The following is a 57,671-nucleotide window of genomic DNA, read 5'->3' on the forward strand; positions in this document are numbered from 1 at the left end:
TTCCTTAACCGTCGCAGCGAAAAGAGATAAAAGTGGTGATGTGGCGGCTTAACTCCCGTAATTCACTTTAAAATGATAAGGAAGGAAGAAAAAGAGTGATAAGGTGGTAGGGTAATAGGGCGATAAAGTGGCTGCACTATATATCACAGAGCGTTATCCCGTTATCACTTTATCGCCCTATCACTTTATCACATTTTGCTCATACCCCGAAAGAAAGAAGCTAATAAAGAAAGGCTGCACCGTGCTTCAAGCACAGTGCAGCCTTTCTTTATTACTACTATATATTATTATTCTTTATCCGGACTAATCATTGAAACTTCTACTTCATTTTTCTGTTTGAACAAGTCATCGGCAAACTTCTGAATATCTTTAGCTGTGATGCTATTGACTGTTTGTTCGTAGTTTTTTATCGGGTTCATTCCGGTAAACAGATATTCGTCAATGCTTCCCATCCAGTAGCTGTTTTCTTTCAGGTCTTCGGCATGCTTCTTCAGCATAAACTCCTTTACTTTATTAAGATTGGCTTCCGACGGCCCCTCTTTGGATATGCGTTCTATTTCGGCAAAGATGATTTTCATCAGTTTCTCTCTTTTAGAAGGTGCTGTATCGAAAACAATTTGTATTCCAGCTATTTCCTTCGGATATTTGGAGAGATTGCCACCTACATATACCCCATAAGTTCCGCCTTCATCTTCGCGTACTTTCTCGGTATAAACTAAATCCATAATCTGGCAAGTCATGTCCTGCAGAATGGAATTCTTTAAATCATATTTGCACGTACCGATGAAACTGACGAAGTTAGAGGCTTTAGCTGTTTCTTGTTCACGGACGAACTCATTCTTATATACACCTTTACGGTATTCTATCTTGTTATCCTTAAATGATTCTTTACGGTTGATGGTAGGCAATGCTCCTAGATATTCGGCTATGAGTGGTTTCATACTTTCAACGTCTACATTACCCACGAGGATGAAGGTAAAATCGCTGGCGTCCTTGTAACGGTCTTGGTACATTGCCAGGATTTTATTATAATCCATATTGTCAATCATATCGGCCTTCATGCGGATAGTACGGGGATGTCCCATTTGCAATGCAAAGGTAATACTGTCGCTGAATGCAACGTTCGGGTTCATTTCCTGGTTCAGTAATGCTGCTTTGTTGCGGTTCTTATAAGATGCAAAAGCTTCGTCATCACGGCGCGGTGCGGTAAATGTCAGATAGGTGAGTTGCATCATCGTTTCAAAGTCTTTCGGAGAACAGTAGCCATTGACTGTTTCGGTCTTATCACCGATACCGTAACTTACGGAAGCCCTTTTGCCTGCCAATACCTTTTCAAGGTCTACAGCGCTGAAATTGCCTAAACCGCCTGCTGAAACGGCATCGAGGCCGTTGATGTTGATGATTTCAGAGTTGGGAAACAGTGAACTTCCACCTAGGCTTACACCCTTCATGGTAATCTCATCAGCTTTGAAGTCAGTTTTCTTGATGATAACTTTTACTCCGTTGGATAATGTCAGCATGGTAGTGCCGAATACATCATCTTTTTGTTCGGAGATGATTTTTCCACCCTTCGGGGCTTCTTTCATCAAGGGCTCGTCTGATACTTTGTCTACATACGGAGTCAGCTTTTCGGCTTTTGCATCTTTCAGAATCTTCTTGATAGCTTCTTCTGTTGGCATTTTCAGCTCCTCCTTCTCGGGACCGAAAATGGCGACTACCTGGTTGGTATCTGTTATCAACATCTGCATCATCTGATTCAATGCTTGTACGGGGATGGCCGGAGCTATCTGGTTGATGATGGCATATTCGTTTTCAATACCCGGTATGGGTTCGTTGTCGAGGAAGTGGCGTACATATTCATCAATATATTCCTCGTTCCTACGTGTATCACGTTCGTTGTAGTCAGATTCCATATTGCGCAGATATTCGGCACGGGCACGTTGGTATTCGCTTTCAGTGAAGCCAAACTGGCGGGCACGTTCCATTTCGCGGACCAGGGTGGTGATACCGTTTTCCACTGCATCTTCTTTACAAACAACGATGCCGGTAAAGGCTTGTTTGGTTTTTGCAACGAAAAAATCTCCATCATAGGTTCCTGCGTAGATATATGGAGGGTTGGCAGCCTGAAGCAGTTCGTTCAGTCGGGCATTCAGCATGTTATTGATGAGGTCGATGGCATAGTCTTGTATCAGATAATCCATATTGCCTTTTTCTGAGTCGGGAGTTGCTTCGTGTTTGTTAAAGATGATAGCTTGGATGTGCGGCTGTTCCTTATTCCGGGCAATCAGCACAATCGGTTCTTTATTGTCATTTACCGGATAATATTCGCGTTTGGCGGCATCGGGTTGTGCGGGGACATCGGCGAACAGTTTCTTAATCTGTGCTTCGATGGCATCTACATCTACGTCTCCCACCACAACTATACCTTGCAAATCGGGACGATACCACTTTTCATAATAATCTCTTAGTGTTTGCGGCTTGAAGTTCATCACTACATCCATGGTTCCGATGGGGAAACAAGTAGCATACTTGGTACCGGCAAACATAGCAGGGAGCAACTTTTCCTGGAAACGTTGCACTGCACTCATGCGCGTACGCCATTCTTCGTTGATGACTCCACGTTCTTTATCAATCTCTTTCGGGTCCAGAGTCAGGTCATTGCTCCAGTCGTGCAGAATTAACAAACAAGAATCGATGGCTCCCGGAGTATTGACAGGTACATTCGAAATATTATATACGGTTTCATCTACTGAGGTGTAGGCATTCAGGTTTTCACCGAACTTAACTCCAATGCGTTCCAGATATTGTTTCAGGGCATCACCCGGGAAGTGGGTAGTTCCGTTAAAACACATGTGTTCGAGGAAGTGGGCGAGGCCACGCTGGTTCTCTTCTTCCTGTATGGAACCTACTTTCTGGGCGATATAAAAGTCTGCCCGTTCGACGGGGAGATTGTTTTTGCGGATATAGTAAGTTAGGCCGTTGTCCAGTTTTCCGATGCGTACATTAGGATCAACGGGGATAGGAGGCATCTGTTGTGCAAGAGCCTGTTGGAAGTTACAGCATACGACAAATGCTATAATCAATAAATTACGAAATAGATGTTTCATGTTTATGAATATTAAAATTGTATATTGTCCTATTTGTCTGGAAAGGATGAAATAAATCACAGAAAAGAGCGTTTTTTTGTAATAATGGTTGTTTGTCGGGCAAATGTTACATGAATAAAAGTTTATGTAACATGAAAATCCCAAGTGTAACATTGGCAATAGTAAGTGGAAACATGGAGGATAGGTTGATATTTCGTAATGACCTATCTTTGTACAAAACAGAAATTAATCAAAAGGTATCATGCCATGAAAACAAAATTTAGTTGGATTTTCTATTGCTTAGTGAGTTTGTTGCTATCTCAATCTTTGTCGGCGGCAGAGCGTTTTGTGACAAATGAGAGTAATGGATTTGTCTGGATACAGCAAGGAAAGGCGTATCCAATACTGGTGGACTCCCGGGAAGACAAAGGAGTAGTACGGGCTGTGGCCAATTTGCAGACAGATGCGGGTAAAGTAACGGGTATTACTCCGGAGATTATTCACTCTGTAGCTGGCAATCGTATGTTGATAATCGGTTCTATAGAGAATAGCTCCTGGATTAAACAACTGCTGAAGGCCGGAAAAATCAATGCTGCCGATTTGCAGGGAAAGCGTGAGAAATACATCCTCCAGATGGTGAAACAGCCGATGGAAGGCGTGGACGAGGCGGTAGTTATAGCAGGTAGTGACAAGCGGGGTACTATTTACGGTATATATGAATTGTCACAGCAAATGGGAGTATCACCTTGGTATTTCTGGGCGGATGTTCCGGTGGAAAAGCACGATATTATATCTATTAAAGAAGGTATATATACAGATGGTGAACCGGCTGTGAAATACCGTGGTATTTTCCTGAATGATGAATGGCCCTGTCTAGGAAACTGGGTGGGCGATACTTTCGGTGGATTCAATAGCAAATTTTATGAGACTGTCTTTGAACTGGTGCTTCGCCTGAAAGGAAACTTCATGTGGCCGGCTATGTGGAACAGTGCATTCTATGACGATGATCCAATGAATGGCCCGTTGGCCAATGAAATGGGAATTGTGATGAGTACCTCTCACCATGAACCGATGGGACAGGCTCAGAAAGACTGGAAACGTCGTGGAACAGGGGAATGGAACTATAATACAAATGCTGCCGTATTACGTGACTTCTGGCAGAAAGGTATGGAACGCTGTAAAGATTGGGAAGCAGTGATAACTCTTGCTATGCGTGGTGATGGTGATGAACCGATGAGTGAAGATGCAAATATTACCCTGCTACAGAATATTGTGAAAGATCAGCGGAAGATTATAGAGAAAGTTACCGGTAAGAAGGCGAAAGAAACTCCACAGGTGTGGGCACTTTATAAGGAAGTACAGGATTATTATGATAAAGGTATGCGAGTACCTGACGACGTAACACTACTGCTTTGTGATGATAACTGGGGGAATGTACGTAAATTACCCGACTTGAAAGCTAAGCCCCGCAAGGGTGGTTATGGCATGTATTATCATTTCGATTATGTAGGAGCTCCCCGCAACTCTAAATGGATAAATATCACTCAGATACAGCGTACATGGGAGCAGATGACTCTGACTTATGACTATGGTGTACGTGAACTGTGGGTGGTGAATGTGGGCGATCTGAAACCAATGGAGTATCCGATCACCTTCTTCCTGGATATGGCCTGGAATCCGCAACGTTTCAACGAAAATAATCTGTTTCAGCATACAGTAGATTTCTGTCATCAGCAGTTTGGTGGAAACTATGCCGAAGAAGCAGCCCGTCTGATTGATACTTATGCTAAATACAATCGTAGGGTGACTCCGGAAATGTTGGATGACAGGACTTACAGCCTGGAAAATTATAATGAATGGCAAAGTGTAAAAGATGAGTATGCCACATTATGCCTGGATGCTTTGAAACTTTATTATCTGATGCCTGCCGAGTATCGGGATGCTTTTGACCAATTGGTACTTTTCCCGATACAAGCATGTTCCAACCTATATGATATGTATTATGCCGTAGCGATGAATCGTAAATTGGCAGAGGAGAATAATGTACAAGCCAATAAATGGGCTGATAAGGCTCGTGCGTGTTTTGAACGTGATTCTGTATTGACTTATCACTATAACCATATAATGAGTGGTGGCAAATGGAATCATATCATGGATCAGACACATATTGGATATAAATCCTGGAACGATCCGAAACATAATATTATGCCTAAAGTTACTTTTGTTCCGGAACCTCGTATTGCTCCTGCACCACCTGTATTTGTAGAAAAGGATGGATATGTATCTATTGAAGCGGAACATTATACCCGTTCAGCTAACAGTACATCTGCTAATTGGGTTACAATTCCAAATTTGGGGCGTACGTTGTCTGCTGTCACTACTTTACCTACCACAGCCGTTCCGGGAGCAGATATGTATTTGGAATATGATTTTGAAACGGAGAAAAGTGGGGATGCTACAGTTATCGTCCGTTTTTCTTCAACTTTGAATTTCAATGATTATAAAGGATTGCGTTATGCGGTCAGTTTGGATGGTGGGGAAGAACAGATAGTCAATATCAACAGTGATTATAAAGGTGAGCTTGGTAAGTTGCAGGCAGAGCACATTATTACTACTCAAACCAAACACTTACTTGATAAAAAAGGAAGGCATACTTTGCGTATCCGTCCGCTTGATCCGGCACTTGTTATGCAGAAAATCATGATTGACCTGGGAGGTTTGAAACCTTCTTTCCTGGGAGCACCTGAAAGTTTGATAAAAGAGTAGGAATGTTGAAAATTACAATATTATGAGATATAAATTTACTTTATTGGTAGTATTGGTCTGTATAAATCTTATGCCGCACTACCTTATTTTTTGCTATAGAGATGTATAATGAGACGAAAGTTCCTGTCAGGATTATTAATTCAAGTTGGGGCGGAAGTACTATTGAGGCTTGGATGAGTGAGGATGCTCTACAGGAATTCCCCAAAAAATTGCGTGAAAGGGATATTTATAATTCTGACGAATATAAGGTTTTAATGAATAAAGCAGGTGGTATGATGTCGAGGTTTTGGAATCTCTCTTTGTATAAAGGGGATGAAGGACTTCATGCTCCGGTCAAGTGGTATGAACCGGAATTGGATGATTCCGATTGGGAGGAAGTGAATATGTTTTCCTATCAATTGGGCACTAAAAATGGTTATCTGGTAAGTGGCTCACATTGGTTCCGTCAGGATATTCGTCTTACGGCTGAGCAAGCTGATAAAGATGCCATATTGCGTTTGGGTTGTATGGTGAATGCGGACTCTGTGTATGTGAATGGTGTCTTTTCAGAATATTCCGACCGGCATGTATAATTCCATGATTTCTCCTTTACGAAATTTGCATTTTAAAGGAGCTTTGTGGTATCAGGGCGAGACGAATGCAGGGCGTTCAAGTGAATATGAGGCTTTATTGACTGCTATGATAAAAGATTGGCGAGTGAAGTTTGCAGATGAAAATCTCCCGTTCTTTATTATGCAGCTACCCAATTTTATGCAGACGCATCCGCAGCCTGTAGAGAGTGGTTGGGCGGGTATGCGAGAGGCTCAACGGCAAGTGACCTTGAAGTTGCCTAATACTTCTTTAGTCGTAGCAATAGACTTGGGAGAGTGGAATGATATTCATCCATTAAATAAGAAAGAACTGGCACGAAGAGTGGCACTTCAGGTTAAAAAGAAGGTATATAGTCATAAAGATATAGTTCATAGCGGTCCATTATGTACATCTGTATCTGTTGAAGGAGGAAAGATCATTCTCTCTTTTGAAGAAGGAACGAATGATTTAATGCCTGTAACTCAATTGAAAGGTTTTGCACTGGCAGGAGCGGACGGACGTTTTAAATGGGCTGAGGCTGCTATAGAAGGCAATAAAGTGATGGTTTGGAGCGAAGGTATTACTCAGCCTATAAAGGTTCGTTACGCTTGGGATGATAATCCACAGGAGGCTAACCTGAAGAATAAGTCAGGGCTTCCGGCTTCGCCGTTCCAAATGGATGTTCCATGATTCCCTAAACTTGATTGACTAAAAAAACACCGGAATTTATGCGTTTGGCATAATATGACAATAAGATAGTGAAACAGATGTATTTTGTTGCAATACATCTGTTTTATAAATCATGCTGCATTTGCCTGATAGGTAATCTTTGCGTTCTTTTGAGTCACAATGAACATTGGCACGAAAGAAAGCAACCTCAGGCATCACGATTTACATTTTGTCATATTGCTCGTTTTCGCTCAAGCTGCTCATTTTGCTCCAGTTACGTAAATATCCTGAAAGACTTTCACTTTACCCAATTTCCATTTGTCAGCTATTTTCTTTACTATATAACCCCTCTGTTCTTAAAGGCCTCTTCTCTCAGGCGATGAGTATATAAAAGATATAATCCCTCCCCTGTCTGATCTTGATTGAAAAGAATTAAAAGACTCAAAAGTGTTAATGGATGTATTTCTGCAATAAATGAATGAAAGTCATTTTAGTGCTTTAACAAGTGGGTTACATATTTTTTGTGATACGTTACTATGCTGTTTTTTTTTGCATTTCTCTTGTAATTTTAGTTCATAATTCTTTTGTTTTTCTTCCTCGAAAGTAACTTCTCAAGCTCTCTATTGTCTTTTAAAAAAAACTTCTTTATTGTTTGTGTAATTAGTTGATATATAGTTTTTTTTATATTGATTTACGAAATACAATCAAAAAAGAATGTAACATCGAATGGAAAGATGTAATATCATCAAAAAAACGTGTAGCATGATCGTGCCTGCTGTTCTGTTTTGGTACATATATTTGCACCTGTGAAAAAGCACGCTGTAATGTTTGGAGAGATATGTATGGAAAACACTTTTCTTTCCTTTTATGATATGAAATGCTAATATATGTAATAATGTAATATGATTATTAACCATTGAATTATTAATCTTAAAAGACTAATTAATTATGAAATACAAGTATGATGACAGCTAAAGCTATCTATAATAGCTAATGAAAAAAGAGAATGTAGTTTTTAATATTTTAAACTAATGGTATGAAAAATGTAACAAAAAAAACCAAAAAGATCCCTTATCTACTGGTTTTGTTGCTATTAAGTTGCTTGCCAACTTTAGCGCAAAATGGGGTAACGGTAAAAGGAACAGTTCTTGATGGCACTGGAGAAACTGTAATTGGTGCTTCCATCGTTGTGAAAGGCAACACTTCAATAGGTACGATATCAGATATAGATGGAAATTTTACGTTGGCTGTTCCTAGTGATAATGTAACTCTTGTTGTTTCATTTATCGGTATGAAATCACAAGAAGTGAAAGCAACGGTTCAAAAACCGATTAAAGTGATTTTGGAAGATGACAGCCAACAACTGGAAGAAGTAGTAGTGGTAGGTTTTGGTCAGCAAAAGAAAGCCTCAGTTGTAGGTGCCATTGCACAGACCAATTCCAAAACCTTGGAACGTACGGGTGGTGTGACAAGTTTGGGGCAGGCTTTGACGGGTAATCTTCCTGGTGTAGTAACTATGACTGACACAGGTAAACCGGGTGATGAAGATCCGAAGATCACTATTCGTGGTGTGACATCATGGAACTCAAGTGATCCGCTTGTGTTGGTGGATGGTGTAGAACGTCCTATGGCTTCAGTGGATATTAATTCAGTGGCATCCATTTCTGTATTGAAAGACGCATCGGCAACAGCTGTATTTGGTGTGCGTGGTGCCAATGGTGTAATTTTGATTACTACTAAACGTGGTGAAGAAGGTAAGGCAGTGATTAATGTCAATGCCAGCACGACGCTGAAAACTTATTCTAAATTGCCTGACATGATGGATGCGTATGATGCGCTTTCACTCCGCAATCAAGTTATAGAAAATGAACTGGCTTATCACCCGGATTCATGGAGTTATTATCTGACTCAGGACCGTTTGCATAAGTATCGTCATCCGGCTAATCAGGCTGAGGCAGAACGTTATCCTAATATAAATTGGGTAGATTATCTGTTGAAAGATGTCGCTACATCTTATAATGCCAACGTGAACATTAGTGGTGGTACGAAGTTTGTAAAGTATTTCGCTTCTGCCGATTTTGCACATGAAGGAGATATATATAAGAAAGTAACCAACGTGAAAGGTTACGATCCGGGTTTCAGCTATGATCGTATAAACGTACGCAGTAACCTTGACTTCAATCTCACCAAGACTACCAAATTGCATCTTAATCTGTCTGGTTCTCATGCGGTAAAGAAAGCCACGCAGGGGCAGTATGAAAATTTGGTGTGGAGTGCTTTCTATGGCATTGCACCCGACTCTTTTATGCCTGTATATAGCGATGGTACTTTCGGATATTATCAACCTAACCCGACTCAGGCTGCTACTAATAGTTATGAAGACCTTAGTGTTAACGGTATCGGTTATACCACCGACGATCGTTTGAATACTGACTTTACCCTCGAACAGGATCTTGGTTTCCTGCTTAAAGGATTGAATGTACAGGCTAAGCTGGCTTTTGATAATGCTTTCCGTGAAACAGGCCGTGGTGTGGATGATACAACTGACTGGGAAGATGAAGCTCACAAATGGATTGATCCTGAGACTGGTAAAGAATACACCGATATCAGTACAGATGCATTATATAAGTTTGACTTCAAGAATAACAATGCTTGGAAAACGGGTGCGGGTTCTGTTAATAATGGTGAAACATACCGTCGTATGGACTATTCCGTACAGTTGAACTATTCCAACAAATTTGGTGATCATACAGTGGGTGCTATGGGTAACTTCACTCGCGAACAGTATGCAAAAGGTAGCGAACAACCTTTCCGTCGTGAAAACTGGGTATTCCGTGCGACTTACGACTATGCCAGTCGCTATATGGTGGAGTATAACGGTGCTTACAACGGTTCTGACCTTTATTCTTCGGAAAATCGTTTCGCTTTCTTCAATTCCGGTGCTGTCGGATGGATGGTTTCGGAAGAACCTTTGGTGAAGAAGCTTAACCTGAAGTGGTTGGATATGTTGAAATTCCGTGCATCTTATGGTCAGATTGGTCAAGATGGCTTACGGGTAGGGAATAAAGATTATCGTTTTGGTTATATGGATGTTTGGAGCAATGGTGGCAATTATCGTCAGTCGTTGACCGGGGTAGATCCTGCCAAAAGTCCTTACAAGTGGTGGCAACAGACACAGATGGGTAATCCGGAACTTCAATGGGAGGTGGCCACTAAACTTGATATTGCAGCAGATTTTGCATTTTTCGGAGGGGTTATTTCCGGTTCGTTCGACTACTTCAAGGAAAAGCGTACCGACATTTTGATTCCGGGTACTCAGCGTGCTATTCCTTCATACTTCGGTACGGAAGCTCCTATTGCCAATTTGGGCAAAGTGGATAGCAAAGGTTACGAATTGGAAATCCGTTGGAATAAGCAACTGACGCGTAGTTGGCGTCTTTGGGGAAATGCTTCTCTTACTCATGCCGTAAGTGAAATCAAGGAAGCGGATGACCCCAGCCTTATGCCGGAGTATCAGAAAAAGGCCAACAAAGGTATTAATCAGAATTATTCGTATGTAGATAAGGGATACTACAACAGTTGGGATGAACTTTATGGTAGCACCGCACACGATGAATATGATGAGAACCGTAAACCGGGTAACTATATAATTCTTGACTATGATGCCGATGGTATGATTACTCAGGATGATAATATTCCTTATGGCTATACGGGTATTCCACAGAATACAATGAACCTTCAGATAGGTTTCGATTATAAAGGTTGGAGCTGTTTCGTTCAGTTTTATGGCGTAAACAATGTGAGCCGTTCTGTTGGCTTGACCAGCTTGGGTGGTACGCGAAATACGGCTTTCTTCGAAGGCAGCTATTGGAGTCCGGACAATCAGAATGCTGATGTACCTCTGCCTCGCTGGCTGAATCAGGCAAGCAAATATACAGATGGTACCCGTTTCCTATTCGATGGTTCATACACTCGTTTGAAGTATGCTGAACTTTCGTATACTTTCTCTAAGGAGAAATGGTTGAAGGCTTCGGGATTGAGCAGTTTGAAGGTATTTGTCAACGGTAATAACCTTTTCCTCTGGACCGATATGCCTGATGACCGTGAATCGAATACCGGTGGATGGAGCGCATATCCTACCCAGCGTCGTTTTAACTTAGGTTTTAAAATTACACTTTAATATAAACGGAAGATGAAAAATAAGATTTTTTACATACTTTTCGCATTGCTCTCCGTCAGTTTCGCTTTTACTTCGTGTACCGACTATTTGGAAAGAGATTCTGACTCTGTTCTTTCAGAAGAAGATGCGTTTAAGAACTTTAATAATTTTCAAGGATTTATTGAAGTAATGTATAATGTCATTCCCGATTTAGCAAAGCATTATTGGGTTAGCTCTTTTAACTGGGGTGACGACGAAGTGATTACCACCGGTAACGGTGAGTACTTGATGGGATATGCTATTGATGGTGGAAACTACCGTACTTACATTGGCAAGGGAGACTGTTTCTTGGATAGAAGTTGGTCGCTGGACGGTGACCGTTTTGCCAAATCCCTTTGGGGAGGTGGCTGGTATGCTATCCGTCAGGCCAATCTTGGTCTTGAGGCTCTACAGAATGGTATGCTGAAGGATGCCACGCAAGAAGAACGTGATTTTCTTGAAGGCCAACTTTATTTCTTCCGTGCCTGGTTTTACTTTCAACTGACAACTTACTGGGGCGGTCTGCCTTATCTGGAAAGACCTCTTTCTCCTGTCGAACAGTTCAATATGCCGCGCGAAAGCTATCAGGAAAATGCTGAGAAGATGGCAAAAGACTTTCAGCGTGCTGCCGACCTGCTTCCTGTTGACTGGGATGATACTGCTACCGGTAGCCGTACGAAGGGTAATAATGCTTTCCGTCCCAACAAAATCTGGGCGCTCTCTTATTTGGGTAAATGCCTGCTTTATGCCGGTAGTCCTTTGATGAAGAATGGAGGGGAAAACAGTGACCGTTCTTACGATGCGGAATATTGTAAACGTGCTGCCGAAGTTCTGGGTAAGGTACTTGCAATGGTAGAGGGTGGCCAGACCCAATATGCTTTGGTAGATTTCGAACATTACAGCAACCTGTTCTATACCAAAGAGCAGAACTGGCTGATGCCCGGTGGTACCGAAGCCATCATGCGTAGCCCTACTTTCGGTGCTGATTCCTACTGGCGTCAGATGAATTCCTATCAACTTTCATATATTTGTGACGGTGATGGTATCATTCTTTGCCCTGCAGCTAATTACGTGAATTATTTTGGTATGGCAAACGGTATGCCTCTTGATGATCCCAACTCCAACTTTAGCAAGTCACAGCCGTGGAAAGATCGCGACCCTCGTTTTTATAATAACTTTATTTACGATGGTGTCAAGCAGATCAAAAATGCAGCGGACTATAAAGAGTATGAGTATGCCAATCTATACGAAGGTGGAAACTGTTGTAACGATCCTCAGAAAACCAGTCGTACAGGCTATTTCAACTATAAATTTATTCCATTGGGTGCCAATAAGGGTGATCAGGACTATGGTTATGGGAAAGCTACTCATTTCCATTTGGCATGGTTACGTTTGGCGGAAGTATATTTATTGTATGCCGAAGCTGCCGCGCAAGGCTACGGTTCTGCCAACGGTAAATCTACCTCTTTTTCAAAGAGTGCAGTAGAAGCGGTGAATGTGATCCGTGAACGTGCAGGTGTGGAGGATGTTGCAGTCAGCTACACCACCGACCTGGAGAAATTCATGGGTGAAGTTCGTCGTGAACGTGCCGTGGAATTGGCTTATGAAGGACATCGTTTCAATGACCTGCGCCGTTGGAAGTTGCTGACTGAATATCCTTACAATATCAAAACCAAGCAACTGTTTGATCGTGCAGAGGCATTTGACCCTAAGGCTGAGCCTAAAGAACGTAAAGTTATAAACTTCCGTGAAGAGGTGGTGACGGAACGTAAATTGACAAGTAAGCACTATTGGTTGCCGTTCAAGACAAGCGATGTGACGATGTATCCGGAATTCAACCAAAATCCCGGTTGGTAATGGTTTTATTAACATAAAGACTATAAAAAATGAAACATATATATAAAGGACTTGTATTCTGTGCGGCGTTGGCCTTCGCTCACACACACATTGCCGCTCAAGAGACGCTGGCCGACTTGGTGGAAGTAATCCAAGCCGATACGCTTCAGAAGGTGCAAGTGGCATTTCGTTCCATAGACCGTAATGATCTGTTGGGTGGAGTATCGGTCATTGATATGAAAGAAATGTCGGAAAAGACATATACAACCTATAGTTTGAGTCTGGTTGACAATGTCGTTGGTGGTTTCAACGGTAATATCTGGGGAAACAATGAATATCTTGTCATAGTGGATGGTATGGTGCGTGATGCGAATAACGTGCTTCCCCACGAGATAGACCAGATTACCCTTTTGAAAGGAGCTTCTGCTGTAGTGCTCTATGGTCCGCGTGCGGCTAAAGGTGTCATTTCAATCACCACCAAGCGTGGCGAAGTGGGTGACCTCAGAATAAATATTCACGCTAACAGCGGTTTTTATACTCCTAAGTCATACCCGAAATATTTGGGTTCGGCAGAGTATATGACCCTTTATAATGAGGCACGTCTCAACGATGGTCTTACTGCCAATTACTCGCAGGAGGATATTTACAATCATGCTTCGGGTTTGAATCCCTATCGTTATCCTGATTTCGACATGTATTCTTCCGAATATTTAAGGAAGGCATACAACCGTTCGGAAGCGATTGCCGAAATTTCGGGCGGTAGCGAGAAAGTGAAATATTATACTTCTACCGGTTACTATCGCGAATCTTCGCTTCTTAAAGTGGGTAATACGGAAGATAACTACATCAGCCGTTTCTTTGTCCGTGGAAATGTGGATATGAAGTTGCATAAACTTATCACCGCGCAAGCTGATGCTAATGTGACATTTTATGATTCTTATTCGGCTAATGTAGACTGGTGGGGGCAAGCTGCTACGTTGCGTCCTCATCTGGTGTCTCCGTTTATTCCGTTGAGTTATATTGAGGATGCAGACCAAAATTCCCTGAGCACTGTGCTTAACAGTAATTATATCCAAGATGGCAAGTACTTCTTTGGTGGTACGCAGCAGAATCCCACTAATCCGGTGGCTGATGCATACGCGGCCGGCGACAATAAGTTTGTGAGCCGCCAGTTCCAGTTCAATACGCGTTTTGATGTCAATCTTTCTCCCTTGCTTAAAGGACTTTATTTCCGTGCCAAATATGGTATTGACTATGCTTCTACCTATGATCAGGGGTATAGTAGCACTTATGCTACTTTCGCACCGGCGTGGAGTACCTATAACGGGCATGATGTCATTTCAAGTATCACGCAATATGGCAAGGATGAAAAAAGTGGTGTTGAGAATATCAACAATTCGGCCTACCGTTATACCTACAACGTTTCCGGTCAGTTCGATTACCAGAACACTTTCAACGAAGACCACAATGTGTTCGCCATGGTGCTGGCCAATGCATGGCAGACCCAACGTAGCGGACATTATCACCGTACTACCAATGCCAATTTAGGTTTTCAGGCATCCTACAACTATCAGCATAAATATTATGCGGATTTCAGTGCTGCAATGCCTTATTCCACAAAGTTGCCCGAAGGTAACCGTGCGGCGTTTTCTCCTACAGTCACTTTGGGATGGAATCTTGCAAAAGAAGATTTCATGGAAAATTCAATATTTGACAACTTGATGCTTACTGCCTCGGCAGGTATCATCAATCAGGATCTTGATATCACTACCAGTGACAATGAAGACGGTTACTTCCTTTACAAACCGGTGGTACAGCCCGGTGGTTGGTATAGTTGGGGTGACAATGGCGGTCTGTCTGCTACTGAGTTCCAGCGTGGAGACGGCTCTGCCATGACTTTCGTGAAGCGTAAAGAGTTCACGGCAGGGTTGCGTGGTTCTATGTGGAACAGGCAACTTACATTCGACTTCAATTTCTTCACCAGTAAGATGGAGGGCGGTCTGGCTCGTACCAGTTCATTGTATCCGATTTATTTCACACAGGTGGGCTATCCGTCATCATCCATTATTCCTTATGTAAACTTCAATGAGGATAAGCGGACAGGTTTCGATTTCAGTGTTTACGCCAACAAGAAAGTGGGTGAAGTGGATTTGACGCTCGGTGTGAGCGGAATGTGGTATAAGAGTACGGCTGAAAAGCGTGATGAAAATATTGAGTTTGAATATTTGTCAGCTGTAGGTCGTCCATTGAACGGACACTGGGGATTGCAGAGCGAAGGATTCTTTAACGATCAGGCTGAGATTGAGGCTGCTCCCAAACAAACTTTCGGTGACGTGAAGCCCGGTGATATCCGTTATAAAGATCAGAACAACGATGGTAAGGTTGATGACAACGACCGTGTATTCCTGGGACGTTGGGACTCTCCCTTTATGAGTGGTATTAATTTGACTGCCAAATGGCGTGACTTTACTCTGTATGTGATGGGCAATCTTTACATAGGTGGCTATGGCATGAAGGACAATTCATATTATTGGGTGAAAGGTGACGGTAAATATTCTGAAGTAGTACGTAATCGATGGACTCCTGAGACGGTAGCTACAGCTACTTATCCTCGTCTGACCACTACCGGTGGTGACAACAACTTCCGTACCTCGGACTTCTGGATGTACAAGAACGACCGATTCAATCTGACTCAGGTTCAGCTTACCTACAATATGCCTAAAGAGGTGTTGAGAGGATCTTTCGTCAAGGGTTTGAGTTTCTTTGTCAACGCCAACAATTTGCTTACCATTGCCAAGGAACGTAAGGCTTTGGAATTGAATGTGGGTAGCGCACCTCAGACACGCTTCTACCAGCTTGGCCTCAAAGGTACATTCTAAGAAAATGATAATTTTAATAATGAAGATTGAAAAACTAAGAAGTTATGAAACTAAAAAATATCATCTTATCAACGGCATTTCTGATAGCATTCTCCGCTTGCGACGACTTGTTTGAGCCGGCGGTGGAAAACTTCAAAGAACCGTCTGATTTGGAAAACATGCCTTCGTGGGCTGTTGGTTTGTTGGGGCATGCCTACATTGGCAATCCGTTGGGTGAGAATGCCAACAACTGGTCTTTCACGGAAGTGGCTACCGATGATGCTGTATCCAATGATGTGAATAACGGCTACCGGAAAATGGCTGCCGGCGCCTGGCGTTCGGACAATACTCCCGGAGATTTGAACAGATGGCAGAACTTGCGTGGTTCCTGGCAATATCTTAACCAATTTCTTGAAATATCCGAGAATGTGGAATGGGCTAGAGATCCTAAAGCTTCCGAACTGTTTAAAATGCGTTTTCAGGGAGATGCATACGGAATGCGTGCGCTCTATATGTATCATTTGTTGTTGAGTTGTTCGGGTTGGGCGGATAATGGCCAGTTATTGGGAATTCCTATTCTGACAGAATCGGAAACTGTTGATTCGGATTTCAACAAACCCCGTAACACTTTCAAAGAGTGTATCGAACTGCTAAACAAAGATGTGGAGAAGGCTATAGAAATGCTTCCCGAAGAATATGGTGATTTGGATGAGAAGGTAGGGATAGTACCTGATAAATATGCACAAATGGGCATAGATATTGCTTTGTTCAACCGTGTATTTGGTGATCATGCTAAAAATCGTATGAGTGCTCGTGTGGCTCGTGCCATTCGTGCTCAGGCAGCTCTTCTTGCAGCCAGTCCTGCCTATAGCGAAGGTTCGGAAGTGACTTGGGAAAAGGCTGCCAATGATATGGCCGAAGTGCTTGCTAATTTAGGTAGTAATCCGATTGCAGGTATTGATCCTACAGGTAATAAGTGGTATGAAGACCATAGCGGTATTCAGAATCTAAAAGCCGGTTACAACCGTCCCGAGGTTTTGTGGCGTAGTAATAAGAACGAGAGTGCAGACTTGGAAAAAGATCAATATCCGCCTTCACTTTTCGGTAAAGGCAGGGTTAATCCTTCTCAAAATCTAGTAGACGCTTTCCCGGCAGCGAACGGTTATCCCATCAGCGATCCGAAAGCCGGCTACGATCCTCAGAACCCGTATGCCAACCGTGATCCCCGTCTGGCTTTATACATTATTTATAATGGTTGCAAGGCGGGTGTGTCAAACAGTGTCATCACTACTGCAATTGATGGAAATAACAATGATGCCATGAATAAGTTTGACGGTGCTTCCACGCGTACCGGTTACTATTTACGTAAATTTTTGGATATGAACGTGAATGCCGATCCAAATAACACAACGAATGGTTTCCATATTAAGCCTTGGATTCGCTACACTGAAATTTTCTTAGGTTATGCCGAAGCTGCAAATGAAGCTTGGGGACCGCAAGGAAAAGGCATTCATGGTTATTCTGCTTATGATGTGATTAAAGCTATCCGCCAACGTGCCGGTATTGGTGAAAATGGTGGTGATCCTTATTTGGAATCAGTGAAAAATGACAAGGACGCGATGCGTGAGCTTATCCGTAACGAACGTCGTTTGGAACTTTGCTTCGAGGGCTTCCGTTTCTGGGATTTGCGCCGTTGGAAAGTGGATCTCAGCAAGCTGAATGAAACTGTGAAAGGTATGAAAATTACCGGAACGAAATACGAAGTGGTAGAAGTGGAGAAACGTGACTATAAGGATTATATGTACTACGGTCCTGTTCCTTATGGTGAAATATTGAAGTTTAATGCTCTCATCCAAAACAAAGGATGGTAAGCGGTAGTAAACGAACTTATATAAACTGAATAAATGAAAATAGCAATGAGAAAATCATTTTTGATATTGGCCGCTATGGCGGGAGCCTTGTTCACTGCGTGCGAAAACGGCGACTGGGAATTTCCCGACTATAAATATTCCGCGGTTTACTTTGCTTATCAAAGTCCCATCCGTACTATTACCATAGGTGAGGATGAATCTGTGGATAATTCATTAGACAATGAACACAAGTGCCAGATTATGGCTACAGTATCAGGTGTATACGAGAATAAGAAAGATGTGGAAATAGGTATCCGGGTAGACAATACCTTGTGTGATGGTTTTATGTATGAAGGTACCAAAGGCGACATTCTACCATTGCCGGCTTCTCACTATACGCTGAGCGATGACAAGATTGTCATAAAGAAAGGCCAGATATTGGGTGGCGTTACGGTGAATCTGACCGATGCTTATTTTAGTGATCCGAAATCTGCGGAGTTGAACTATGTAATTCCCGTGGTGATGACAGGTGTGCAGAATGCCGACACCATTTTGCAGGGTAAAGCGCAGGTTGCCGATCCGCATCGTTTGAATAAAGCGGATTGGGAGGTACAGCCTAAGGATTATACGCTTTATGCGGTGAGGTATGTAAGTAAGTACGACTCGCACTATCTGCGTCGCGGCATTGATACTTATAGCGGTAATAAAACAGGTACGGAGATACGCCATAATGCTTATGTGGAGAAAGATGAAACCGTTGATGGATTCAGCACTTTGGGCTTGAACAAAGTACAGTGGGCTCGTCTTGCTAAAGATGCTGCCGGAAAGAATATTGAAACCAATTTGATTCTTGCTTTCGATGAAAACGGCAATTGTACGGTTTCTTCCAATTCAGAAGGTGTATCAGCTAGTGGTAGTGGCAAGTTTGTTGCCAAAGGCGATAAGAATAGCTGGGGAGGCAAGGACCGCGATGTTCTCTATTTGGATTATGCTATGGATTACGATGGCATTCATTGTGTCACTAAAGATACGTTGGTAGTTCATTATCGTGGTGTAAAGGCCGAGTGGTTCAATCCTGTGAAGAAATAATGTTAGGGATTTCTTATTTAAAAAAGTATTTATATGAAATATACGAAAAATATCTTAGGAACAATGCTTTTAATGGCTGTCGTTACCGCTTCGTGTGTGGACGACAAACCGTTGGCATTCGAAGTTGAGAAGCCTGCTTCCATTGCAGGTATGGAATACCTCAACGACTATGATGTCTTGAAAAGTTATGTAAACAGCAGTGCCAATCCCGACTTTAAGTTGGGTATTGCACTGGCTGCAAATGACTATATTGCCGGAGGACAAGTAACTCAGTTGGCTAATAGCAATTTTGTTGAAATGACTGCTGGTAATGCCATGAAATATGCTTCGTGTGTGAATGAGAATGGTGAGATGAACTTTGGAACTGTGGAGAACTTTGTTTCTGCAGCTAAAGCAGGGGGACTTACTATTTATGGTCATACATTGGCTTGGCATGCGCAGCAGAATAACAAGTTTTTGAATTCGTTGATTAAAGATAAGGAGATGGATGTAGATCCAGATGCGAAAGTGGATAAAGTCGATTATGAAATAGACTATTCTACTGCGGGCTATAGTTTTTGGAACGAAGTAAATGAAGAAGTAAAAGAGACTACGACTATAGGTAAAAATGATACTGAAGGTTGCTTGGAAATCAAGACTTCTGTTGCGGCTTCTCAAAACCATTTTATACAGTATCATACAGCAGATAATCTTCCTATTGAGATTGGCAAAGAATATAAATTGAAGATGATGGTAAGAGGCTCTGCAGAGGGAAAGCTGAATTTTGGTGTAGGACCTTGGAGTGGTAGAGCAGAAGGTTCTTTTTCTTTCAACACAGAATGGAAAGAGTATGAGTTTTCATTCAAAGCGGTAGCAGATGGGGGTCATGTAATGACACAATCCGGTCTTTTTGTGGGAACTATTCAAATTAAGTATGTTAAGATTACTCATTCTGAGGCTCCGGTTATGGAAATCTTTACCGACATAATTGCCAATGGTGATGCAGAAGGTAGTGAAACTACTAATTTTGTTTCTACTCATGTGGGTGGAACTAATGGTGCTTGCGATATCGTTGATGGTGTAGGTAAAGATGGTAGTCGTGCTTTTGTAATAACGTCAGCAGGTGGTGGTGTAAATAGTTGGGATACTCAGTTCTTTCTCTATGCTGACCGCCCATTGGTAGATAAGGAAGTAGTACATATTTCTTTTGACTATCGTGCAGATGTACCTAACAAGTCAGAATCTCAGACTCATGCTGCTCCAGGTGCTTATATTCATTATGATGGCGGATGTGCTGTTGATTTTACTACAGAATGGCAACATTTTGAAAAAACTATAACAATAAATACAACTCTTTCTCCTACTGAAAACATGCAGACTTTTGCATGGAATCTTGATGTAGGTGTGCCTAATGCGCCTGCTAACAAATATTATTTTGATAATATCAAGTTGCAAATAGTAACTAAGGGCAATTCTATTCCTCTCACTCCCGAAGAAAAGAAAGACACTCTTACTTGGGCTATGAACAACTGGGTAGAAGGTATGATGAAAGCTACCGGTGGTTATGTAACTGCATGGGATGTAGTGAACGAAGCTATTTCCGGTGTTGGTAACGATGAAGGTTTCTATACCTTACAATCAGCCAGTAACGTTTCTCCCGAAGATGCCAAGAACAATTTCTACTGGCAAGACTATTTAGGTAATGTGGATTATGTACGCATTGTTGTGGCTGCCGCTCGCAAGCATTATGCAGAAAACGGTGGTACTGCTCCTTTGAAGCTCTTTGTCAATGACTACAATCTGGAGTCAGACTGGGATGATAACAAAAAAGTCAAGAGTTTGGTACACTGGATTGAGAAGTGGGAAGCTGATGGTGTGACGAAGATTGATGGTATCGGTACACAGATGCATGTAAGTTGTTATGCTAATGCTGCTACTCAGAAGAGTAAGGAAGACCATGTAGTGAAGATGTTTGAGATATTGGCGGAAAGTGGTAAACTGGTAAAGATATCAGAACTTGATATGGGTTATATAGATGAGAATAATACCAGTGTTAAGACAGAGAATATGACCGAAGCTCAGCATAAAGCGATGGCAGAATACTATAAGTTCATCGTGAAGAAGTACTTCGAGATTATTCCTCCTGCCCAACAGTATGGTATCACTCAATGGTGTGCCACCGATGCTCCCAGTGATTCGGGCTGGCGTGGTGGTGAACCCGTAGGTCTTTGGGATTCCAACTACAGTCGTAAGCATACCTATGCAGGTTTTGCTGATGGATTGGCTGGAAAATAATAGAGTCTTATGAGAAAAGGCAGCGGGGCATGATGTGAAACCGCTGCCTTTATTATTTCAATAAAAATCGAATAACAATGAAAAACATATTATTTATTTTGAGTTTGGTCATTTGGTGTGGTTGTAGTGATGAAATTCCTTTTGATACTGGTAGGGCAGAAGATATGGTTGCTACAAGGGCTGCGAATTTAGATGAATATTCATTTGAAATTTATGGCGGAGCGTTGTCAGCTTACTACCAATATGATTGTAAGGGTAATTGGGAAAAAGTAATGCCTGCCATAGTTTCGTTTCATAGGGGTGATAATAACAGTATTGAACCAATTATACCTCAGGTTTTAACTAAACCTGTTTGGATAGATAGTATTGCACATAAAGCTACTATGTATAATGGTATGTTTGCGGTGTATGTATATATGCAAAATAATATTTCTTCAAAAGAAAGAAGTGGGGATATTGTGTGGCAACAACCAGAATCTAATAAAATCTTATCTATCAAAATTATACAAGAGGCAGGTAATAATCATATAATGATTGCTGTGAGAGAATCTTATAAGAATCATCCTGTCTTTACTGCCACCACAACTTATCCCGTAAAAAAAGATATAAGCTGCAGAATCCCATACGAAGCATACAATGATGGGGGAAAGTATGACGGCAATGCATCAATCACTATTCCGAAAGGAGAAACGAAAGGAACTTACGAAATGGATTATAATGGTTCTCCGTTAGTTGATTATCATGGTGATATAAAAGGCTATAAACTATATGAAGGAACTACTACAGGAGATGATATTTATACCTATAGTTTTGTTCGCTATTGGTGATATTATAATAAACAGGTCTGTTGGGGCTTTCCATTTAGTATGTAACGTCAGCAGATAATGGTGTAATTTGGAATATTTGTTGTAATTTATCAAAAGGATGAGGATGCTTCGTAATATCTTGAATATCAATGCTTATAGGATATGCTGCATTCAGTATACAACTGAACCCTATTCAGTATACGAGTGAATGGCATTCAGTATACGACTGAATTAGGTTCGATATACGACTGTATCCTTCGTTTGTATCATTTGTAAAGAATGTAGATTGTTATCACTCTCTTGCTTTAGCTTACAACTTTCAAGTCCTTAAAACAATGAAGAACAATATGAGAAAAATAATTTATTTATTGACATTGCTCTTAGGAGTGTCTTTAGCGGCTTGCTCGGACGAGACTATTCCTGAGCAGCCGGAAAAGCAGGAACCGGAACAACCTGTCGAACCGAATCCGGACCCGGAACCCGAGCCTCCTGCTGAAGCCAAGTTGCCAGTCCTGAATGTAGCCGGGCGCTACCTTAAAAATGAAAAGGGAGAGATAGTCAATCTGCATGGTTTTACGCAGACTTACAGCCCTTTCTTCAATAACAATGCCTGGGGTAACTATGACGTGCAGGCATGCCTCAAGTATAATAAGAGTATGGTAGACGGAATTGTGGCTGCCGGATGGAAGTTCAATTTCGTGCGGATGCACCTTGATCCGTATTGGAGTGATGACCCCTCCATGCAGTCCGTGAGATATGAAGGACATGAACGGTTCTCTGAAACCCGCTTTCGGAAGTATCTTGAAGAGTTGTTTGTGCCGATGGCAGAATACTTTATTTCCAAAGGAATGTATGTGGTGATGCGTCCGCCCGGAGTCTGTCCCGCTGATGCTCCCTATCAAGGTATAGAAATAGGAGACAGTTATCAGCAGTTTTTGCTTAAAGTGTGGGATATTGTTTCGCAACATCCTAAGCTGAAAAATAATATGGATGTCATGTTCGAGCTTGCCAATGAACCTGTCAGAATAAAAGGTACTGACGGAACATACGGCAGTAGCGGTGACGGTCATTTCAAGAATCTCCAACTCTACTTTCAGGCTATAGTAGATAAAATACGTGCCAACTGCCGCAACATTGTTTGGGTGCCGGGATTGTCTTATCAGTCATCTTACGCCGGATATGCCATTCACCGTATCGAAGGGGAGAACATAGGCTTTGCCGTTCACTGCTATCCCGGTTGGTATGGTAGCGATGCCGAGGAAGACAGCGGTGAAGGAATCGGCTCTTCCACAGGAGGAGGTTATGAAGCTTTTCAGCGTGGTTGGGATGCGCAAGTAGGCCCTGTGGCGGCTTTCGCTCCTATCATGGTGACTGAAATAGACTGGGCTCCGAAGAAATATGATGCCACTTGGGGTAAAAGTATTACAGGAACGGCAGGTGGTGAAGGCTTTGGTGCCAACTTCAAATATATAGCTGATAATTCAGGCAATGTTTCCTGGTTGTTCTTTACAACGAGGTCACACGAACTGGCGGCGTTTAAAGATGTGCCGGGTGAACCGGGCAATTACACTTTCCTCAATGATCCCGAGGCCTGTCCGTGGGCGATGTACCATTGGTTCAAAGAATATGCTGAAGGGATAGTAGTAAATGGGGAACTGGAAAAACTGGAGTTGATGGGACAAGAGGGAGAACTTCGTCTGCAAATGGGTGGTACGAATTATCTCAAAGTGAAAGCTGTTTATTCTGATGGAACGGTACGGATGGTGACTGCGGAAGCGACTGTCAACAGCTCGGATACAAACGTGCTGAAAGTAGAACAGGCAGCCAAATTAGTAGCTGTGGCACCCGGTGAAGCTACGGTAACCGTTACGTATCAATCGGCTGCCGGAGTCAGTAAGCAACTGACTTTACTGGTTACGGTAATTTCTCCTTTCTCACTGACGGCAGATGTCTTCAATCCTTCTATATGGGAGAAAGGCACATTCGACGAGAACACCCGCTTACTGGTGACGGGGCAGTATGGTTTCGGAGGGTGGCAATATGACAATGGACTTGATTTGTCGGGATATAAGACTGTGACCGTAGAACTGGGTAACGATAATGAAAGTAGTGTTTCGTTCCGTCTGTTTGATAAAAACAATTATTGGAGTGAGCCTGCTGCGTATGATTTCGGATCTTCGCGTAAGATTGTAGTGGAGTTGAAAAATATGAAAGATAAGAACGGAGGAAAGATTGATCCTTCGCATCTTTATATTGCAGGCTTTTGGTCAACAGGTGGAAAACCTATTGTGATAGCTAATGTCTCCTTAGCAAATTAAAAAGACATATCAACTCTCATCTTTCCGAGAGTTCGATATAATTTGTGCATTTTATAATATCTTTCCTGCATCCTCTGTGAAGAGTGTGCAGGAATACAAATCTGTTATATTTATCTAATATTGATATTCAAATGTCTAAAATTGCAAATCAGTGATCGGATTCATGCCTTATTTTTGCAGATATATATGAATGGTCTGATAAACTTTAAATAAAAGATATGATGAAGAAGATAATTGTATGGTTGGCTGTAATGATGTATACACTGTCCGGTTATGCACAAAATGCACCTTGGAATTTTCAGAGTAAAGTAGTTACGGACACTCTTTTTAGTAAAGTACTGAATTCAAAGCGTGCCTATACTGTTTTTTTGCCAAAGAGTTTTGAACAGAATAAAGAGAAAAAATATCCGGTCCTATATCTTTTGCATGGTATGTGGGAAACCAATCCTGTCTGGGCCGAACGGGGGCATGTAAAAGATGTGATGGATCGGCTTGTAGCCAGTGGGGAAGCGTGCGAAATGATTATTGTTACTCCGAATGCCGGTGGAAATATCCATTTGGAGTGGAACGGATATTTTGATATGCCGGGTTGGAAATATGAGACTTTCTTTTATACGGAATTCTTGCCTTATATAGAGAAAAAATACAGGGTGATAGGCGATAGACAGCATCGTGCCATTGCCGGATTGTCGATGGGTGGTGGCGGAGCTACTAATTATGGTCAGCGCCATAGTGATATGTTCTGTGCAGTCTATGCGATGAGTGCCCTGATGTCTATTCCTGAACAGGGAGCGGTACCTGCTGATGATCCGAATTCGAAAATTGCGATACTTACCCGTAGTGTTATAGAAAATAGCTGTGTGAAATATGTGATGGAGGCTGACGAGGATCGCAAGGCTGATTTGCGTAGTGTTGCCTGGTTTGTAGATTGTGGGGATGATGATTTCCTGCTTGATCGTAATATAGAGTTCTATCAGGCTATGCGTAACGCCGGTGTACCTTGCCAGTTCAGGGTGCGCGATGGAGGACATGATTGGGAATATTGGCACTCGGCTCTTTATCAGTGTTTGCCTTTCGTAACCCGGATATTTGGTAAGGAATAATATAACAAACAATAATAGACAGATTATGAGAACATTTGTATTTACATGCTTGCTTCTTTTAGGCATGACGGCATTTGCGCAGGACGCGAACTTCCATATCTATCTGTGTTTGGGACAATCGAACATGGAAGGAAATGCAAAGGTAGAAGAACAGGATACAGTGGCGGTTGACAGTCGTTTTCAGGTATTAGCGGCTGTAGATTGTCCTAATTTGGGGAGGACCAAAGGGAATTGGTATAAGGCGGTTCCTCCTTTGGCACGTTGCTATACGGGCCTGACTCCGGGTGATTATTTTGGACGGGCTATGGTGGCTAACCTGCCATCCAATGTACAGGTAGGGATTATCAATGTTGCCGTAGGTGGTTGCAAAATAGAACTGTTTGATAAGGATAATTATCAGTCATACGTAGAAACTTCTCCGGATTGGCTGAAGAATATGGTAAAAGAATACGGTGGCAATCCTTATGCACGTTTGGTTGAGATGGCAAAGCTTGCTCAAAAGGATGGAGTAATTAAAGGTATTCTGCTGCATCAGGGAGAGTCGAATACGAATGATAAAGACTGGCCCTCAAAAGTAAAAGGAGTGTATGATAATCTTTTGAAAGATTTGGGATTATCTGCCGCTGATGTGCCTTTGCTGGCGGGTGAGGTGGTACATGCGGATCAGAATGGAATCTGTGCCAGCATGAATACAATCATCGACAGTCTGCCACAGGTGATTCCTACTGCACACGTGATATCCTCTGCCGGTTGTCCGGCTGCATTCGATAATCTTCATTTTACAGCCGAGGGATACCGGATGTTGGGAGTACGCTATGCTGCTAAGATGCTTTCCATTTTAGGATATGGAGATTGGACGTCTGCTCAGAATATGAAGTTGTGGTATAATCGTCCGGCACAAGACTGGCTGGAAGCTTTGCCATTAGGTAATTCCCGTTTGGGGGCTATGGTGTTTGGCGGAACTGCCCGTGAAGAATTGCAACTCAATGAAGAGACGTTCTGGGCTGGTGGACCTTATAATAATAATAATCCTAAAGGATTGCAGGTATTGCCTGAAATACGTCGACTTATTTTTGAAGGCAAAACCTTGGAGGCTCAGAAGCTCATTGATGAGAATTATATGACGCCTCAGCATGGTATGCGTTACTTGACGATGGGGAGTCTTTTCTTGAATTTCCCAGGGCATGAGAATCCTTCTGAATATTACAGGGACCTGAATCTGGAGAATGCTACTGCTACAACACGTTATGAAGTGGATGGAGTGAAGTTTGTCCGTACGGCGTTTGCTTCTTTGAGTGATGATGTGATTATTGTACGCATTCAGGCGGATAAGGCAAAGGCCTTGAATTTTGCCGTGTCATACAGCAGTCCGCTGAAATCAGATGTACAAGTAAAGGGTGGCAAACTGATTATCTCCTGTCAGGGAGCTGAACATGAAGGAATCCCTGCCGCTATGCGTGCCGAATGCCAGGTGCAGGTGAAAACGGATGGTAAAGTGAGTAAGGAAGAAAGCGCACTTGCTGTAAATGGGGCTACCGAAGCTACTTTGTACATATCGGCGGCTACCAATTTTGTGAATTATCATGATGTCAGTGCGAACGAGTCAAAACGTGCAGCTACTTATTTGCAGAAAGCCACCCGCATTCCTTACGAACAGGCTTTGAAGAGTCATATCTCCTCTTATCGCAAGCAATATGACCGTGTGGCCCTGACTTTGGAAAGTACCGGAGTTTCTGCTTTGGAGACACCTGTCCGTGTGCAACGTTTTATAGAAGGGAATGATATGGCGATGGCAGCTTTGATGTTCCAATATGGTCGTTATCTGCTGATTTCTTCTTCGCAACCCGGTGGTCAGCCTGCCAATCTTCAAGGTATATGGAATCATAGTCTGTATGCTCCTTGGGACAGTAAATATACGATTAATATCAATGCGGAGATGAATTATTGGCCTGCTGAAGTAACCAATCTGAGTGAGACGCATGAACCTCTCTTTGATATGGTGACTGACTTGGCAGTTACAGGTAGTGAAACTGCTAAAGTTCTTTATGATGCTAAAGGTTGGGTGGCACATCATAATACGGATATATGGCGTGCCTGCGGACCGGTGGATGCTGCAAGTTTCGGTATGTGGCCTAATGGAGGTGCTTGGGTGGCACAACATCTGTGGCAACACTATTTATTTACCGGTGATAAAGAGTTTCTAAAGAAGTATTATCCGATATTGAAAGGAACTGCTGATTTTTATTTAAGTCATTTAGTGGAACATCCGAAGTATAAGTGGATGGTTACAGTACCTTCCATGTCTCCGGAACATGGCTACCGGGGTTCACAAACAACGATTACGGCAGGTTGTACAATGGATAATCAGATTGCTTTTGATGCCCTTTACAGTACACTTCTGGCAAGCCGTATTCTGGGTGGTGATAAACTGTATGAAGATTCTTTGCAGGCCATGTTGGACAAGTTGCCACCCATGCAGATTGGCAAACATAATCAATTGCAAGAGTGGTTGATTGATGCTGACAATCCGTTGGATGACCATCGGCATATTTCACACTTATATGGTTTGTATCCTAGTAATCAGATTTCTCCAATTACAAATCCGGAATTATTCCAGGCTGCACGGAATACTTTGATACAGCGTGGAGATATGGCTACCGGTTGGAGTATCGGGTGGAAGATTAATTTCTGGGCACGCATGCTGGATGGCAATCATGCTTATAAGATTATACAGAATATGCTCCATCTTTTGCCTAGTGATAAGGTTCAGAAAGAATATCCTGAGGGACGTACTTATCCTAATTTATTTGATGCCCATCCACCTTTCCAAATCGATGGAAACTTTGGTTATACGGCAGGAGTTGCAGAGATGTTGTTGCAAAGCCATGATGGTGCAGTACACTTATTGCCTGCACTGCCTGAAGCATGGAAAAAAGGAAGTGTGAAAGGCCTTGTTGCCCGTGGTGGTTTTGTGGTAGATATGGAATGGGATGGCGTTCAACTGAAAAAGGCGAAGATACATTCTCGCTTGGGTGGGGTACTGCGTATCCGTTCTTATGTTCCTTTAAAGGGAAAAGGAGTGAAAGTGGCAGACGGTGCTTGCCCGAATCCTCTTTATGCATCGGCAGTTATAAAAGAACCGGTAGTTTCCAAACTGATAAATCCTCAGGTGCCGGTCCTTTATCGTACTTACGAATATGACATTGTTACTCAGCCGGGAGAAGACTATTCGCTGGAACGTAGTATGTAATGATATTAGTAGTCTATTAATTGTAACAAAACCTTGAAATGATGAAACTTACAACTTTATTTGCGGTTAGTATCAGCCTGATACTTTCCGGTTTTTGTTCACTTGGAGTTCAGGCTCATCCTGTTCAGGAAGACAGTAGTGGGGACCCGGTTCCTGCTGGAGCTTACTATACTGATAACTATCGGAATTTGTTTAATGAGTATTTAGGTATTTCTCAGCAACAAACCGACCAGAAAATGGAGCAAATCTGGAATCACTTCTTTGTGAATGAGAAAACAAAGGTTTACTATGAGAGTGATGACAATACTGCCTATATTTATGATACAGGGAATCAGGATGTACGTACAGAAGGAATGTCCTATGGAATGATGATATGTGTACAGTTGGATAAGCAGGCTGAATTCGATAAGTTATGGCGGTGGGCCAAGAAATATATGCTGTATACTTCGGGCAAATGGTCGGGATATTATGCCTGGCACTGTACGCCTCGTGGTGTTAAAATAGGTAAGGAGCCAAGTTGCGCTTCTGATGGTGAAATTTATTTTATAACTTCTTTATTCTTTGCTTCTCACCGTTGGGGGAATGACGGGGCATACGACTATAATCAGGAGGCTCAGAAAATATTGAAAGATGTTATGTCTAAAGATGGTTCCCAAGGCGTTTATAACCTGTTCAATACTGAGAGTAAACTCGTTACATTTGTACCGGAAAAGGTCTATTATAACTATACGGATCCTTCCTATAATCTGCCTGCTTTCTTTGAACTTTGGGCTTTGTGGTCTGACACTAATAAGGAATTCTGGAAGCAGACACCTGATGCAGCCCGTCGCTTGCTGGCTGATGCATCGCATAAAAAGACGGGGTTGTTTCCTGATTATTCTGCATTCGATGGCACTCCTTGGAAACCTAAGAATTGGGGATATGATACAAGAAGATATCAGTTTGATGCTCTTCGCTGTGCCATGAATGTCGGTATGGATTATTATTGGTTTGGAAAAGATGCTGCTAACCAGGCAGAGATGATGAGTCGATTGTTTAACTTTTTCGAGCAAGATAATTTTACGCACGAATATTTCAATGTAGATGGTTCAGCACCTGCCGGCAATTATTCAACAGGTATGATCGGTGCAAATGCTGTAGGAGCTTTTGCTTTGAATGACAAGAATCTGGCGAAAGAATGCATACAGAAATTGTGGAATGAACCATTGCCTACGGGCAAATTTCGTTATTACAGCGGTATGGTATATATGATGTCTATGTTGCATGTCAGTGGCAATTTCCGGATTATCAAGTAGCTTGATGAATAGAAGATGTCAAGTAGTATAAGCATAATATTAATATTATAGAGAAAACCAGCTAATATGTATTAGCTGGTTTTCTTTTTGTTCTGTGTTTAGTTCTATTGCTTAATCTCGTCAGAAGAAGACTTTTGCTGCTCCTCCATATAGGTTGTTGGCGGAACTCCGTATAATTCTTTAAAAGCGGTAGAAAAATATGCAATATTAGTAAAACCTGTAAGAGTAGCAACTTCAGTAATGTTATGATATTGGTTTGCCAATAGTGATGCAGCCTGTTTCAAGCGAACATTGCGTATTAAGTCGCGGGTTGACTGGTTAGTCAGCTCTTTTAGCTTACGGTGCAAATGTACACGACTGATACCTACTTCAGTTGCTATCATTTCAACATTCAAGTCAGGATTACCTAGATTGTCATTAATCACTTTCATCACTTTATCAAGCAGTCTGTCATCAGGTGATTGGACTTTTAGTTTCTTCAACTTCTGTTCCTGCATCTGACTGCCACTGAAACTGTTACGTAGTATTTCCCTACTCTTAATAAGATTGATTGCCGTTTTTCTCAATATTTCGATACTGAATGGTTTCACTATATACGCATCTGCTCCCATGTTTAAACCTTCCAGATTATCTTCTTCTCTTGATTTAGCTGTCAAGAGGATAATTGGTATATGGTTAATGGTTACATTCTGCTTTATTTTTTTGCAAAGTGTCAACCCATCCATTTCAGGCATCATAATATCACTGATAATCAAATCCGGCTCCTTTTTTAGGATAAGAGTGAGAGCTTCTTTTCCATTTGCACACTCATGCATGTGGAAATCGCTGGCTAATTCACGACAGATATATTTGCGTATTTCTTCATCATCTTCTACTACTAGAACGTGACATTTAGTTTTGGAACGTATTTTTTCATCTTCTTCATCAACAGGTGATGAAGGGATAGGCAGAGCAGTCGTGATATGTACGGGAGTATTATTCCCAGCCGGATTGTCATCGATTTCTTCTACATTCAGATGTTCTTTGCCCAAAGGTAGCCGTATGATAAACCGGGATCCTGGTCTGTTTTCATTGTTTTCAGCCTTTATGGTGCCATGGTGTAATTCTACTAGCGAACGGCTTAGATGTAATCCTATACCGGTACCTACATTCGAATTATTATGGCTATTACGGATTTGATAGAAACGCTCAAAAATCCGTCCCATTTCTTCCGGGTTAATGCCAATGCCACTGTCTTCCACTATTATTTCAAAATAGTGTTTTAGAGATTGAGAAGCGTTAATATCCTCACCTATACGCAAATATATATTGATTTCTCCGTTCTCCGGCGTAAACTTGAATGCATTGGAAATTATATTCAGGATAATTTTATCGAAATTTTTCGGATCAATCCATGCTTTTAACTTTTCAGTTTCCGGTTGGAAGCTCAACGTGATATGCCTGGCATTTGCTTGATATTCGAAGGTATAGTACAAATCACGGATAAATCCTACGATATCCACTTCCTGGAATTTCAGAGACATTTGCCCCTTATCTATTTTGCGAATATCCATCAACTGATTGACCAAGCGAAGTATACGTTCCGCATTTCGATAAATGGTATGATAGTTTTTCTGCCGCTCGTTATCTTTATCAGTAGCGATTAACTTCTGCAATGGGCTTATGATGAGAGACATTGGAGTGCGTATTTCATGGGAAATATTAATAAAGAATTGTAGTTTGGCCTCATTGATCTGTTCTGCGTGGATATGTTCCAATATCTCCTGACGAGCACGGTAACGATGGCGTATTTGAATGACTATACCATAAATAATAACTATCAGCAGTATTCCATATGTAAATTTAGCCCATCCGGAGGCGTACCATGCGGGATGGATTGTGATACTAAATTCTTTGATGTTTGAATAAGAATCATTGTCTTTTGCTTTTACCTGGAATGTATAGGTATCCGGATTTAAATTGCTGAATGAAACCCGATTAATTCCCTGTTGTAAGCTAATCCAATTGGAATTGTTAATGCTATATGTATAAGTAATTCGTTCCGGACTAAAGAACTCCATAGCTGAAAATTCAATGCTGAAAGAATTATCTTTATATGATAGTTGAAAGTGGTCGGCATCCATGACTGCAGTGTTGACTATATCCCTATTCCCTGACTTCATGCCTTTTTTAACCTTTTTATCATGGATATAGAAGTCTGTAATCCGAATTTCCGGTTTCTTATCGGGCGTGGTTATTTCTGTGGGATTAAAATAAGTGATTCCATTCGTACCTCCAAAGATAAGTTCACCTTGTTTGTCGGCAAAAGCGGCTCCTTTACTAAACTCGTTACTTTGTAATCCGTCACTTGCATAAAAATTAATGAAACTTTGGTTTTGAGGATTGAATCGGCTGATTCCATAATTCGTACTGATCCAAAGATAGCCGTTCGTATCCTCTTTGATTGCGCAGATATAATTGCTGGGTAAACCATCTTTTGTTGTATATTCTTGCACTTCAATGGTTCGTGGGTTTAGTCGTTTTAATCCTTTGGATGTTCCTATCCAGATATTACCATCTTTACCTTCATGCAAGGCATAGATTACATCGCCATATAATATTCTTCTGTTTTTCATAGGAGAAACGAAATCCATTGTTTTTATATCCAGACAACCTAAACCATCGTAAGTACCTATGTACAGTTTGTCTTCGGCGGTATGTAACAGGCAATTTATCCATGAGTTATGTAACATATTTACTTTGGCCCAATCGGTATTACTGGCAGTTGTAGTTGGACAACGGACTATTTCCTTTGTATTTATATTCATCTGATATAATCCTCCACCCATAGTGCCTATCCATAAAGTTTTATTGTTATCTTCTGCAAAACAATATACATTTTCCATCAGATTGGATGTCTCGTCCACTAACTTCAGATACTCGCAACGACCGGTTTTTGTATCTAATTTGGCCATACCATTCAGATAAGAACCTATCCACATATTGTGGTTGGAATCTTCGAAAATGCTCATAATGGTGGCAGGAACGGAATGAGTATTGTCAGTAGGTGAAAAATGCACTTTGGGTGTTTTATCTGGAGTCACTGCATAAATTCCGTCATTATCAGTTCCTACCCAAAGAGTTCCTGTATGGTCTTTGTGTACAGACATGACGCAGTTGGAACCAATCACATTGTGTCTGGAAGATTTGTAACCTAGATACTTGAACTCGTTGGTTATGGCAGGTATAATCATAACTCCTTTCTGAAAGAACCCTAACCATATATTTCCCATTTTGTCTTTCAGAATAGAATGTATCTTTGCTTTTGTAAGGTCAAATGTTGTGATATTAAAATTGGCTTCTTTAATCTTTTGTTCTTGGATGTCATAAACTTTCATTCCCGAACCATCTGTACCAATAAGAATTTGATTCTCCTCCTCAGGGTATAGGATTTTGATAGGTAAGTTGGGATTAGGAGTGTATGTAATTGGTACAAATGTATCGATTTTATCATTATATCTGAATAGTCCTTTCTTTAAGCTACCCATATAAAGATTTCCTTGTTTATCTTCGCACATGTTGGAAACTGTATTCCAAGCTATGCTTTTTTCGCCGGAGTAGTGTTTGAATTGATTGTTGTTATCGAGACGGAATATTCCATTATCGCCTGTTGCTATCCATAGATTTCCTTTTTTATCCCGATATGCATATGTAATCAGGTTACTGGCTATAAATTGGTCTATTTGTTGTGCTTTTATACTATCTCCTTGTGTTTTCAGTAAAAATATACTGTGACCGGAAGTTCCTATTAATATTTCTCCGTTATTTTGTTCAAGTATAACTCCTACATTAGGGGCTATTGGGACTCCACTGGAGAGGTACATTGGGATTGTTGTAAAACTATCGGTTGCGCGGTCGTATATTTGCAGCCCGTTTAGAGAACCTATAAAAAGGTGACCTTGACTGTCTTCGAACAGTGTACGTACATAGTCACTTAATAAGGAATTAGGATTATCTTTTTCATTTCTATAAACTGTAAATTTTGCTCCATCGTATCGATTCAGACCATCTTCTGTTGCAATCCAGATGATTCCGTCACGATCCTGATAGATTTTATTGAGCATGCTGCTTGATAATTCTCTATCGACTGTGAATATTTTTCCTTCTTGCCCATGGCATGGAAGGTATAAACACATGCATAATAAATAGAGTATAGATATAGCTTTCATATATATTTTTTTAGATTCTACAAATATACTTAATATCCTCTATATATTCTTTTAAAAGGTGAACTAATTAGACCTTATTGAGTGGTTGATAATTAGTGTGATTGTGGAATTGTCCAAACCAGTATACAATCTATTTAGTGCGTTGCTTTATACCAATTTGTTTCTGTCTTATCTGCTGCTAAAGAATTTATGCTCGGATCGGATATAGTAATGCCAGAGAAGGTTTTAATTGGCGTGGTAGTTCCCGTATTCATGGAATAATAACTTTCGGTATGCGTTTTATATGGTACGGTTCGTTCTAACTGTTCTTTAAACTCTTTTAATAAGGATGTGTCATCACACAGATGTGCTACGTAGTCACCGTAATCGTAGAAGATTACCGGATAGTAACCGTCTAAAGGTTGTAACTGGTTCCGCTTTGAAGGGTCAAATGTATACCGGTTATTTATTTCTTTCATGATAGTGGCCAGATGATCCAATTCTGCACAATTAGTTATGCCTAATGTTCCACAAGGCATTTCTTCATAGGTGGAATAGAATGAATAGAAACCGTCACAGATGGCTTGATAATTTGGTTCGCCCATCAAATCTTTTCCAATGATAGAATAGGGCATACCATAAGCCATGATTTCACAGGTGGAACCAATAAGGTAGTCTGTAACGTTTCTCAGGTCATAGGCTACTTCTATGGTTGACATGTAGCAATCATCGAATAGGATATATTCCATTTTTATTCCGGCATCTGCTATACCTTCTGCAAGGGTAGTGATATCTGTCTGATATTGACTTGTCGTACCGCCGAAATAACGGGTTTGTGGAACGCCTTCGTTTTCCCAGTGCATTCTTATTGAAGTCCTTGCCCGTCCTTTTGTACTATGAACTGGAAGCCATCCCATACCGTGACATCCGATAGTCATGGCGTAAGTGGGTGCAGGGGCGAAACTTTTTACATCATTGAGAATGGAAGTAATTCCTTCGGCGGTGGTGAAAGGCGGGTTGTTATATTCTTTTAGAGTAACCTGTTCACATTTACCTTTCTTGCAGGTTATTTCAAATAGAGTTGCTTTTTCCGAAGTAGTAGACATAAATACGATTACCCGTTCACCATTCAGTCCTTTTTGGCTGATTGCCTTTTCCATATCCGAGATATTCGTGTAGAAATTGCTGGTCAGATTGGTGGACCAAGGTAGGTACATGAATAAAGTCTTTTGGTTTTCAACAGGTTCTATTTCATCTTTCTCGCAGGATAGTACAAAGAAAGAGAGAGTAATCAGACAGAGTGATAACCGTATCCATTTTATAAATAATAATGCTACTTTATTCATATTTCATATCCTTTATAATATCCATAAGGTACAAAAATACAAAAAAGAACAGTTCAATGTATCATTAGAGCTGTTCTTTTTTGTATTTTCTATTTGAAACAGGGCTGTTGCTTATCTTCTTTCATTCAGCATTTTGGGTGTCGGGCATTCATGGTTGTCGATAGGAAGTTTCACTTGCTTCAAATCATCCAATTCATGTATCGGTCTTTCCACTTCGTAAGGGGCACGCAAGCCCGAAAATTCCTGAAAATATAACAGACAGGCATCTTTCCACCATACGGCATCACGTGCCTGTATCTTCAGGCGTGACTGTACATCTTTGAAACGTTCTGCATCGATGTAGTTCTCGGCTAGATCCCATTTTTTCTGAAAGCTTCTTACCTGCTGTACACCATGGTCGTAGCGATAGCAAAGCTCGTCCCATAAAGTACGTCCGCTTTGCATGGTGTGTTGCCAAGGGGCATGATGGAACCACAAGAGATACTCATCCGGACAAGTACGGATGTCATCGTAAAGGTGGCAGAGTGAATCGGGATATTGGGCTGTAGCATTGCTACCCATATGACTGCGGTCGAAACCTATCCCCTGTTTGTCTGCTTTATGATAGTAAGACGGCATCCAGTCGGGGCGTGCACCGGGCACATCGCACCAAGGTTCCGGACCGTAATGGTGTCCCCATGCAAAAAGGTGATGCAGCCCGAGTGGCATCATGTAGTCTACCACAGCCTCGCGGCTTTCCATCATCATGTTATGTATTTCATAGGCAATGGGTGCATGTTTGGGATTGCTTGCATCGAAGAAAGTCTGTTTCAGCCATTCTTCTGCGATTGTTTCCGATGTCAGGGAAGGATTCCAGGCCATGCGTCCGAAAGCGTACCAGTTGGCTTGGGCAAAAGGATGACCGCACCAGTTTGTATCCGTACCTATATTGGCGACACCTGCTATGGCTTTCAGTGAAGACGGCTTCACAAAGTCAAAGAACTCTTCCCACATCGGCGCTAGATAGGCAAGGTGATTGGAGAAGCCCAGATATTCTTGTGTAATCTGGAACTCAACCATCTGCGGAGTCCGGGGCATAGCACCGAATAAAGGACTATACGGTTCGCGAGGCTGGAAGTCGACCGGACCGTTCTTTATCTGTACGATGACATTGTCGCGGAATTGTCCATCCAAAGGCTGGAATTCCAGATAAGCTTGCTTTGCGCGGTCTGCATCCGTTGGGCTGTAGACGAAAGCACGCCACATGACGATGCCTTTATAGGGCTTCAATGCATCTGCCAGCATATTGGCACCTTCGGCATGTGTACGGTTGAAGTCGCACGGACCGGGCTGTCCTTCGGAATTGGCTTTCACCAGGAAGCCGCCGAAGTCAGGGATGGTGCGGTAGATCTCTTTGACTTTCTGCTTCCACCAGGCGATGACATCTTTGTCCAAAGGATCGGCTGTGGAAAGCCCGCCCAGTTGCATGGGGGAGGCAAAGTTGATAGAGAGATACACCTTGATGCCGTAAGGACGGAATACGTCTGCCAGAGCCTTTACCTTTTCCAAATATTCGGCGGAAAGGATTTTAGAAGAAGCATTTACATTGTTCAGTACCGTTGCATTGATTCCGATGGAGGCATTGGCACGGGCATAAGCTTCGTATCTGTCGGAGAGCGTGCCGGGCAGTTCTTCCCAGTTCCAGAGAGATTTGCCGGCATAACCGCGCTCGATACTGCGGTCGAGGTTGTCCCAATGGTTGAGAATACGCAGGTCATAGGCAGGATTCTCCGTTATTTCCAAGTCTGTTTCCGAAGGTTTTCCGAAGTTCCGCATTTCTTGCAGGCGGATCAGGTGATAGGCAGCATAAAGCAGACCCGTTTCGGTGGGGGAAGTAACAGTGAGTTTTTCATTTACCTGTCGTATACGGAAGCCTTCAGAAGATAGTTGTTTGTCTTTCTTCAGCACAAGTGTAACGGGGAGTCCTTTCCATGCCTGCTTCAGTTCATTGACGGCTATGTTTAGTGTCGGAGACTGGCGGGGCGCTGTAATCTGTGCGTGGGCATCTGTCGATTGCCGGAGCCACAAGCGGCTGCCGTCTTCCGCGGATACAGGTTTGAGTAAACAAGCTAATAATAAGAATAAAGAGAGCAGTTTTTTCATAAACAAAAAGTATTGGTTGGTTTATTCATCGGCGGGGTAGTGTACTCCCCATTCGCGGCGTAAGTCATCCATCATGCGCATGATGCGCAGGGTTTCGGCGTGAGGCATATAGGGAGATTCGAGCCACCCGTTCCTCAGAGCTTCCATGGATGCATATACCTGGTATTCGTATCCGGTGATTTGTGGCGGACAGTTGTAGACAACTGCCGTCTTATAATCTTCCGTTACCACCCTGATCCGTTGCGGATTGTTGATGTTTTCAATGATCAGATGGCCTTTGTCACCGGAGATGATGCCTTGGCGGTCGGTCATACTCAGCATACTGCTGTGCAGTACAGCGATTTTCCCATCCTTGAATGTAAGGGTGATGCTATTCTGTGCATCGACTCCGGTATCGGTCTTTACGCAGGTAGAGGTGACACGCTCTACGTCCGTTCCGAAAACCATGGAAGCAAAGTTCAGTGCATACACTCCCAGGTCGAGCAGAGCCCCGCCTGCCAGTGCCGGTTGGCGGAGGCGCTCACGGTTGCCGATTGGGTAACCCAGATTGGCAGACAGCGTCATGGGGCGTCCGATGATTCCACTGGTTACAAGGTCATTGATAGTATGCGATAGAGGCATGTAACGTGTCCAGATAGCTTCGGTGATGAAGAGCTCTTTTTCTTTGGCAAGATTCAGCAGTTCTTCCGCTTGGCGGGCATTGGCGGTGAATGCCTTTTCGCACAAAACCGCCTTGCCTTTCAGCAGACTCATACGTGCATGTTCGAAATGGTGGGAATGGGGAGTGGCAATATATACCAACTCCACCTCTTCATCATCCAGCATTTCTTCATAAGAACCGTAGGCACGGGTGAAACCCCACCGGTCGGCAAAGTCGCAGGCGGTCTGCAACTGGCGGGAAGCGACTGCATAAGCTTCTACTCCCTCCATTCCTTCGAGGGTGATTGCCATCTTTTCGGCAATCCACCCGGTACCTATAATACCTATTTTTACAGTATTCATACTCTATCGGGCAACGGTTAATCCAGTCCTTCGATGGTGATGATACGTCCGTCGGCGTCGTATTCCAGTTCGCATACTTTCAGGCTGCGCAACCAGGTGCGTCCGCCGGAAGGCACACTGTCGTGATGGAACAGATACCATTTGCCCCGGTATTCCACGATGGAGTGGTGGGTAGTCCAGCCTACCACCGGTGTCAGGATTACTCCCTGATAGGTGAAAGGACCGTAAGGATTGTCGCCGATCGCATAGCACAGGCGGTGGGTATCACCGGTAGAGTAGGAGAAGTAATATTTTCCGTTATACTTGTGCATCCAGCTTGCTTCGAAGAAACGGCGTTCGTTGTCTCCGGCTGTTAGCGGTTGCCCGTTTTCGTCTAGGATCACTACGGCTTTAGGTTCTTCGGCAAATTGCAGCATGTCCACGCTGAGTTTGGCAACGCGTCCGGGGATGGATGGCTCGTTGTCTGCGGGGAAAGTGGCTCCACTTTCCAGGGCTTTGTTGTCGCGATAGCGTTGCAACTGTCCGCCCCATAGGCCACCGAAGTACATGTAATAGTTACCGTCTCCATCATTCAGAACGGCAGGGTCGATGCTGTAACTGCCACGCATCGGGTCAGGTTGGGGGATGAACGGACCTTCGGGACGGTCGCTGATGGCAACACCGATACGGAAGATATCGTTCTGGTCCTTCAATGGAAAATACATATAATACTTGCCGTCTTTCTCAGCTACGTCGCAATCCCAAAGTTGGCGTCCTGCCCAGGGGATATCTTCAGTGGTAAGTACCAGACCGTGGTCTGTGATTTCTCCTTTCATGGGATCATCAGTAGAGAAGATGTGGTAGTCTTTCATATTGAAATGGTCACCGTTGTCATTTTCGGGAATACCACTTTCCCAGTCGTGGGAAGGGTAGATGTAAAGGCGATCGTTGAACACATGAACGGCGGGGTCTGCCATATAATCTCCGGGTACTAAGTATCTCTTTTCTTTCTTCATGATTTTATGATTTTAATGTGGTTAATTCTGATAGTTTCCTGTGGCATAAATGCCGACCATGGTTCCGGTGAAACCTCCGGCTGTTTGCGTGCTTATCAGGTCGGCGGAGACAGGTTCGCCTACTTGCGTCCAGTTACCTTTAGGATTGGTGGAGTAGCTGAAGGTATAGTTTACTGCATTATCTCCTTCTACTTTCAGATATACTTTTTCATCTGTCCGGGGTAGCGGGCTGCCGGCTTGGCTGCACAGTCTGCCATGGCTGTATGTTTCCAGAAGCATGACGGGTTTGTCGTCTTTGTCCAGTGTCTTCCCGAAGCGAATATAGCAATTATCATCATGGAAACAGATAATACCTGCGAAATCCTTCGGCTGTTGTGGCACGAAGTCCAAGCCAGTCTGAGCTGTAAATGTCCAGTTATTAATCCAGCGACCGATGGCGGCGGGCTGACGCTTTTGGTTAAGATCGGTACTGCTGGCGGTCATTTCCAACTGTCCTTTACTGTTTATATCGTAGCAGGGCACCAATGGAGTGCGGATAAAAAATGCTTCTTTAGCCAGTCCGTTTGCTGTCCATAGTGGAGCAGGGCCATAGGAACGGTCGGCGGTATAAGTGATGACGTCACCCTCAGGAAGGATAATGGGCTGATTATCTTTCCAGGTCACCGGGAGCATGAAAGTTTCGCGTCCCATCACGTCATGACCGTCGCGGTAGGGGCGAACGCCAAGGAAGACGGCGTACCAGTCACCAGCGGGAGTTTCTACCAGGTCGGCATGACCGACACAGGTAACCGGATTAGGGCGGTCGCCCGGTAAGCCGCGTTGCGTCAATATCGGATTGATGGCACAAGGCTTGAAAGGACCGAACGGAGACGCAGAGGTGAAGATCACTTCCGAGTGGTTGGGACCCGTTCCACCTTCGGCAGCCATCAGATAGTATGTGCCGTTGATGTGGTAGAGGTGTGGACCTTCTATCCAAACGGGATGTTTGGTTTTGTCTATGCCCCCGTCAATAATCATCTTTTGTTTTCCTACGGTACAACCGCTTTTCCAGTCGAATTCGCGTATCCAGATAGCGCGGTGCCCATCATATTCGGGTTTTCCTGCCGGAGCGTCATTGTTCACAATATATGCTTTCCCGTCTTCGTCGAAGAGAAATCCGGGGTCGATGCCGCCCACTTCAGGCAGGAAAGTGGGATCACTCCAGTTTCCTTTCTTCGGATCATCTGTGGTGACGAAGAAGTTGCCGCCACCGTCTACGGCTGTGGTGATCAGATAGAACAGTCCGTTGTGAGGATTGTATTTGATGTCCGGAGCATAGATACCGCCGCTGATGCGCAGGCCGTCATACATGGGCAACTGTGAGGGACGGTTGAGGACATAGCCCAGTTGTTCCCAGTTCATCAAGTCTGTGCTATGCCAGATGGGTACTCCGGGGAAGAAGGCGAAAGAGGAGTTGACCATGTAATAGTCGTTTCCTACGCGGCAGATGCTCGGGTCGGGATAACACCCCGGTAACACGGGATTCAATGTGCCCGGTGTGGTAACCTGATCAGTTGCTTTATCGGTATCCCTGGGGGCTACCGTATACGTAAATTCATCGAACACGGCCTTTTTAGGTTCCAGAATTTCTTTCAGGAAGGGTTTGGGCCGATAATTACGGTCGAAGAGTAGGGGATATTCCCGCCTTCCCGGTACGGGCCAGTCGTTTTTCCAGGAGTCGCTGTCCGATACACCCCAGGCGGTTACGCGCGTAATGACGTCCGCGTGCTTAATGAAGAGTTCCATGAACGATTTCATGCGTGCATTCCACAGATTGGAAACACTATCCGGCAGAGCTTCGGGATAGGGGTTCAGGGCTTTCTCAAAGGCAACTTTGTCGGCAATATTTGCTCCGCGGTTTACGGTTGGCAAAGCACTCATGTCCCATTCCGTTATCATCACTTTTGCACCTGTGGAGGCAAAGGCGAGAAGGCTGGTTTCATATTCACCTATGCTTGGGTAATCCAATCCCATGTGTCCCTGCATACCTATGGCATCTACGCGCAGTCCTTTTTCTTTAAGTGAATTGACCATGCGCACCACTGCATCGCGGCGTCCCGGTTCGTGCATGCCGTAGTCGTTATAGTAGAGTTCTGCTTCCGGGTCTGCCTCATGTGCATATTGGAAAGCCAGCGAGATATATTCTTCTCCCAGTATCTCGTAGAACTTGCTCCGGCGGTAGCTTCCGTCTCCTTCGATGGCTTCGTTTACTACATCCCAGCCTTTAATGCGACCTTTGTACCGGCCCACGATGGTATGGATATGGCTTTTCAGCCGCTCTTTCAGGATTTCGGGTGAAACATTCTTCCCTTCGGCATCTACGCAGAACCAAGGTGAGAGCTGGGAATGCCACACCAGGCAATGCCCGATGATGAACATTCCGTTATCCTCGCCGAACTTAACGAATTCGTCTGCCAGGCTAAAGTCATATCTGTCTTCTTCCGGGTGTATCACTTCACTCTTCATGCAGTTTTCGGCCACAATGGAGTTGAAGTGACGGCGTACCACATCGACTCCGCTGGTGTCGCGACCCACAGTCTGTTCGGAATTGATGGCGACACCAACGAGGAATTTATTACCGAGAATATCTTTTAGAGTCGGGTCTGCCGCAACAGGTTTGTCACTGTTGCAAGACATTAATGCGGCAGCGCAGACTGATAATGCTAAATACTTTAATTTCATGCTACTTTAGTATGATTAATCCGTTAGAGGAATTAATGGTCTCCTCCCCGTGTCCGGATAAAGACCAAGACCGGGTTTGTGCAGTATCCGGTCCGTACCAACTCCGTAGCAAATTCGGTTAGAGGTACCTCTATCCGGATATGGTACGGAGCAAATAGGGATTTGAACCCTCTTTGATACGGCTCTGACAGGATGCTGAACGGCATCTAATTCCGCCAATGGGTTATGATTAATAATCTTCTTTACTTCTGCGTTCCGTCAACTCGGCCTGCATCTTTTCGTTATACTTCTTTGTAATAGGGTAGAAGTACAGCGCTATGACACCGATAAAGAACGTAACAGCCGGAATAATACTGGATGAAAGCACGATACCATGAATAGCCGATTCGCTTTGTGCAATCCCTGCGCCTGATATATAACCGAAACCGGAGAGCAGGAAACCCAAAATTGCGCCACCGATACCCAATCCGGCTTTCAGTGCAAACACCACACCTGCAAACACGAAACCCGTTGCACGGCGGTGATTGACATATTCCGAATGATCCGCTACGTCGGCAATCATAGCCCAAAGCAATGGAACGGTGGGAGCGTATGCCAAACTCTTGAGGAAGTTCAGGACGAACATTGTTTCTACATCCGTTTCATTCGGGAAATAGAAGAAGGCGGTAAACAGTGCCGTCAGCGCCAGACAAACAATAAACACCGACTTCTTTCCGAAACGGTTGGCCAGGAAACCGGACAGGAAGATAACGCCGAAGAACTGTACCACTGCTCCCAGCATGTTGAACACACCAAAGCCCACTTCATAAGCCTTTTCAGGACTGCTGACAATAAGGCCGAAAGCATTCAGTATCGTATAACCCACTGAGTCACTGGCTTGTGTAGCCACTAATCCCAGTTTATCGAGGAAGGCAAACAGTGCGCCCGAATCCACATAATTTTCAAAGTAGTAGTTCATAGCGCTTCCCCACATGGCGAGGGTAGTGAAAAGGAAGAGTGTCAGGATGAACATGGCCCGCCAAGGAATATTCTTGAATACATCCTTGATGTCTTTCCGGGTATCAGTTTTCTGATTTGCCGGCGGTGTGATACGTTCGCGGCTGGAGAAGAAGGTAATAACCAGGAACACGAAACCGATGACTGCAAATAAGGAAATAGTGCACAGCCAACCGTGCCCCTTATCACCGCTTTCACCAGCAAACTTGCTTACCAGCGGGAGCGTCAAGCCTTGTACCACAAACTGCGCAATAGTAGCGGCTACGAACCGGATAGACGTAATACTCGTACGTTCCTTGATGTCACTTGACATTACACCACCCAACGATGCATACGGGGTATTGTTGAACGAGTAAAGCGTCATCAACAAGGTATAAGAGATTGTAGCGTATACTGCTACCAAACCTTTATCCTCAATGCCGGGGTTGTAGAATGCCAGCACATAGAACATCATGAACGGCAATGCGGTCCAAAGTACCCATGGGCGGTATTTGCCCCATTTGGTTTGTGTACGGTCGGACAATATACCTACGGTAGGGTCTACAAAAGCGTCCACAATGCGGGCAATCAGCATCACTGATCCGGCAATGGCGCCTTCCAGACCGAAGACATCGGTATAAAACTTGGTTTGGTAAATCATCATCATCTGGAACACGAGGTTCGCAGAGCAATCTCCTAAACTATAGCCGATTTTCTCGGCCATAGACACTTTTTGACTTAGTGCGTTCATAGTGCTGTATTATTCAGTTATTAGTTATCTGTCATTTGTTATCTGTCTCCAACGCACTTTCTGCCGCACGTTGTCCCAGGGTTTTCTTATCCAATGGATGTATATCGTTCCATTCGCCTAGGTCGCTGTTGCGGATGAGACGAGTATTCCGGTTGGTTTCGGCTACTTTGGCTTGTTCCTTGCGCATCTCAGCCCATGCTTGCCTACCGCCGACGTCGTCTTTGGACAGGAAGTCCGCCAATTCTACAATGTAGAAAGGTAATTCCGGCTTGTCGAATGTGCTGCGCCAATCAGCAATCATAGCTGTCAACAGTGCGGCGTATTCATTGCGGCGGTCCACATTGGACTCTCCCTGATACCAGAGGACACCACGGATGCCATAGTTTTGTAACGGGGCAATCATGGCATTGTACAGGCATACCGGTTTGTAACAGAAGAACATCATTCCCGGAGCCGGAGGCATGGAAGCACCTAATCTGTATTTCCATTCTCCTTGCAGGCTTACTTCTTCATTTCCGCAAATAATCTTATAAGGCTTCTCTTTTACAAAGTGCGGATAACCGTTATTGCTGATGAGCCGTATAGTTACTGTGTTTTTTCCCGCTTTCAGTACACCTGCCGGAATGGTATAGATGCGTGGAGGATACTGGTAGGAAACAGTACCTACGAATGTACCGTTCACATAGACCGAGTCTGCATCTACAATGCAACCTAAGCGCAAGGTCGCTTCTTTTCCGTTCCACTCCTGCGGTACTTCCACTTTCTTGCGGAACCAGTGCGAACCGTTTATCGGATTCAAACCGTTGCTTCCCCAGTCGGTGGAGAATAAATCGACGGTCTGCCAGTCCTTATCGTTGTAGTTGGCGGCATACCAAGGTGTTGTTTCGTGCAGCCCTGCATCCCCCCGGTATAGGGAAGTGTTCCAGCGATAGAAGTTCAAACCTTCTGTCTGCTTAATGCTTTTCAGATACGCATCATCTTCATATTGCCGTTTCTCATTAATATACTTTGGAAATTCTTTCAGTCCTTCTTCGCTTATCCATGCCTCAACGGGAGTCCCGCCCCAACTGGAGTTTATCAGTCCGATGGGTATACTGTTCTTTTCATACATGGCTTTGGCAAAGAAGTAGGCCAAGGCGGAAAAGTTCATTACGTTTTCCTGCGTCAGCGGTTTCCAGGCAACGTAATCCGGCAAGTCCGCTTGCGGTGCATGGAAGTTGAAGATATTAGGTACTTTCAACTGCCGTATATTTGTGTTCTCATAAGCGGCAATTTCATCACGGAACATATCTGTTACCCGGCTGACAGGTAGTTCCATATTGGATTGGCCGGAGCACAACCATACATCTCCTACCAGAATATCTTTCAGTTCGATGTCATTAACTTGCAGAATGTAAGGTCCGCCCGGTTTCATTGCAGGCAGGGTGAGGGTCCACCTACCGTTTGCGTCTGCTGTAACCGTGTAAGCTACTTTCAGTTTACCACCTTTTACACCTGTAGGGGTGGCATTCTTTAGGAACTTCACCTGTACACTTTCTCCGGCATCTGCCGTGCCCCATACTTTGATGGGTTGCTCGCGTTGCAATACCATTCCGTCAGAAATCAAAGCAGGCAACTTTACCTTTGCGTCCACCATGGAAGTAGCGCAAAGGCAAAGCAGCACTGCCAGACTCAACCTAACTTTATTAAACCTAACCTTATTCATATCTAATTTTATCTTTTACCCACAACTTAATTACTACCTACTTATACTCGTACAATTTCACATGAAGTATCTGGAATTCTCCCACTGAGATGCGTACATGTCGCCCTTGGTGATCCTGATCACCATTCAGACGGCGGATATAAGAGAACGTACCGTCCTCGTCCACCTTCACTTCATCTACGGAACCGATGCCACAACGTGCTCCTTTCCACATCACCTTATCACTTATCACTTTATCACCCTTTCCTCCTGCCTGAGCAAATCCGTCTTCGCCCAATGCCTGGGATTTAATTTGATTTTCTGTAGCTTTTTCAAACTCGATAACGATGCCACTACCAGCTACTATATATTCGTTAGGTGCCAGTTTCAGTAATATACCTCCGCCTTCGGGCCATACACTGCCATCGGTGGCGCGCGCATCCCATGGAAGGGTAAAGAAATGGCGGCAAGTTATCTTCAGATCATCCTGATAAATGATACGTTCCTTATTTTCCTGATCGAAAAGTAATCCTTTCATTGTTCCTTTACCTTGATGCTTAGCCAGCAGCGGCATGAACTCCTTTAGCGTACGATAGCTTTTTACCAACGGAGAGTTAGGAGAGTCGGAACCACCTTCGATAGAGAACGGACTGATACCGATGGCATCATGTTCACCAAAGATGTAGAAAGCTCTTACGCCATTATTGTCTGTTAGTTTGATTTCGGGGATAAACAGCGGGTTGTTGTGCAATTTATATTGGGCTACCCAGTCTGTAAAGCCATTGTCGTACAGGTCGGGAGCAAGAAGGTCGATGCTGGGTGCTCCGCAATGCCATATATCAATAAGGTGTGCCAGCGGACCGGCAGAAGGATATTCTCCGGGTTTCCGGTTACGGCTGTTCATGGCAGCGTTCACGAATAGTGGAATATTGTAGATGGACCGGGCGCTTTGTGCCATTCTTTCCACATAACGGGCGTAGTGCCAGGCCATAAATAATTCATCGGTGTAGATATCGGCTCCGAATACTTCTTGCCAGGTACCTTGTTTCTTGCTACCTTGGCTTTCCCATTTCTCAAGCATCTGGGGGTGGAGCGTTTTCTTATTTTTCTGCAAATAACTCATTAATTCGGCAGGCACCGGTGCATTGAATAGTGCGTTGGCTTCTTTAGAATAGTCTCTTGCATCTTCCAGCATACCTATCTCATTTTCTATCTGTATCATGACGACGGTACCTTCCTCTTTATCAATGGCTGCGACGTGTTCCATCCACCCGGAAAAAGCACGGTTGTCGGCTTGGAATACATTTTCAGAGAATGCGCTGGCTATTTCGAGTGGTTTTCCTTTTTGTGTATAAGCACGCGGATATTTCTTATAGTTTTCTTTGAACCAGAAGGGAGCATAACAACTCATGGAGTTCTTCCAAGCACCGAACCAAAGAAAGATAACTTTCAGATCGTTCTGCCGGGCTTGACGGATAACTTTATCTGTGAGGGTGAAGTCGAATTGTCCTTCCTGCGGTTCTATCAAATCCCAGTATGCGGGAACGAGTACTGTATTCAGTCCCATCCGTTGCAGCTTCGGGAAGATACGTTCGATATCTTCTGTGCATGTTGCCGATGAATTTCCTAATTCACCGCCTAAAATAAGAAATGGTTTGCCGTCTACTACTAATTGAGTAGCGGTGCCTTGTTTTTGTAATGTACTCTTTTGAGCATTTACATACCCAACTGTCATCACACTCAAAACTAAAATGAAAATCCAATTCTTCATTGTTTGTCTCTGGTATTGATTTGAGATGTTTTCCATTGCAACAAAGATAGTGAGCTATAATTTAAAAAACTTTTCGCAATGTTGCAGAAAACTTCATTTCGGTTACATTATCCCCGAATGATGTTACATAATTTTTTGTTTATCGTACATCTTCCTGTTTCAGAGGATAAAACGGATGTTTTTACCGGATTTGCTGAATGATTGGGTGAATGGAATCCGGTAAGGCCGGAGCCTTACCGGATTTCTTGTTTTCACTTATTGATCAGCGGGAGTTTCTTCCTCTTTCACTTCGTAGGCTGCTTTCCAGTCGTCGCCGGTGAAGTCTTCGCTGATGTCACGTCCGGCAATACCGTCGCACACGCCCTTATAGGCCGGCTTGCGGGCATAGTTGGCATCGAAGAGATTGGGAGTGTCGCCTGTGAACCAGCCGGTGTGTTCGTCTGCGTGGTCGGACAAACTCCAGATGGTAAAGCCGGATTGCTGCGTAGCGGGCACGTTCTCCTTATAAGACTCGATAATCCAGCGATAGACATCCGCCTGTTTCATTAGCTGTTCGGCCGACGGATTAGCTGTAGGCTCATAAGTGTGGCGTACGTCAAGCTCGGTAATACGGATAATCTTACCCGTAGCGGCAAGTTTTTTGAACATTTCATCTATCTTTTCACGAGTCAGATCGGCTGCTACGGCGTGCATCTGTGTGCCTATACCGTCTACGATTGGGGCATTCGTCTCGTTGTGTTCGTCAATGTACTTCACAAAGTTAATCAGGGCATCCAGCTTAGCAGGGCTGACTTCCAGATTGTAGTCGTTGACGAAGAGCTTGGTTTCAGGTCTGCAATACTTGCGGGCATATTCAAAGGCCTTGGTGGCGTATTCCATGCCCAGATAGTAGCCCCAGTAGAAGTGGTTGCTTGCCCAGTTCAGGTTCAGCCCATCTTGTTCTACGGGTGCGGTATCGGGATTGCCGTCTGCATCTTCGCTTCCAAACACACCGTTGATTCCACGTACGCCTTTCGTACTGTCGTCGATAGGTTCATTGATGACATCCCAGCCTATCATACGGTCGCCCATGTGCTCGGCCATGCCTTTAATCCAAGTTTCCATGGCACCCAAGAGGGCGGTACGTTTCTCTTCAGGCGTTTTGTAGATGTAGGTCACGCCTCCTGCGGCGCGGGTCAGGTTTTTGGCCTTGGGCTGTGCTTCCTCGTTCTTCAAACCGAATTTAAAGTCATCAATCCATATGGTGCTGCCCGGAGTACCGCCAAACTGAACACCGAAGCGGACGATGTCGGCAGGATCAGAGGCGTTGTAGGTAAATTCTCCTTCGCATAGTGTCCAGTCGTTCAGTGCCGTGAAGCTGTCCTTGTAGATACCCGAATAACTTGCATTCTGTCCGATGGCCTGTACGGCGATGTTCATGTCGCTCTTGGTATAGAACGAGAAAGCGTAAGTGGCTCCCACTTCCAGAGGGGTGTCGAGTGCCCAGAAGAGTTGACTGTCGTAGTTCGCGGCCGTTTCGTCGGTCATGGTGAAGCGGATGGCTGTGTCGTCCGTACGTCCCGGCGCTTCTACACCGTATGTATATTTGCCCCACAGTCCGGTCCAACCGTTGGTGCCGTCGGCAAACGAAGGATTGGTGATGACGTTTTTCATCTTCTCTACCTTCTTCACGCCGAATTTCAGGTTGTCTATCCACACATTGCTGCCCGGTGTGCCGCCAAACTGGAAGCCTACACGGATAATATCGGTAGCCTCGGAAGCTGCGTTATAAGTGAATTCACCCGTCACGTGCAGCCAGTCGGCAGGAGCGGTATAGCTGTCCTTATAAATACCTGCGTATGATGCGTTCTGACCTATGAACTGCACGGCAATATCCATGTCGGACTTGATATCGGCAGAGAAAGCATACGTCACGCCGTCTTCCAAAGGGGAGGCGAGTGGCCAGAAAAGCTGGCAGTCGTAGTTCGCAGCCGTTTCTCCGGTCATGGTGAAGTGAATGGCATTATCGCTGTCCTTTCCGGGAGCTTCCACTGCATAAGTGTATTTTCCCCAAAGACCGGTCCATCCGTCGGTTCCGCTTTCGAAACCGGAGTTGGTAATGACATTCTCGCAGACATCGTCACCACCGATATCCTCAATCACTACTTCGGGAGCAATCAGCGATTTCAGGTACATTTGTTTCTGCTGCGTGTGCCACAGAAAACAGTGTCCGTACATTTTGGCGTCTGCCGGAATGGCATTTACAAAAGCATCTATGGTAGCGAAGTTCAGTTCACCCTTGTTGCCCACCACTGCATCATGCTTCATGGCATTTCCGGTGGTAAAGGTGTTGAAGTTTGCATCGGCCAGTTGCTTCACAGTCCCGTTATTTATATAATAGTCTGCTCCGATGCCTAAGCCTACGGTCATATTCGGAATATACTCAGCCGCATATTCCTTGATACTCTTGTAGTTGGCTATTTTTTCGGTTAAACTTAGTGGAATATCGGAGAGGTCGGCCTGTCCGTGCCCGTCAGGAGTACCCCATTCCATCTTATTATCCTCGCAGGCTGCCAAAGTCAATGCCATTGCCATTGCGGGAAGGATGATTCTATTTAATTTCATACTTTTTCAGTTTTAAGTTCTTAAAATAGTTGACGAGTTGAGAAGGTCATTCTTCTTCATCCGGGAAATCGGATACGATGGTCTTCTTGCAAGGCACTACGCGCCAGTTGTCCACATAGATTTTCTGGTTGAAGAGTGTCGATTCCACCGTTACGCCTCCAAAGGTGAAGTCGGTGTTGACGAATCCCATGCCGAAGTTGCGGTAAGATGCTCCGTTGCGGTCGTCTATTACCATTTGGAAAGTAGCTTCCTCCTCATTTTCCAATAAGGTGGCATATTTGTTGAACTGGCTAAAAGGAATGGTGACGGTTTGCCAGCCTTCGGTGTAGAAGGGCACCACTACTCCCTCTTTAATCCAAGGTACGCAGAATGCCACGGCATTGTTGGTGCCATCATCGTCCGATCCAATGCCGCTAATATTGAAGTTGTTCATAAGCGATATTTGGATGTGACCTGTTCCACTCCAAGGTTGCGGCACGTAGATATCAAACTGGAAGGCCACTTCGTTCACAGGCGTTTCTGCCGGAATCAGTCCGGTCATGCGGTTCCAGTCATCGGTAGGCTCGTCATTACCTGCCGTCCACCACTCGGACACGCGCGGTTTACCTGAGACAGCGCCGCCTGCATCCAGCATACGTTGAGGTACCAGCAGGGCACATTTGCCTCGTTTCCCCAGCGGATCGTCCGCTACGTCGTGCTCATCGTCGCACATGGACTTGCCGGCATCCCAGCTCCAAAATCCCTGTACGCCGGTGCCGTCGAAGTCGAGAATCATACAGCTCTTTTCGTTGAAGTAGGCGGGAGTGACAGCGGTTCCGTTGGCACCTTCCGAGGTGATACTTCCGCCTTGGCTCACGCCACCCGGCATGGTGAACGAGTACCATTCGCCATCCTCATCGCTCTCTATGCCTGCAGACACTTCCACGCCGCCCGGAAGGATCAACTTGAGTGTTTCTTGCAGGTTGGCTCCATAAACAATTACCTTTTCCCCCTCTAGTGGTAGAGTGTTGCTGATATGCGAGATTTGTGGGGAGGCGGCACGAACCACCAGATCCTTATAAACAAACTCCGAACCGTCTTTTACCAGACGGATGGTATTTCTCACTTCCTCTTCGGCTTCGGCCACGGGAGTTTCTTTGTTGAGTTGTACCAGCAATGACTGGTCGCTTACCAAAGCTCGATTAAAGTAAGTGTCATATCCGTTGATATACACTTTTCTCACTCCATACAGTCCGCTTCCGGACAGACGGATGACTTGTCCGAGTCGTGCAAACGTCACTTCGCGGTCGGGAACGGACGATTCCACGTCTTGCAGATAGACCTTATTCACTACAATCGGAGAGTTTTGCGCATCCTCCTCAAAATAGGCATCCTCGTCGTTGCAGGCAGTGAAGCCCATTGCCAGAAGTGCCATGCACAACAGTCGGGTATATTTCAGGTATTTCATGATTATTCGTTTATATTAGTTGAACAAATCTTCTTCAGAAACTTCTTTTTCTCCAAATTCATAAGCTACGGTCTGTAAGTTTCCGCTGGTATCGGGTTTCAGATAGGGGTTCTTGCTTTGGTCGGTGTCCGACATGGGCAATATGAGGCTGTTTGCCGTAGCTGTGGCTACACCGTTCCCCGGTTCCACATAGTCGGGGCTGATTTCATATACGCCCGATTCGGTCTGGTACTCGTAGCTGGCGTTACGCTGCTGGTGGTTCATGTAATTGATAACCTCCTGCTGGCGGTAATAGGAACGGCGCACGAGATCGTACCAATACTGTCCTTCGAAAGCAAATTCCATACGGCGTTCGTGGCGTAGGTCTTCGTAAGTAATGCTTTTTTTGCTTTCCATTTTTGCACGGGTGCGCACTCGGTTGAAATATTCCGTATCGGTGGTACTTGCACTGTTTCCCAAAACGGCTTCCGTATAATTCAGATAGACTTCGGCCAGACGCATCATGTAGGTATTGGTACCCGAGTTGCCCGGTTCGCTGATGCCGCCGTTGTCGGCCGTTGTGCCAATGACGTATTTCTTGATGTTTGCTCCCTGGTTACCCGGATTCTCGGTCTCGCCATAGGTATAACCTCCGTTTTTCATATTCATGTCCGGATAGAACTCGCCATACGAAGCTACCGAATAGTGGCGGCGGACAGCATCGTCCACGGTTTTACCCAGTGTCTCATCCTTATAGGTTTTGAATTCTTCCCATAGGTTCCAAGAACAATAGGTGGCGCCTCCCCAGGCATCTTTGTCGGCCACCATCGTAGACCATGCGAGGAAGCGGACCATTGTATTGCCGCAGGCGCTGCTGTTGGCCTGCGTGGCAGGTAACCATTGCAACTGGAAAAGGCTCTCGCTGTTATTGTTGAAGCTTTTGGCTGCGAACAAGTCTCCATAATTGTCTATCAGTCCAGCTCCCGATTCGGCAATCACCTTCAGGGCTGCCCGCTTCGCGAGATCAAGGTAGGTCTGGTTTCGTGTGCCACGGTTGAAATCGGTGGCAACGTTGCTTCCGTTATACAGGCCATCGGTGGTAAGTCCGGCCATAGAGAGGTAAACACGCGACAACATGCCGTAGGCACTGTAGCACGTCACCCGTCCTGCATCGGCAGGAGTCTTAGGCAGGTATTTGGCTGCATATTCCAGGTCGCGGATGGCAAACTCTATGACATCCACACCCGGGTTGGCGGGAACCACGTAATTGTTCACCATACTGGAGGTGTTGGTATAGATGATGCCCACTCCCCATAGGGAAGCGATGTACCAATAGGCCGTACCGCGCATGAAGCGTGCTTCGGCAATAGATGCACGCTTTGAGTCCTCGCTGAGGGTGGGGGCGGAATAGTCAGTGATATTGTTGATGGTATTGTTGGCCTGTGCCACTACGGAATAGAAGGAATTCCATGCATCGGTCAGACCTTGGCTCAGGGATGTTTCGCTTAGGTTGGTGTACGGGTAGATGTAGTCGGAATATTGGGCGGTGATGTTGTTGGCACGTCCATCGCCCATTCCATAATAGAACTTGTCATTAAAGCCTGCCCATACATAGTTGTAGAGAGGTGCGGTGGCTGCCCGTAATGCCGCTTCGGAGTCGAAGAAGGTCTGCTGGTTCAGGTCGTGCGTATTCTTCTGCTCCAGAAAGTCTTCGCATCCGGTCAGTGCCAGTACGCCTGTCAACGCAATAGTCGATATGATATATTTTGTTTTCATTGTCTTTTTTGTTTTAGGATTAGAATGATGCGGTCAAACCAAAGGTGTAGATGCGGGGCGAAGGATAACGTCCGTAGTCGATACCATTATATAAGGTATTGCCCCACAGACTGCCCACTTCCGGGTCGTAGCCTTTGTATTTGGTCCAAGTATATACATTCTGCAGGTTGGCATACACCTTCAGGTTCTGGATGGGAGTCTTCCCCAGCCATTTCTTGGGGAATGTGTAGCCCAGAGAGATGTTCTGTATGCGCAGATAAGAACCGTCTTCTATGTAGCGGTCGCTCACGCGCCAGTTGAAGTTTTTGGCACTGGCTGTGTAGAGGCGGGGTGACAAAGGGTCACCACCCGTTACGTGGAAGTTACGGAAGTCATCCGGTCCGTTGGGATCAATCTTCTCTACGATGGCATAGCCGGTGGATTTCAACAGGTTGCTGTTGGCGCCCGACTGTTCCAGCCAGCGACGGTTGTAGTTCAGTACGTCGTTGCCGTAGCTGCCACTCAGGAATATGGCCAGGTCGAAGCCCTTCCAGGAGAAGGTGTTTCCTATGCCGTAGGTGAACTTAGGTTCGGGATTTCCGATAAATGTCTGGTCGTTGTTGTCTATTTTCCCGTCATTGTTAATGTCGGCAAAGATGTAATCGCCCAGCCACGTTTCTCCTTGGGCAATGCCTTGGTTGATGGGGCGTGCCACTTCCTTAACAGCTCCATTGGCATCTGTGTAGTAGAAGTCGGTAGGTTCGTCAAAACGTCCGATTACCTTATATCCCCAGAACTGTGCGATGGGTTTTCCTGCTACGGAGTTGGTTACGGTTTGTGTATCTGAACCCACTTGCAGGGAGTAGGGCAGGCTACCGGTTTCGGTATCCATTTCCACCACCTTGTTGCGGTTGAGTGAGAATACGAAGTTGCTTCTCCATTGGAAGTCCTTGGTGTCGATGTTCACGGTATTCAGGGTCAGTTCCACACCTTTGTTCTCAAGCGAGCCTATATTGCTCCAGGGATTGCTGGCAGCACCTTGACCGGACGAGCCCAAGAATGCGGGTAGAGCCACTTGCAGCAGCATATCCTTGGTTTTCTTGTAGTAGAAGTCGGCGATGAACTCAATGCGGTTGTCGAAGAGGTTCAGATCCAGACCTAGGTTGGTGGAATAGGTCGTTTCCCACTTCAGGTCGGGATTAGCGGTATTGCCGTTCAGTACACCGTTACCCCACGGGGTGTTCTTGGTGGCAAGCAGGGCGATATAGGCCCAGTCTTGCACGTTCTGGTTACCGGTAGTACCCCAACCCAAGCGGATTTTCAGGTTGTTGATGATCGGATTGTCCTTGAGGAACGTCTCGTTGCTTGCTTTCCATGCCAGGGCTGCAGAAGGGAACCATCCCCAGCGGTTGTTTTTGGCAAACTTGGAAGAACCGTCGCGTCGGATGGTGGCCGTTAGCAGGTAGCGGTCGGCAAACGAGTAGAAGGCGCGTCCGAAGTAGGAAAGGATGGAGCTGTTGTCCTGATAACCCGAACCGTCCACTTGTCCGCCTGCACTGGGGTCTTGGGCGGAATTGGACAGATAGCCTGTGGCACGGCTCTCCTGGGTCTCCCAATGGTTTTCGCTCATTTCCTGTCCCACCATAGCGTTGATGTTGTGCTTGTCGTTGAACGTGCGGTTGTAGGTCAGTATGTTGCGCCAGCTCCAGTATTTGGAATCATTCTTGGTCCAGCGACCCGTGCGGGTGTTGTTTACTTTCACACCGAAGGTGAAGTCCGGTTCATAATAGTAATACTTGTTCAGGTTGTAGTCGGTGGAGAGTTCTGTCTTCAGGGTCAGCCCTTTCAACAGCGTGGCTTCCAGATAGGTACTGAAACGGAAATTCTCTTTCTTGTTGTTGTTGGTGCGGATTTCGGCCAGTGCCACGGGGTTGTCGGGCATGTATTGGTCGTCCGGACCGTCATAGGACCCGTCTGCCGAAGTGACGGCGGTAGAAGGTTGCGATTGCAGGGCAGTCATGATAATGTTATTGTCGGCACCCACTTTTTGCTTGCTGTCCGACATGGAGAAGTTGATACCTCCCTTCAGCCAGCTCTTGATTTGAGCTTCCAGATTGCCTCGCAGGGAGAGACGTTTGAAGCCGGATCCCAAAGCGATACCCGCCTGATCCAAATAGCCTGCACTGAATGCGTAGGTCACTTTTTCCTGACCGCCTGTGATGGATATATTATGGCTGGTCATCAAGGCGTTGCGATACAGCTCGTCTTGCCAGTCGGTTCCTTCGCCCAGTAATTCAGGATTGACGAAATTGTTGCTATGAGCCACAATCTGTGCATCGGCACGCACGTTGTGGTGGGCGGCATATTCGCGTAAATTCATCATTTCCAGTTTCTTGGGCATGCTTTGCCAGCCTACATAGCCATCGTAGGTGATGGTAGCCTCACCGGCTTTGCCTCGTTTAGTAGTAATCATGATGACACCGTTAGAAGCACGTGCACCATAGATGGCGGTGGCGGAAGCATCCTTCAGCACGTCCATGGAGACAATGTCCGAAGGGTTAATGCTGGACAACGGGTTGGAGGTTCCGTTGTCACTGCTTGAAGAGTCTACTATTACGCCATCTATCACAAAGATAGGTTGATTAGTGGCGTTCAGTGAGTTGATACCACGGATGCGGATGGCGGAGCTACCGCCCGGTGTACCTGTGTTTGCCTGAATCTGCACACCGGCAGCACGGCCTTGCAATACTTGGTCGATAGAAGTCGGAACCGACTTCTTGATGGCCTGGTCATTAACCGATACCACCGAACCTGTCAGGTCTGAACGTTTCATCTGTCCGTAACCTACCACTACGACTTCGTCCAGCATTTCAGCATCTTCTTTCAGGGTAACGTTGATTTGTGTCTTCCCGGCTACAGGAATTTCTTGAGTCTTGTAACCCACAAATGAAATTACGATGGTACTGTTGGATGGAACATTCAGCGTGAAGTTACCGTCAATGTCGGTAATAATACCGTTACTGGTGCCTTTCTGCACTACGCTCGCACCGATAACTGATTCTCCTGTGGCGTCCTTCACCACACCTTTCACAGTGATGTTCTGTGAAAATGCCCATAGAGGTATCAGGCATAATAAGAATAGAAGCCCCAAAGGCTTAAAACAATAATTTGTGCATTTCATAATGAAATTAATTTAGTTGGATAACAATAATATTCTCTTTCTTTATTAAAGATGTGAAGACGTGCATTTCATTTTTAAGTTTCCATATTTGTATTCAATTAGATTAAGTGATTAAACATTCCTTTTCGTTTGTGACAAAGATATTCTATAATATGAAGAAGCAGGCATTTTATTGTAGCCTGTGTTACATTTAAATGTAACATGACTTTTCCCTGTGTTACAAAATCATTTGCTGGTGTTACGTTCGGGCTTAATTGACACCCGAAAGATACATATTCAAGTGATAAATCCCATATTTTCTTGTTTTTTTCTTTCTGATGGTACTTATGAGTAAAATATGCAAATCAGGAGTTGAATTATGTTCGTTATTATACGGTTATGAGTTAAACCAATGCTTGAAATTTACTCTTCTATATTTACATCTGACCCGAGTCGTTATTTGAGGTACCCTCAGTCGTTATTTTAGGCAACCTCAGTCGTTATGTAAGGGTACCTCAGTCGTTATGTGAGGGTACCTCAGTCGTTATGTGAGATGCAGTCCTCTTAAAATCCTGAAATACAGAGCACTACAACCTCACATTTTCATCTTTTTATTTAAAAATTAAGATTTTCGGACAAAAGTGAACGGTAATTTATCTTTAAACTTATAATTGACTACACGAAAGCAGTCGCCATCAACGGACTAAAAACTCATTTCTGGCGGAATATGAATTAATTCCGAAAGTTTTCACTATCTTTGTTTACCTTTAAGTATAGAATGCAATGAAAACAGCTCCTAACAAAGCCCCCCTTATAGTCTTATTGTTGTGCTTGGTTGTTCTGCCTTTGGCAGCGCAGACCGGTAAGTTTTATTCCACTAACAATGAATTATCCAGCAGTCTTATCAACCAGATCTTTCAGGATAAGCGTGGATTCATCTGGATAGCTACTGAGTACGGACTGAACCGTTTCGATGGGCTTCGGTTTTCTAACTATAAACATGTGTCCGGCGACTCCACTTCCATCAAAAACAATTATGTGCGCACGCTTTTTGAAGACAGTCGGCAGAATCTGCTGGTAGGCTGCATTGACGGGTTGATGAAGTATGATTCGGAAACAGATACTTTCCGGGAGATTCCAATGATACGTGCGGGCAAGCGGGTTTTTCCACACATCACGCAGAT

The 57,671-nt window shown here is 44.3% G+C and carries 29 protein-coding genes (1 of these 29 running past the window's edge); 15 read left to right on the forward strand and 14 right to left on the reverse strand.

What is annotated here, in order from left to right; all coding sequences use genetic code 11:
- Positions 1-287 precede the first annotated feature (287 nt).
- A complete protein-coding gene (locus tag BWI44_RS00010) occupies positions 288-3,107 on the reverse strand; it encodes a M16 family metallopeptidase (RefSeq protein WP_286810135.1) in 2,820 nt (939 codons plus the stop codon).
- Positions 3,108-3,353: 246 nt separating this feature from the next.
- Between BWI44_RS00010 and BWI44_RS00015 the strand changes: the two genes are divergently transcribed.
- The 14 genes from BWI44_RS00015 (at position 3,354) to BWI44_RS00080 (ending at position 29,968) form a co-directional block, all read left to right on the forward strand.
- Entirely contained in the window at positions 3,354-5,852 is a 2,499-nt protein-coding gene (locus BWI44_RS00015; RefSeq protein ID WP_286810136.1) for a glycosyl hydrolase 115 family protein, read from the forward strand.
- A gap of 101 nt (positions 5,853-5,953) precedes the next feature.
- Complete coding sequence (locus tag BWI44_RS00020; RefSeq protein WP_286810138.1) at positions 5,954-6,424, forward strand: hypothetical protein; 471 nt, start codon at positions 5,954-5,956, stop codon at positions 6,422-6,424.
- 4 nt (positions 6,425-6,428) lie between these two features.
- Positions 6,429-7,112, forward strand: a complete 684-nt coding sequence (locus BWI44_RS00025; RefSeq protein WP_286810140.1) for a sialate O-acetylesterase — start codon at positions 6,429-6,431, stop codon at positions 7,110-7,112.
- Between the two features lie 1,015 nt (positions 7,113-8,127).
- Positions 8,128-11,271 (forward strand): SusC/RagA family TonB-linked outer membrane protein, encoded by a 3,144-nt coding sequence (locus BWI44_RS00030; protein ID WP_007666419.1) that lies wholly within the window; start codon positions 8,128-8,130, stop codon positions 11,269-11,271.
- A gap of 12 nt (positions 11,272-11,283) precedes the next feature.
- Positions 11,284-13,146, forward strand: coding sequence for a RagB/SusD family nutrient uptake outer membrane protein (locus tag BWI44_RS00035; protein WP_286810156.1), 1,863 nt, complete (start codon positions 11,284-11,286; stop codon positions 13,144-13,146).
- A gap of 29 nt (positions 13,147-13,175) precedes the next feature.
- Positions 13,176-16,004, forward strand: a complete 2,829-nt coding sequence (locus tag BWI44_RS00040; protein WP_007666417.1) for a SusC/RagA family TonB-linked outer membrane protein — start codon at positions 13,176-13,178, stop codon at positions 16,002-16,004.
- A gap of 44 nt (positions 16,005-16,048) precedes the next feature.
- A complete protein-coding gene (locus BWI44_RS00045) occupies positions 16,049-17,854 on the forward strand; it encodes a RagB/SusD family nutrient uptake outer membrane protein (RefSeq protein ID WP_007666416.1) in 1,806 nt (601 codons plus the stop codon).
- A 45-nt stretch (positions 17,855-17,899) separates the two neighbouring features.
- Positions 17,900-18,922 (forward strand): DUF5627 domain-containing protein, encoded by a 1,023-nt coding sequence (locus BWI44_RS00050; protein ID WP_044155124.1) that lies wholly within the window; start codon positions 17,900-17,902, stop codon positions 18,920-18,922.
- 33 nt (positions 18,923-18,955) lie between these two features.
- Positions 18,956-21,196 carry an endo-1,4-beta-xylanase gene (locus BWI44_RS00055; RefSeq protein WP_007666414.1) on the forward strand — a complete coding sequence of 747 codons (2,241 nt, stop codon included), beginning with the start codon at positions 18,956-18,958 and terminating at the stop codon, positions 21,194-21,196.
- Between the two features lie 77 nt (positions 21,197-21,273).
- Positions 21,274-22,023, forward strand: coding sequence for a hypothetical protein (locus tag BWI44_RS00060; protein ID WP_044533504.1), 750 nt, complete (start codon positions 21,274-21,276; stop codon positions 22,021-22,023).
- 326 nt (positions 22,024-22,349) lie between these two features.
- The gene (locus BWI44_RS00065; protein WP_270461053.1) at positions 22,350-24,320 is read left to right on the forward strand and encodes a cellulase family glycosylhydrolase; all 1,971 of its coding nucleotides are present in this window, start codon (positions 22,350-22,352) and stop codon (positions 24,318-24,320) included.
- A gap of 221 nt (positions 24,321-24,541) precedes the next feature.
- Positions 24,542-25,423 carry an alpha/beta hydrolase gene (locus tag BWI44_RS00070; protein ID WP_044155377.1) on the forward strand — a complete coding sequence of 294 codons (882 nt, stop codon included), beginning with the start codon at positions 24,542-24,544 and terminating at the stop codon, positions 25,421-25,423.
- A 25-nt stretch (positions 25,424-25,448) separates the two neighbouring features.
- A complete protein-coding gene (locus BWI44_RS00075) occupies positions 25,449-28,673 on the forward strand; it encodes a glycosyl hydrolase family 95 catalytic domain-containing protein (RefSeq protein WP_286810174.1) in 3,225 nt (1,074 codons plus the stop codon).
- A gap of 38 nt (positions 28,674-28,711) precedes the next feature.
- A complete protein-coding gene (locus BWI44_RS00080) occupies positions 28,712-29,968 on the forward strand; it encodes a family 8 glycosyl hydrolase (RefSeq protein ID WP_286810176.1) in 1,257 nt (418 codons plus the stop codon).
- A gap of 104 nt (positions 29,969-30,072) precedes the next feature.
- Here BWI44_RS00080 and BWI44_RS00085 read toward each other — a convergent pair whose 3' ends face one another.
- The 13 genes from BWI44_RS00085 to BWI44_RS00145 form a co-directional block, all read right to left on the reverse strand.
- Complete coding sequence (locus tag BWI44_RS00085; protein WP_353744905.1) at positions 30,073-34,176, reverse strand: hybrid sensor histidine kinase/response regulator transcription factor; 4,104 nt, start codon at positions 34,174-34,176, stop codon at positions 30,073-30,075.
- 134 nt (positions 34,177-34,310) lie between these two features.
- The gene (locus BWI44_RS00090; RefSeq protein WP_286810185.1) at positions 34,311-35,501 is read right to left on the reverse strand and encodes a clostripain-related cysteine peptidase; all 1,191 of its coding nucleotides are present in this window, start codon (positions 35,499-35,501) and stop codon (positions 34,311-34,313) included.
- Between the two features lie 111 nt (positions 35,502-35,612).
- Complete coding sequence (locus BWI44_RS00095) at positions 35,613-37,643, reverse strand: alpha-glucuronidase (RefSeq protein ID WP_286810187.1); 2,031 nt, start codon at positions 37,641-37,643, stop codon at positions 35,613-35,615.
- Positions 37,644-37,664: 21 nt separating this feature from the next.
- Positions 37,665-38,645: a Gfo/Idh/MocA family protein gene (locus tag BWI44_RS00100; RefSeq protein ID WP_118295147.1), complete on the reverse strand. Its 981-nt coding sequence runs from the start codon at positions 38,643-38,645 to the stop codon at positions 37,665-37,667.
- Positions 38,646-38,662: 17 nt separating this feature from the next.
- The gene (locus BWI44_RS00105) at positions 38,663-39,640 is read right to left on the reverse strand and encodes a glycoside hydrolase family 43 protein (protein ID WP_118295146.1); all 978 of its coding nucleotides are present in this window, start codon (positions 39,638-39,640) and stop codon (positions 38,663-38,665) included.
- A 21-nt stretch (positions 39,641-39,661) separates the two neighbouring features.
- Complete coding sequence (locus tag BWI44_RS00110; RefSeq protein WP_195208142.1) at positions 39,662-42,361, reverse strand: endo-1,4-beta-xylanase; 2,700 nt, start codon at positions 42,359-42,361, stop codon at positions 39,662-39,664.
- A gap of 229 nt (positions 42,362-42,590) precedes the next feature.
- A complete protein-coding gene (locus tag BWI44_RS00115) occupies positions 42,591-44,087 on the reverse strand; it encodes an MFS transporter (protein ID WP_195208141.1) in 1,497 nt (498 codons plus the stop codon).
- A gap of 31 nt (positions 44,088-44,118) precedes the next feature.
- Positions 44,119-45,792, reverse strand: coding sequence for a sialate O-acetylesterase (locus tag BWI44_RS00120; RefSeq protein ID WP_195208140.1), 1,674 nt, complete (start codon positions 45,790-45,792; stop codon positions 44,119-44,121).
- Positions 45,793-45,829: 37 nt separating this feature from the next.
- On the reverse strand, positions 45,830-47,542 hold the full coding sequence (locus BWI44_RS00125; RefSeq protein ID WP_195208139.1) for a GH35 family beta-galactosidase: 1,713 nt from the start codon (positions 47,540-47,542) through the stop codon (positions 45,830-45,832).
- Positions 47,543-47,797: 255 nt separating this feature from the next.
- Positions 47,798-50,146 (reverse strand): endo-1,4-beta-xylanase, encoded by a 2,349-nt coding sequence (locus tag BWI44_RS00130; protein WP_007666378.1) that lies wholly within the window; start codon positions 50,144-50,146, stop codon positions 47,798-47,800.
- Between the two features lie 46 nt (positions 50,147-50,192).
- Positions 50,193-51,593 carry a glycan-binding surface protein gene (locus BWI44_RS00135; protein ID WP_117706669.1) on the reverse strand — a complete coding sequence of 467 codons (1,401 nt, stop codon included), beginning with the start codon at positions 51,591-51,593 and terminating at the stop codon, positions 50,193-50,195.
- A gap of 15 nt (positions 51,594-51,608) precedes the next feature.
- Entirely contained in the window at positions 51,609-53,348 is a 1,740-nt protein-coding gene (locus BWI44_RS00140; RefSeq protein WP_195208138.1) for a RagB/SusD family nutrient uptake outer membrane protein, read from the reverse strand.
- A gap of 19 nt (positions 53,349-53,367) precedes the next feature.
- Positions 53,368-56,508, reverse strand: coding sequence for a SusC/RagA family TonB-linked outer membrane protein (locus BWI44_RS00145; RefSeq protein WP_195208137.1), 3,141 nt, complete (start codon positions 56,506-56,508; stop codon positions 53,368-53,370).
- Between the two features lie 762 nt (positions 56,509-57,270).
- Between BWI44_RS00145 and BWI44_RS00150 the strand changes: the two genes are divergently transcribed.
- Positions 57,271-57,671 carry the 5' portion of a hybrid sensor histidine kinase/response regulator transcription factor gene (locus BWI44_RS00150; RefSeq protein ID WP_195208136.1) on the forward strand. It continues 3,694 nt past the right edge of the window, so the window shows 401 of its 4,095 coding nt (coding positions 1-401); the start codon lies at positions 57,271-57,273; its stop codon lies off the right edge, out of view.

This window comes from Bacteroides sp. Phil13 (assembly GCF_001940965.1).
GTDB lineage: Bacteria > Bacteroidota > Bacteroidia > Bacteroidales > Bacteroidaceae > Bacteroides > Bacteroides intestinalis.

Coding starts and splice junctions, on each gene's coding strand:
- BWI44_RS00095 (WP_286810187.1), bottom strand. CDS start 37,643: ATGAAAAAACTGCTCTCTTTATTCTTATTATTAGCTTGTTTACTCAAA.
- BWI44_RS00075 (WP_286810174.1), top strand. CDS start 25,449: ATGAGAACATTTGTATTTACATGCTTGCTTCTTTTAGGCATGACGGCA.
- BWI44_RS00125 (WP_195208139.1), bottom strand. CDS start 47,542: ATGAAGAATTGGATTTTCATTTTAGTTTTGAGTGTGATGACAGTTGGG.
- BWI44_RS00065 (WP_270461053.1), top strand. CDS start 22,350: ATGAGAAAAATAATTTATTTATTGACATTGCTCTTAGGAGTGTCTTTA.
- BWI44_RS00015 (WP_286810136.1), top strand. CDS start 3,354: ATGAAAACAAAATTTAGTTGGATTTTCTATTGCTTAGTGAGTTTGTTG.
- BWI44_RS00025 (WP_286810140.1), top strand. CDS start 6,429: ATGATTTCTCCTTTACGAAATTTGCATTTTAAAGGAGCTTTGTGGTAT.
- BWI44_RS00045 (WP_007666416.1), top strand. CDS start 16,049: ATGAAACTAAAAAATATCATCTTATCAACGGCATTTCTGATAGCATTC.
- BWI44_RS00070 (WP_044155377.1), top strand. CDS start 24,542: ATGAAGAAGATAATTGTATGGTTGGCTGTAATGATGTATACACTGTCC.
- BWI44_RS00030 (WP_007666419.1), top strand. CDS start 8,128: ATGAAAAATGTAACAAAAAAAACCAAAAAGATCCCTTATCTACTGGTT.
- BWI44_RS00110 (WP_195208142.1), bottom strand. CDS start 42,361: ATGAAATTAAAGTATTTAGCATTATCAGTCTGCGCTGCCGCATTAATG.
- BWI44_RS00035 (WP_286810156.1), top strand. CDS start 11,284: ATGAAAAATAAGATTTTTTACATACTTTTCGCATTGCTCTCCGTCAGT.
- BWI44_RS00130 (WP_007666378.1), bottom strand. CDS start 50,146: ATGAAATTAAATAGAATCATCCTTCCCGCAATGGCAATGGCATTGACT.
- BWI44_RS00135 (WP_117706669.1), bottom strand. CDS start 51,593: ATGAAATACCTGAAATATACCCGACTGTTGTGCATGGCACTTCTGGCA.
- BWI44_RS00115 (WP_195208141.1), bottom strand. CDS start 44,087: ATGAACGCACTAAGTCAAAAAGTGTCTATGGCCGAGAAAATCGGCTAT.
- BWI44_RS00060 (WP_044533504.1), top strand. CDS start 21,274: ATGAAAAACATATTATTTATTTTGAGTTTGGTCATTTGGTGTGGTTGT.
- BWI44_RS00080 (WP_286810176.1), top strand. CDS start 28,712: ATGATGAAACTTACAACTTTATTTGCGGTTAGTATCAGCCTGATACTT.
- BWI44_RS00040 (WP_007666417.1), top strand. CDS start 13,176: ATGAAACATATATATAAAGGACTTGTATTCTGTGCGGCGTTGGCCTTC.
- BWI44_RS00100 (WP_118295147.1), bottom strand. CDS start 38,645: ATGAATACTGTAAAAATAGGTATTATAGGTACCGGGTGGATTGCCGAA.
- BWI44_RS00020 (WP_286810138.1), top strand. CDS start 5,954: ATGTATAATGAGACGAAAGTTCCTGTCAGGATTATTAATTCAAGTTGG.
- BWI44_RS00120 (WP_195208140.1), bottom strand. CDS start 45,792: ATGAATAAGGTTAGGTTTAATAAAGTTAGGTTGAGTCTGGCAGTGCTG.
- BWI44_RS00140 (WP_195208138.1), bottom strand. CDS start 53,348: ATGAAAACAAAATATATCATATCGACTATTGCGTTGACAGGCGTACTG.
- BWI44_RS00105 (WP_118295146.1), bottom strand. CDS start 39,640: ATGAAGAAAGAAAAGAGATACTTAGTACCCGGAGATTATATGGCAGAC.
- BWI44_RS00055 (WP_007666414.1), top strand. CDS start 18,956: ATGAAATATACGAAAAATATCTTAGGAACAATGCTTTTAATGGCTGTC.
- BWI44_RS00050 (WP_044155124.1), top strand. CDS start 17,900: ATGAGAAAATCATTTTTGATATTGGCCGCTATGGCGGGAGCCTTGTTC.
- BWI44_RS00010 (WP_286810135.1), bottom strand. CDS start 3,107: ATGAAACATCTATTTCGTAATTTATTGATTATAGCATTTGTCGTATGC.
- BWI44_RS00085 (WP_353744905.1), bottom strand. CDS start 34,176: ATGAAAGCTATATCTATACTCTATTTATTATGCATGTGTTTATACCTT.
- BWI44_RS00145 (WP_195208137.1), bottom strand. CDS start 56,508: ATGAAATGCACAAATTATTGTTTTAAGCCTTTGGGGCTTCTATTCTTA.
- BWI44_RS00090 (WP_286810185.1), bottom strand. CDS start 35,501: ATGAATAAAGTAGCATTATTATTTATAAAATGGATACGGTTATCACTC.